The organism is Staphylococcus argensis (assembly GCF_002902305.1).
Classification (GTDB): Bacteria; Bacillota; Bacilli; order Staphylococcales; family Staphylococcaceae; genus Staphylococcus; species Staphylococcus argensis.
This window is the reverse complement of record NZ_PPPX01000001.1, coordinates 1-57,671: the sequence shown is the minus strand read 5'-3', so window position 1 is coordinate 57,671 and position 57,671 is coordinate 1. Positions and strand designations below refer to the sequence as shown.

51 protein-coding genes, 3 pseudogenes and 1 other annotated feature (1 of these 55 running past the window's edge) are annotated in these 57,671 nt (G+C 40.0%); of the genes and pseudogenes, 10 read left to right on the top strand and 44 right to left on the bottom strand.

Annotated features, from left to right (window positions below; genetic code table 11):
- Both thiC and CD039_RS00265 read left to right on the top strand, forming a co-directional pair.
- On the top strand, window positions 1-44 hold the final stretch of the coding sequence (gene thiC / locus CD039_RS00270) for a phosphomethylpyrimidine synthase ThiC (RefSeq protein WP_103370658.1). Its footprint begins 1,693 nt before the window's first position; 44 of the gene's 1,737 nt are visible here — the last part of the coding sequence; its start codon lies beyond the left edge, outside the window; its stop codon occupies window positions 42-44.
- A gap of 1,144 nt (window positions 45-1,188) precedes the next feature.
- Complete coding sequence (locus tag CD039_RS00265) at window positions 1,189-2,130, top strand: lactate/malate family dehydrogenase (RefSeq protein ID WP_103370657.1); 942 nt, start codon at window positions 1,189-1,191, stop codon at window positions 2,128-2,130.
- Window positions 2,131-2,759: 629 nt separating this feature from the next.
- On the opposite strand, the gene CD039_RS00260 is transcribed toward CD039_RS00265, so the two are convergent.
- A complete protein-coding gene (locus CD039_RS00260) occupies window positions 2,760-3,839 on the bottom strand; it encodes an aldo/keto reductase (RefSeq protein WP_103370656.1) in 1,080 nt (359 codons plus the stop codon).
- A gap of 271 nt (window positions 3,840-4,110) precedes the next feature.
- Here CD039_RS00260 and CD039_RS00255 point away from each other — a divergent pair, with 271 nt between their 5' ends.
- Both CD039_RS00255 and CD039_RS00250 read left to right on the top strand, forming a co-directional pair.
- Window positions 4,111-4,503: a hypothetical protein gene (locus CD039_RS00255; RefSeq protein WP_103370655.1), complete on the top strand. Its 393-nt coding sequence runs from the start codon at window positions 4,111-4,113 to the stop codon at window positions 4,501-4,503.
- 15 nt (window positions 4,504-4,518) lie between these two features.
- Complete coding sequence (locus tag CD039_RS00250) at window positions 4,519-5,184, top strand: hypothetical protein (protein ID WP_103370654.1); 666 nt, start codon at window positions 4,519-4,521, stop codon at window positions 5,182-5,184.
- A gap of 135 nt (window positions 5,185-5,319) precedes the next feature.
- Here CD039_RS00250 and CD039_RS00245 read toward each other — a convergent pair whose 3' ends face one another.
- From CD039_RS00245 to CD039_RS00230, 4 genes are all read right to left on the bottom strand, one after another.
- A complete protein-coding gene (locus tag CD039_RS00245; protein WP_103370653.1) occupies window positions 5,320-5,565 on the bottom strand; it encodes a hypothetical protein in 246 nt (81 codons plus the stop codon).
- Window positions 5,566-5,644: 79 nt separating this feature from the next.
- On the bottom strand, window positions 5,645-6,832 hold the full coding sequence (locus tag CD039_RS00240; protein ID WP_103370652.1) for an ABC transporter permease: 1,188 nt from the start codon (window positions 6,830-6,832) through the stop codon (window positions 5,645-5,647).
- Window positions 6,829-7,509: an ABC transporter ATP-binding protein gene (locus CD039_RS00235; RefSeq protein ID WP_103370651.1), complete on the bottom strand. Its 681-nt coding sequence runs from the start codon at window positions 7,507-7,509 to the stop codon at window positions 6,829-6,831. The genes CD039_RS00240 and CD039_RS00235 overlap by 4 nt, the downstream gene beginning before the upstream one ends.
- Window positions 7,506-8,600: an efflux RND transporter periplasmic adaptor subunit gene (locus CD039_RS00230; protein WP_103370650.1), complete on the bottom strand. Its 1,095-nt coding sequence runs from the start codon at window positions 8,598-8,600 to the stop codon at window positions 7,506-7,508. The genes CD039_RS00235 and CD039_RS00230 overlap by 4 nt, the downstream gene beginning before the upstream one ends.
- A gap of 238 nt (window positions 8,601-8,838) precedes the next feature.
- Between CD039_RS00230 and CD039_RS00225 the strand changes: the two genes are divergently transcribed.
- A complete protein-coding gene (locus CD039_RS00225) occupies window positions 8,839-9,480 on the top strand; it encodes a YIP1 family protein (RefSeq protein WP_103370649.1) in 642 nt (213 codons plus the stop codon).
- A gap of 133 nt (window positions 9,481-9,613) precedes the next feature.
- Here the strand turns inward: CD039_RS00225 and CD039_RS00220 are convergent.
- The 7 genes and pseudogenes from CD039_RS00220 to CD039_RS00190 form a co-directional block, all read right to left on the bottom strand.
- A pseudogene (locus tag CD039_RS00220) lies at window positions 9,614-10,560 on the bottom strand (IS30 family transposase).
- 156 nt (window positions 10,561-10,716) lie between these two features.
- Entirely contained in the window at window positions 10,717-11,283 is a 567-nt protein-coding gene (locus CD039_RS00215; RefSeq protein ID WP_167386211.1) for a M48 family metallopeptidase, read from the bottom strand.
- A gap of 278 nt (window positions 11,284-11,561) precedes the next feature.
- The gene (locus tag CD039_RS00210; RefSeq protein ID WP_103370647.1) at window positions 11,562-12,518 is read right to left on the bottom strand and encodes an ornithine cyclodeaminase family protein; all 957 of its coding nucleotides are present in this window, start codon (window positions 12,516-12,518) and stop codon (window positions 11,562-11,564) included.
- A 332-nt stretch (window positions 12,519-12,850) separates the two neighbouring features.
- On the bottom strand, window positions 12,851-13,402 hold the full coding sequence (locus CD039_RS00205; protein ID WP_103370646.1) for a TetR/AcrR family transcriptional regulator: 552 nt from the start codon (window positions 13,400-13,402) through the stop codon (window positions 12,851-12,853).
- Window positions 13,371-13,763 (bottom strand): DUF3147 family protein, encoded by a 393-nt coding sequence (locus tag CD039_RS00200; protein WP_040806280.1) that lies wholly within the window; start codon window positions 13,761-13,763, stop codon window positions 13,371-13,373. Before CD039_RS00200 ends, CD039_RS00205 begins: the two co-directional genes overlap by 32 nt.
- 15 nt (window positions 13,764-13,778) lie before the next feature.
- A complete protein-coding gene (locus CD039_RS00195) occupies window positions 13,779-14,141 on the bottom strand; it encodes a DUF3147 family protein (RefSeq protein WP_002471490.1) in 363 nt (120 codons plus the stop codon).
- A gap of 406 nt (window positions 14,142-14,547) precedes the next feature.
- Window positions 14,548-15,054 (bottom strand): GNAT family N-acetyltransferase, encoded by a 507-nt coding sequence (locus CD039_RS00190; RefSeq protein ID WP_002471470.1) that lies wholly within the window; start codon window positions 15,052-15,054, stop codon window positions 14,548-14,550.
- A 361-nt stretch (window positions 15,055-15,415) separates the two neighbouring features.
- Between CD039_RS00190 and CD039_RS00185 the strand changes: the two genes are divergently transcribed.
- The gene (locus tag CD039_RS00185) at window positions 15,416-15,856 is read left to right on the top strand and encodes a hypothetical protein (RefSeq protein WP_103370645.1); all 441 of its coding nucleotides are present in this window, start codon (window positions 15,416-15,418) and stop codon (window positions 15,854-15,856) included.
- Window positions 15,857-15,930: 74 nt separating this feature from the next.
- Here CD039_RS00185 and CD039_RS00180 read toward each other — a convergent pair whose 3' ends face one another.
- Entirely contained in the window at window positions 15,931-17,121 is a 1,191-nt protein-coding gene (locus CD039_RS00180; RefSeq protein WP_103370644.1) for a glycine C-acetyltransferase, read from the bottom strand.
- Between the two features lie 294 nt (window positions 17,122-17,415).
- Between CD039_RS00180 and CD039_RS00175 the strand changes: the two are divergent.
- A pseudogene (locus tag CD039_RS00175) lies at window positions 17,416-18,595 on the top strand (amidohydrolase).
- Window positions 18,596-18,712: 117 nt separating this feature from the next.
- Here CD039_RS00175 and CD039_RS00170 read toward each other — a convergent pair.
- The 6 genes and pseudogenes from CD039_RS00170 to CD039_RS00145 all read right to left on the bottom strand — a co-directional run.
- Window positions 18,713-18,964 (bottom strand): annotated as a pseudogene (locus CD039_RS00170) (MBL fold metallo-hydrolase); the annotation flags it as partial.
- 423 nt (window positions 18,965-19,387) lie between these two features.
- The gene (tuf, locus tag CD039_RS00165; RefSeq protein ID WP_002471493.1) at window positions 19,388-20,575 is read right to left on the bottom strand and encodes an elongation factor Tu; all 1,188 of its coding nucleotides are present in this window, start codon (window positions 20,573-20,575) and stop codon (window positions 19,388-19,390) included.
- 264 nt (window positions 20,576-20,839) lie between these two features.
- Window positions 20,840-22,927: an elongation factor G gene (fusA, locus tag CD039_RS00160; protein WP_103370643.1), complete on the bottom strand. Its 2,088-nt coding sequence runs from the start codon at window positions 22,925-22,927 to the stop codon at window positions 20,840-20,842.
- A gap of 119 nt (window positions 22,928-23,046) precedes the next feature.
- Window positions 23,047-23,517: a 30S ribosomal protein S7 gene (gene rpsG, locus CD039_RS00155; RefSeq protein WP_002471487.1), complete on the bottom strand. Its 471-nt coding sequence runs from the start codon at window positions 23,515-23,517 to the stop codon at window positions 23,047-23,049.
- A 70-nt stretch (window positions 23,518-23,587) separates the two neighbouring features.
- Window positions 23,588-24,013 (bottom strand): 30S ribosomal protein S12, encoded by a 426-nt coding sequence (rpsL, locus tag CD039_RS00150; protein ID WP_103370642.1) that lies wholly within the window; start codon window positions 24,011-24,013, stop codon window positions 23,588-23,590.
- A gap of 94 nt (window positions 24,014-24,107) precedes the next feature.
- Entirely contained in the window at window positions 24,108-24,362 is a 255-nt protein-coding gene (locus tag CD039_RS00145; protein WP_103370641.1) for a ribosomal L7Ae/L30e/S12e/Gadd45 family protein, read from the bottom strand.
- 268 nt (window positions 24,363-24,630) lie between these two features.
- Here CD039_RS00145 and CD039_RS00140 point away from each other — a divergent pair, with 268 nt between their 5' ends.
- Entirely contained in the window at window positions 24,631-25,278 is a 648-nt protein-coding gene (locus CD039_RS00140; protein ID WP_103370640.1) for an HAD family hydrolase, read from the top strand.
- 124 nt (window positions 25,279-25,402) lie between these two features.
- On the opposite strand, the gene rpoC is transcribed toward CD039_RS00140, so the two are convergent.
- From rpoC to CD039_RS00025, 23 genes are all read right to left on the bottom strand, one after another.
- Window positions 25,403-28,999 carry a DNA-directed RNA polymerase subunit beta' gene (rpoC, locus tag CD039_RS00135; protein ID WP_167386231.1) on the bottom strand — a complete coding sequence of 1,199 codons (3,597 nt, stop codon included), beginning with the start codon at window positions 28,997-28,999 and terminating at the stop codon, window positions 25,403-25,405.
- A 207-nt stretch (window positions 29,000-29,206) separates the two neighbouring features.
- Entirely contained in the window at window positions 29,207-32,752 is a 3,546-nt protein-coding gene (gene rpoB / locus CD039_RS00130; RefSeq protein ID WP_103370638.1) for a DNA-directed RNA polymerase subunit beta, read from the bottom strand.
- A gap of 205 nt (window positions 32,753-32,957) precedes the next feature.
- Window positions 32,958-33,566, bottom strand: a complete 609-nt coding sequence (locus CD039_RS00125; protein ID WP_103370637.1) for a class I SAM-dependent methyltransferase — start codon at window positions 33,564-33,566, stop codon at window positions 32,958-32,960.
- 225 nt (window positions 33,567-33,791) lie between these two features.
- Window positions 33,792-34,160, bottom strand: coding sequence for a 50S ribosomal protein L7/L12 (gene rplL, locus CD039_RS00120; protein ID WP_002471479.1), 369 nt, complete (start codon window positions 34,158-34,160; stop codon window positions 33,792-33,794).
- A gap of 92 nt (window positions 34,161-34,252) precedes the next feature.
- A complete protein-coding gene (rplJ, locus tag CD039_RS00115; RefSeq protein WP_103370636.1) occupies window positions 34,253-34,762 on the bottom strand; it encodes a 50S ribosomal protein L10 in 510 nt (169 codons plus the stop codon).
- A gap of 56 nt (window positions 34,763-34,818) precedes the next feature.
- Window positions 34,819-34,963: a sequence feature (ribosomal protein L10 leader region), on the bottom strand.
- A 111-nt stretch (window positions 34,964-35,074) separates the two neighbouring features.
- The gene (gene rplA, locus CD039_RS00110; RefSeq protein WP_002471498.1) at window positions 35,075-35,770 is read right to left on the bottom strand and encodes a 50S ribosomal protein L1; all 696 of its coding nucleotides are present in this window, start codon (window positions 35,768-35,770) and stop codon (window positions 35,075-35,077) included.
- 337 nt (window positions 35,771-36,107) lie between these two features.
- Window positions 36,108-36,530 carry a 50S ribosomal protein L11 gene (rplK, locus tag CD039_RS00105; protein ID WP_002471514.1) on the bottom strand — a complete coding sequence of 141 codons (423 nt, stop codon included), beginning with the start codon at window positions 36,528-36,530 and terminating at the stop codon, window positions 36,108-36,110.
- Window positions 36,531-36,700: 170 nt separating this feature from the next.
- Window positions 36,701-37,249: a transcription termination/antitermination protein NusG gene (gene nusG / locus CD039_RS00100; RefSeq protein ID WP_049408642.1), complete on the bottom strand. Its 549-nt coding sequence runs from the start codon at window positions 37,247-37,249 to the stop codon at window positions 36,701-36,703.
- A 14-nt stretch (window positions 37,250-37,263) separates the two neighbouring features.
- Complete coding sequence (gene secE, locus CD039_RS00095; protein WP_002471485.1) at window positions 37,264-37,443, bottom strand: preprotein translocase subunit SecE; 180 nt, start codon at window positions 37,441-37,443, stop codon at window positions 37,264-37,266.
- Window positions 37,444-37,581: 138 nt separating this feature from the next.
- Window positions 37,582-37,725, bottom strand: a complete 144-nt coding sequence (rpmG, locus tag CD039_RS00090) for a 50S ribosomal protein L33 (RefSeq protein WP_103370635.1) — start codon at window positions 37,723-37,725, stop codon at window positions 37,582-37,584.
- A 190-nt stretch (window positions 37,726-37,915) separates the two neighbouring features.
- On the bottom strand, window positions 37,916-38,503 hold the full coding sequence (locus CD039_RS00085) for an RNA polymerase sigma factor (RefSeq protein WP_103370634.1): 588 nt from the start codon (window positions 38,501-38,503) through the stop codon (window positions 37,916-37,918).
- Between the two features lie 69 nt (window positions 38,504-38,572).
- Window positions 38,573-39,100 (bottom strand): NYN domain-containing protein, encoded by a 528-nt coding sequence (locus CD039_RS00080; protein ID WP_049408646.1) that lies wholly within the window; start codon window positions 39,098-39,100, stop codon window positions 38,573-38,575.
- Window positions 39,097-39,846 carry a 23S rRNA (guanosine(2251)-2'-O)-methyltransferase RlmB gene (gene rlmB / locus CD039_RS00075; protein WP_167386210.1) on the bottom strand — a complete coding sequence of 250 codons (750 nt, stop codon included), beginning with the start codon at window positions 39,844-39,846 and terminating at the stop codon, window positions 39,097-39,099. Before rlmB ends, CD039_RS00080 begins: the two co-directional genes overlap by 4 nt.
- Before the next feature lie 4 nt (window positions 39,847-39,850).
- Window positions 39,851-40,240, bottom strand: a complete 390-nt coding sequence (locus tag CD039_RS00070; RefSeq protein WP_103370632.1) for a Mini-ribonuclease 3 — start codon at window positions 40,238-40,240, stop codon at window positions 39,851-39,853.
- Window positions 40,240-41,643 carry a cysteine--tRNA ligase gene (gene cysS, locus CD039_RS00065; protein ID WP_103370631.1) on the bottom strand — a complete coding sequence of 468 codons (1,404 nt, stop codon included), beginning with the start codon at window positions 41,641-41,643 and terminating at the stop codon, window positions 40,240-40,242. Before cysS ends, CD039_RS00070 begins: the two co-directional genes overlap by 1 nt.
- Window positions 41,627-42,256: a serine O-acetyltransferase gene (cysE, locus tag CD039_RS00060; RefSeq protein WP_049408674.1), complete on the bottom strand. Its 630-nt coding sequence runs from the start codon at window positions 42,254-42,256 to the stop codon at window positions 41,627-41,629. The genes cysS and cysE overlap by 17 nt, the downstream gene beginning before the upstream one ends.
- A gap of 541 nt (window positions 42,257-42,797) precedes the next feature.
- Entirely contained in the window at window positions 42,798-44,252 is a 1,455-nt protein-coding gene (gltX, locus tag CD039_RS00055; protein ID WP_103370630.1) for a glutamate--tRNA ligase, read from the bottom strand.
- A 586-nt stretch (window positions 44,253-44,838) separates the two neighbouring features.
- Entirely contained in the window at window positions 44,839-45,897 is a 1,059-nt protein-coding gene (locus tag CD039_RS00050; RefSeq protein WP_103370629.1) for a PIN/TRAM domain-containing protein, read from the bottom strand.
- A gap of 129 nt (window positions 45,898-46,026) precedes the next feature.
- Window positions 46,027-47,397 carry a DNA repair protein RadA gene (gene radA, locus CD039_RS00045; RefSeq protein ID WP_103371569.1) on the bottom strand — a complete coding sequence of 457 codons (1,371 nt, stop codon included), beginning with the start codon at window positions 47,395-47,397 and terminating at the stop codon, window positions 46,027-46,029.
- Window positions 47,398-47,754: 357 nt separating this feature from the next.
- Entirely contained in the window at window positions 47,755-50,238 is a 2,484-nt protein-coding gene (locus CD039_RS00040) for an ATP-dependent Clp protease ATP-binding subunit (protein ID WP_103370628.1), read from the bottom strand.
- 11 nt (window positions 50,239-50,249) lie between these two features.
- Entirely contained in the window at window positions 50,250-51,260 is a 1,011-nt protein-coding gene (locus CD039_RS00035; RefSeq protein ID WP_103370627.1) for a protein arginine kinase, read from the bottom strand.
- Window positions 51,253-51,801 carry a UvrB/UvrC motif-containing protein gene (locus tag CD039_RS00030; protein WP_103370626.1) on the bottom strand — a complete coding sequence of 183 codons (549 nt, stop codon included), beginning with the start codon at window positions 51,799-51,801 and terminating at the stop codon, window positions 51,253-51,255. The genes CD039_RS00035 and CD039_RS00030 overlap by 8 nt, the downstream gene beginning before the upstream one ends.
- A 16-nt stretch (window positions 51,802-51,817) precedes the next feature.
- Window positions 51,818-52,279, bottom strand: a complete 462-nt coding sequence (locus CD039_RS00025) for a CtsR family transcriptional regulator (RefSeq protein ID WP_002471510.1) — start codon at window positions 52,277-52,279, stop codon at window positions 51,818-51,820.
- Between the two features lie 160 nt (window positions 52,280-52,439).
- On the opposite strand from CD039_RS00025, the gene CD039_RS00020 reads away from it, so the two are divergent.
- Entirely contained in the window at window positions 52,440-53,654 is a 1,215-nt protein-coding gene (locus CD039_RS00020) for a NupC/NupG family nucleoside CNT transporter (RefSeq protein WP_103370625.1), read from the top strand.
- 312 nt (window positions 53,655-53,966) lie between these two features.
- Here CD039_RS00020 and pdxT read toward each other — a convergent pair whose 3' ends face one another.
- Window positions 53,967-54,542 carry a pyridoxal 5'-phosphate synthase glutaminase subunit PdxT gene (pdxT, locus tag CD039_RS00015; protein WP_103370624.1) on the bottom strand — a complete coding sequence of 192 codons (576 nt, stop codon included), beginning with the start codon at window positions 54,540-54,542 and terminating at the stop codon, window positions 53,967-53,969.
- A 1-nt stretch (window position 54,543) separates the two neighbouring features.
- On the bottom strand, window positions 54,544-55,431 hold the full coding sequence (gene pdxS, locus CD039_RS00010; RefSeq protein ID WP_103370623.1) for a pyridoxal 5'-phosphate synthase lyase subunit PdxS: 888 nt from the start codon (window positions 55,429-55,431) through the stop codon (window positions 54,544-54,546).
- Window positions 55,432-55,630: 199 nt separating this feature from the next.
- Here pdxS and pdxR point away from each other — a divergent pair, with 199 nt between their 5' ends.
- Window positions 55,631-57,013, top strand: coding sequence for a MocR-like pyridoxine biosynthesis transcription factor PdxR (gene pdxR, locus CD039_RS00005; RefSeq protein WP_103370622.1), 1,383 nt, complete (start codon window positions 55,631-55,633; stop codon window positions 57,011-57,013).
- Window positions 57,014-57,671: the final 658 nt, after the last annotated feature.

Sequence of the window (57,671 nt, the reverse complement as noted above, 5' to 3'; positions counted from 1 at the left end):
AGGCCGAAGAGTTTAAAGAACAAGGAAGTAAGATTTATCATTAATCGGTGTATAGTGAACATGGAAGAAGATTCATCAGTCGGGAAGTATAGGGATTTATAGAGTGTATTAGCACGAAAACTTGCATCCAAAAGCTATTAAACAATTTTTAAAATAGTGCGCTTTTCTATTGCTTTATCGTGCTGAATTGAAGTATAATAAAAATAACTCATATACTTATTATTATCTTACGCACAATGTTAATAGTATGATATGAGTGTAGTGTTGGTTATTTGTCATCTTTTTTATTGCGTTTATCTAACCAGTGCTTAAACGCAACTATACAACTACCTAAAGTAGTTAGTATCGCTTGTATTAATACGTCAGGCATGCGCTGTCCCAATTTTGGGCAAGGACAGACGACTCTATACTCCCCCATGCTACTAGCACTAGCATGGGGGTTTATTAGTGTTGGTTATTCGTCGTCTTTTTTATCACGCTTAACTAACCAATATTTAAACGCGACTACTATACAACTACCTAAAGTAGTTAGTATAAGGTATTTAATGTATCACATATCAGATATCATATCCTCCTGACGTATTAACTATGGTCAGATGACTCTATGCTCCCCATGCTAGGTCGGTAGTATAGCGATATTTGTAATGACAAGGACTTATCATCTAGGTATGAATTAAAACTAACATTAAAGATTTATACTTAAACTACTTATAACAACTTACATAATTATCCAGATGTATACATCTATAGCATCTTTTCACTTGCATTCTTAATACCTTTAAGGTATTATATAAGAGTAATTCAAACACGATAACATTACCAAACCCCCATGCTACTGACCTAGCATGGGGGTTTATTAGTGCTGGTTATTTGTCATCTTTTTTATTGCGTTCTTGTAACCAGTTCTTAAACGCAATAACTATACAACTACTGATAGTAGTTAGTATAGTATTTATTATCGATTCAAACACGACAACTCACCTCCTCATGACGTATTTGTCACGAATAGATGACTCTATAATCATATCACGATTTCTCTATTTTGTATATTTATGCAAAATTAATAAAATATATCCATTTACCTTAATTTTATCTAAAATCTCATCACCTAAAAGCCGATAACTCAGCTTTCTAAAGCTATAGTGTGATAAAGTTAAATTATCGACAAATTATTTGAGGTGAATCAATATGAAATTGGGTCTTATCGGAATTGGGCACGTAGGAAGCCAAATACTCACAGATATTCAATATGAGAATTTATTCTCTGAAATCACCGTAATCGATAGCAACGAGAATCTCGCTTATGGTGAAGCACTCGACCATGTACATATGCAAGGTTTAGAAAGCGTTAATCACATCGATATCCATCGTGGAGATTATGCTGACCTTCACGATGCTGACGTAATCGCTATCTCAGCAAGTGCACCTATGGATCCGAATATGCCAGACCGTGTCGCTCTCACAAAGGATAACGCAAGTCTCGTGACAGATATTATGCAACGTATCGCGCAAGTGACGCAAAGCGCGCTTGTCATCTTTATCACAAATCCAGTTGATGCGATGACGTATCTCGCTCAAGATCACGTGGATTATCCGAAAGAGAAGATTATGGGAACAGGTACTTTGTTGGAGAGTGCGCGTTTCAGAACATTGATTGCGCAACATTACCAAATTGATCCGAAATCCGTAAATGCTTTCGTGATTGGTGAACATGGTAAAAATGCTGTGCCTGTATGGAGTAAAGTCACAATCTTCGGCATGCCTATTGCAGAATATGAGAAATTGGCGAATGTTGAACCGATTGATCAACAAGCCATTACAGATCAGGTGGATAAAGTAGCATTTGACGTCTTGAAGAACAAGGGTTGGACGAGCAGTACAGTTTCTCGTGCAACAACGTCTCTCATCCGTCATCTCTTACTCAACGAGCGCTCAATCTTACCTATCACCGCCCCACTTAACGGCGAGTACGATTTAGACCACTGTGCGATGAGTTTGCCTACTTTAGTGGATAAAAATGGTATCGTTGAACGTTATGCAATTGAGCTTAACGAAGACGAAACACGACGCGTGAAAGATGCCGCAGATTATATTCAATCCGCAATTCAACTTGCTCAAGAAAATCTTTAATCAAATGGTATGAATATAGTAATCGCCCGTACTACCTGCTTTTCGATAGTACGGGCGATATTGTATTAGTTTTACTTTTGCAATCTAATTAAGTTGTACTGAGTGAAGCAATATTCACTTACATACAATATAAGCTTAATTGATAAACTCAAGGTATATTTATGCAAAAAAACATTAAATTTATGCTTAAATCTCAATTGAAAATTAGAGAAAGTAAGTTGAAATATCTAACTGCTAAGATTGTTCTTATTCATTAAGAAACTAACTTTCTAGCTTAATAATGAACGCGCTATATTAGTTCTTGCTAAGAAATAATGAACAAGAAACATATTAAATATAATTAAATGATCGGTTTCATATTTGTTTTTAAGGACGTCTTGACACGCTTGAGGGATTAAGGCTGCAATGAAAATCCATTTCTTGAGCTTTCTAAGCAAAAGAAATTAGTTGAATGCTCACAGTAGATGGCTGAATTCAAAATAACTTTCGTTGCTTTGAACTCTAGCCATCCTTGTGGGGGAAGCACAACGAAATCATAGATTTCTGTGCTTCTCCCCCCTCCCCAAGGGAAAGCGTCAAATAAAAACAAAATATTATTTAAATCAATCATTTTGACAAATAAAAGTTCATTATTTCTGTTGCTTACGCTTCATTAAATCTCCAAACTCTTTCAAGTACGCTTGCTCAGCAGGAGAACCAAGTTCTGCTGAATTCATCGCACGATGCCAATGCGGATATAATGGTTCTGGTTGTGTAAGCTCAGTAATCTTATCCTGCTCATCTTTCGTCAACTGTAATTGATAAGAAGCAATATTATCGATAAGTTGCTCTTTATTGCGTGCGGCTAAGACAAGTGAATCTACATTCGGACGCTCTCTCAACCACGCTAAAGTAACTTGAGGCACCGATACTTGGTGATGGTTCGCAATTTCTTGAAGAACGTCAACTAAGTTATATAATAAATTGTAATCTTTAACATAAGGCTCTGCCCAACCGTCACCTTGACGCGTACCGGGTTGACCTTGTTTATTATCGCGAGTAATCTTACCAGTTAAGAGCCCTTCGCCAAGTGGAGACCAAATACTATTACCCACACCGAGCTCACGGGCAGCCGGAAGCAACTCATATTCCGCTTCTCTCGCTTCTGGTGTATAATAAATTTGTTGAGCTACAGGAGGCGCCATGTTGTTCTCTGTCGCTTTCGTTACCGTTTGCGCCAGTGACCAAGCACTGTAATTCGAAACGCCCCAATAACGAATCTTGCCTTTCTGTATTAAATCATTCATCGCTTGAATGGTTTCTTCAACTGGAACATTACCATCCCATAAATGCATATAGTATAAATCAATATGGTCAGTTCCTAATCTTTGTAGTGACTCATCGATTGACTTCTCAATATTTGAACGCGTTCCACCTTGGAAATTAGGATTATCGGATAGTGGGAAACCTGTCTTCGAACTAATCACCATCTCGTCACGGTGGTTGCGAATCGCCTTACCTAACGCGAGCTCAGCATCTCCCTCTGCGTATAAATTTGCTGTATCAAATTGATTGATACCTTGGTCAATTGCATAGTCAATCATGTAATTGAGTTCTTTCTTTGAAATACCCCCAGCATTCTCGAAGCCATTCGTACCTGAGAATGGCACTGAGCCTAATGCATATTGAGACACTCTCAAGCCTGAGTTACCTAACTGTTTATTGTCCATAGGTTCATCCTCCTCTAGTATTACGATTATAGTTATAAATTCCCTGGTTGCATTTACTCTAATCTCGCTAATTTCAGCAGGCGATATGTATGGTAAAAGGCACTTGGGAAATCAGAGGGGAGAATTTTACGCATTTAGATAATATTTGGTCATCCCACTCAGGAAATAACTAATATTTATATTTAATCTCAGATTTCAGAATCTCCTACATATCTCAATTCAATTACGATATGTTAAATAATGAATATAATACAAAGGAGTTATATGTTTTATGAAAAAAAGCATTTTAATGATTCTCACACTCGTGCTCAGCACCACAGTATTCTTAAGTGCCTGTGAGGATAGCGATAAGGGTTCAAAGAAGCCAAGTTCAGATGCAAGTAAAAACAATACTTACGATCTCGTTTACTACGAAGTCTTAAACAATGGTGACGCTGAAGATGCGAAGACAGATGTCGCTTATAAAGAGAACGGCTCTTCTAAAGTTAAACATTACCACCCATCGCTCGATCACGTTTATGAGCACATCATTGATGACGGTGATGAGAAACCGCATGTCGTTAAAGACGGTAAGAAGTTCTTTATTTATCGTCCACCGTACATGACTTATGGCGACGATGATTTCAGCGGTAAAGTAGAAGATAAAAGCGACGTTAAGAAGTAAGTGAGGTGATAGAGAATGAAAATCATCAAACGTATCGGACAAACTGCAATAATCTCAGTACTTGCGATTGGATTGACTACGCCGCAATGGGCAAACGCAGCGGGAAGTACTGGTGGAAGTTCAGGAGGCAGCTCTAGTTCAAGCTCTAGTAGTAGTGCTTCTTCTAGTAGTAGTGGTGCACGTAGTTCGTCAACAAGTTCTACTAACTCATCTTCAATGGCGCGTCAAAGTGCGATTAACGCGAGTCGTCAAAGTGCACGGCAAGCGAGTCGCAACGCTTCCCGAAGTGCGAGTCAGAAAGGTTCAGCAGCAAGTCGCCAACGTGCGAGAGCTTCATTAAACCGCACGAAGTCTTTAACACCACCGCCACGACGCTATCAAGATTCAATACCCTATCATAATCAATTTATGGGCACGAGCTTTTACAATAACTGGCTCTTCTATTACGCCATTGTGAATAACAGAGATGAGCATAAGAAGAAGCAATCTGCAACACTTTCTATCCAGCAACAGAAAGATATGTTGCGTAAACAAATGAAGAAAGGCGAAACCTTGCATACGGTAACCGTTCAAACCAAGCAGGTTAAACGTTTGATAGCCTTACCTAAGAAAGATTACGATAAAGTGCAGGAAGGTGCCACGGTGCACTATCATAACGGAAAAGTCAGTGTTGAATCGTAAAGTAAAGCGGAGAATCCCTATCTGACTAGGGTTCTCCGCTTATTTATATCGTGTTTCTTCTATTATATTAGCAAGGCTTTGGTTGCTAAGCGATTAACTTATCTATTTAAAAGTAAAAAACAACCACTTCCACAGTTAATCCCTTTTACTATCACTCTCAGTCTCTTCATCTTCTTCATCGTCATCACCTTCAAAAATAGAGCCCAAAACTCCACACACAATCACTCCTACGATAATACTCGTCTTACCGTAGGGTAGATGACTTAAAAAGGCTAAATGCGTTCCTTGCCAATTATCATATAAATGAAGAAGAAAGTTAATAAAGAAGATCATACCGCCTATCGAGGCTAACGTCCCAAAGAAAGAAGCTAAAAATCGCAATCACTTTACCTCCCAAACTTCAAATTTCATTAAGAAAATCTGGACGCCCACTGAAAGTGAGGCCCAGATTCCACTATACTTACTTGATAATATCGATGAGTTCCTTCTTCGCTGCGGCACGCGCAGGTACCCAACCGAAGACCACTCCGATTAATGTAGATACACCAACTGCGATAATCACAGGGCCAAAGGAAATCATCGTTGAAACATAACTAGGTGTTACCGCATCGACGAGGAATGAGAACAAGATACCGAGTATCAGTCCAATAATTCCACCGAGTAGACAAAGTACAACACTTTCGATAAGAAACTGAATTTCAATATCTCGACTTTTCGCACCGAACGCACGACGAATCGCGATTTCTTCCGTTCGTTCAGCCACAGAAATGTACATCACGTTCATCACGCCGATACCCGCGATGAAGAGTGAAATACCTGCTACTGCTGCTACGAAGTACGTAATGCCGTCGAAGATTTTGTTAATTTGTTTCATGCTACTTTCCATATCAGAATAAGAATATTGACCTTTATCTGATGCTGTACCTTTCTTGTTAAGCTGTTTCTCAACTTTTTTGGCTACATCTTTCTTATTCGCATCATCTGTCAGTTTCAATTGAAGTTGTGGCATGTCTGTAGATAAATTCTTCATATAGGCTTTGAACGTACCCGTTGGCATTTGAACGGCATTATCGCCGCCACCGAACATGCCTCCACCTTTATCCGCAATACCTACAACTTTAAACCCTTGGTTATCGATGAACAGTGTCTTACCTATCGCATCATTATGGAAGACGTCTTTCGCCAACTTATGGTCGATAACGACGACTTTATCATTCGTGTCATTCGCATCTTCAGTGAAACCTTTACCTTCATCTGTGTTAGTTTGGCTTTTCTCTTTGAAGACACTAAGATCACCATTTTTATTAGAGTTCGTGAGTTTCGCATTATAACCCATCTCGTCATCTTCTTTAACTTTAGCTGACTTCACACCTTCTACTTGTTTAGCTGTTTGTAAATCTTCATTAGTAAAAGGTTTCGTCTTACTATCCATCGAGTTCGGCATATACATGATGGTTGCTGAATGTTTACCTGCGCCTGTGTCCTCAAATTCTTTATTAGCTGTGTGCTTAAAACCATTACCTAAGAACATGATCGTCATTACAGCAGCGATACCGATGACAATACCAATAATCGTTAGAATGTTACGACGTTTATTCTTCATAATGGATTTAAAAGAAACGGCGATGATGTTCGATAAGTTATTCATGTCATCACCTCTTCTTCCTGAATACGACCATCGAGAATATGGATGATACGATCTGCTTTCTCAGCCACTTCTCGTTCGTGTGTTACTACGATAATGGTCGTATTGAGTTCTTTGTTAAGCTCTTCAAACAGATCAATAATATCTTCGGAAGTCTTCTGGTCAAGCGCACCTGTAGGCTCATCGGCAATGATGAACTCAGGATCATTGATCACCGCACGCGCGATAGCTACACGCTGTTGCTGTCCTCCGGATAACTTGTTGGGGATGTGATTCTCTTTGTCATAAAGCCCAACTTGATGAAGTTTGTCCATCACACGCTTCTTACGTTCTTGGGATGAGAGCCCAGCGTAAACGAGCGGGATACTCACATTCTCCAAGATGGTGTTGTTCTGAATCAGCTTAAAGTTTTGAAAGACGAACCCGACTGTCTTATTTCGAATTTCAGCCAGACGGTTATCTGACGTCTTTTTAAAACTTTCACCTTTAAACTGATAGTCACCTTCATAACCACGATCGATAAATCCTAATATGTTGATGAGCGTACTTTTACCGGAACCAGAAGGACCCATAATCGCTACAAACTTACCTTCGTGCACATTGAGGCTGATATCTTTCAAGATGTGATTGGTTTGATCGCCATTCTTGAAAGAACGATTGATATCTTTGAGTTCAATCATGATGACACCTCAACTTTGTCTCCATCATTTAAAGTTTTCTTAGGATCTTTCAAGACTTTGTCGCCTGGTTTCAAGCCTTTCTTCACATAAACTTGGCCGTTCGCTTTATTCACTTGGATGTCGCGTTTATGCACTTTGTGATGTTTATCGACAACAAAGACTTTGTCATCTTTCGTCAACGCAGATTCAGGTAATTTCATCGTCTTAAGCGGCACATCCGCTTGCATTGAGAAGCCAGCTCTGACCGGAATATCGATGTCGCCAATCATCACTGAATATTTAGATGAATTGTTAGAGCTACCGCCACTAGGGTCGTTATCTACTGGATTACCGCTAGCGCCTTCACCTTCGCCACCAGCAGATTCTCCTGCAGAATCAGACTTATCGTAGCTTGTCGGCAATTCACTAATCTTCGTAATCTTACCTTTACCTGTCTTACCGTTATTATCGACTTTAACATTGACTTTGTCGCCTTCTTTAATCTTATCCAGATCAAATTCAGAAACGGTTGACTTCAATTGCGGTTCAGTAGAGATTAACTTCAAGATCGGTTGACCTTCACTTGCATCGTTCTTGCTCTTGATGTCGACTTTACCATCAAATGACGCATACGTACTGTCATTCACTTGCTTATCATGTTTAGACAATTGTTGTTGTGCTTCGTTCAGCGCACTTTGGTCTTGGTTCAATTTCTTCTGTAAATCATTGTTGTTAGGTTCTTGATTAATCTTCTGATAGTCGTCGTTTACCGCACTTTGCGCGTCATCTACTTTGTCCGCAAGCTGTTGACGCTTACCTTGGTTCGTATCGTAGTTGATGAGCGGATCACCTTGTTTCACCTCTTGGCCATCTTTCACTTGCACATTAGTAAAAGTACCAATCTGGCTGTTATTCGTATATGTCTTCACTGCATTAGGGGCAGCCTTTCCTTCAAGATGTAACGCATCTTCATGTTTCATCTTGTATGTATCGTAACCTTTACTGCTATCATCTTTGGAGCTATTACCACTCACCTGTTTGAGTATTAAAGCAATACCTAGCAATACCACGATGATAATAGCAATAATAATCCATAACCATTTGTTCTTCACGTTGTAACTCCTCCCTTAAGATTTTTCAACTGTGATTATAGTATATATACAGTTGTAAAAAAACTATTCTTCGGGAATTTTACGAAATTGATTATTAAAAATATCTTGTGTTTATTGTTGTAGTCGAATAAAGTAAACTATTTCATATCTTTTATTGATAAAATTCCATTATTATATTCCAATGGATTGCTTTTAATGTTAATGTGAAAGTGATTACATATTGAGGAGGACTTAGTTCATGGAGAATTCGAAATTACCCTTTGCCGATCATTTCGCTAAGTTAAGAGAGAATCCGAAGTGGTTGGTTAAGTTAATCGCTTTAATTATTGTTTCATTTTTTGCAAGTTGGTTTACGCAAATCGCTATGGATCAGTCTGAAATACTTAAAAAAATGGGGCTCGATCAAAAGGACATAGACGCTCAAACTCAATTCTCTTGGGGTAAAGTTATAGGTGGAGCAATTAATGGCTTTATCTGGCAAGTATTAATCGCGTTTTTACTCTTTTTAATTATATCTAAGATTATGAAATCAAATGTTTCAGGTTTAAGTGTTTTTTCTGCAGCACTATCTTATAGTCTTATAGTTAAAACCTTTGCATTAATTGTAGCAGCAATCCAAGCAATTGCAGGAATCAATATGGCAGAATATGATATTTCAAGTCTTAATATATTTAATAAAGGAAACTTATACTTAGCTGCAATCAATTTACAGTCTTTCCTAGCAGCTTATGTAATTGGTTTATATTACTTCTTTACAGCTAGACTTTCTAAAAAGTCATCAATTATTTGGGCGATTGTTGCCTTAATTGTTTTAATAGGTTTCGGCCTATTGATGGCTGGTATGACTAGTTTAGGTCAACAAATGATGCAAAATCAATAGAGATATCTAACGGTCAGTGATTCAAATTACTGACCATATTTTAAACTCCTTGCCAATTGCGGTTAGTGAGTGTCAAACGCACTAAGCAACTTTATTTTGTTGTTTAGTGCATTTTTTATATTCGATGAATTTGTCAATTTAAGCGCAATACTTCTAAGTTTAAAATTTCACATAGAGTGTCCCAATTAAGACACTTTCTAGGTCTATGATTAATTACGTTCAAAGCATAGTTTAATTCTTCTTGAGTTACTTTAGCTAAGTCTGTTCTTTGAGGGAAGAATCCCCTAAGTAAACCGTTTGAGTTTTCATTTGTGCCTCTTTGCCACGCAGAATAAGGGCCAGCGAAGTAAATATCAACATTAAATTGAGATTCAATACCTTTATAGCACGAAAATTCTTTACCACGGTCTACAGTAATTGTCTTTAAAGCACTTTCAGAGAACGTGTGAATAAGCTGATACATCGCTTCTTTCATAGAGTGAGAAGAACAATCAAGGATTAGGCAACAGAAATAATAGCATGACTTTCTTTCTGCAAAAGTAGCGATACAACCCTTACTTTTCACTTGACTTGAAACGACCGTATCTGCTTCCCAACGACCGAACTCTTGACGATTTTTAATCTCTTTCGGCCGTTGTGAGATGGTCTTGCCTACTTTAAATCGAACTCGCACTTCTTTTGGGCGTTGCCTCTTTCCTTTCTGTCTGAGATAAGGAAACATATTCACTTTCAGTAAGTTAGAGTTAATCCATCTATAGATGGATTTGAAAGAAACTTGATTTGGAAGTAGGCGCCCCACAATCTGTTCTGCGACCAGTGTAATTTCAAATAATATTGAATGAACTGCGATAGCGTTTCGTTCAGTTTCAAAGGACGACCACAACGTCTTTTATTCGCTTTATATTGCGTTTGTTCTGTAGGTGCGGAATAGCCTTCTTCCGTCATATTACGCTTAATCTCACGAGATATTATAGAAACTTAACGGTTTAAGTGCTTAGCGATAGCTCTCATAGAATAGTTTTCTTTTCTTAGTGTCTCTATACTTGAACGCTCATATATAGTAAGATGTAAATAGCTCATATTGGCACTACCTTGTATTTGTTTTTATGGTTACTAACATCTTACAACAAATGCCAATTATGGGCATTTTTTATGAAATTTTTGGGTGTTGCACTTAATATTACAATCCGTCATATACTTTTTTGACTGACTAGCTTATTATTATAATCTATACCTTTAATTCTTCCCCTCATCTTCAGGAACAATACCTAAATTCTTCAAACGCTCATTTACACTAGGATGAGAAGATAAGGCGCTTCGTTTTTTATTATTAATGGGTTCTAATTTAACTAATTGATGAAATGCACTCTCGATATCCTCTTTATCAACGTATTTAGCTCCATAAGCATCACATTTCAACTCGATATGTCTTTTATACTTAAAAGCCCCCGCTAAACCTGAAAGGTAAATTATAACGAATATCACAACGAAAGCAGTAATAGCTATAGCATTGTTTGGTAAGGAGAAAATATCTAATAATATTGAAACGATGAGTGGTATTAATGCAATAGCACTCAGAGAAGCTAACTGCATTTTTAAGGGATCATTATCTTTAATATGACTGTACTCATGCATGATAAAGAATCGCAACTCTTTGTCAGACAGTTGGCTAAGAATACGATTATCGATAATTATCACAGATTTTCTTTTCTTCAAAGCGAATAAATTAGCTTTGTATGGCACATCTGCAGATAAAATATCGATTTCTTCACCCTTTAATTCAGGCACAGTTCTTTGAATCAATTCACTACTCACCTTTTTCTTATTCGAGAAGATGATGTCTATATGTGGTTTTACAAATGCGTAGACGAATAGCCCAATAGCAAATAAAAAGATATACTTTATGGTCATATCGCTAATGTAAGATAAATGAACGATATCGAATTTAACTAAAATAGCAATAATTAACAGTATTAACGAAACAACTCTCATTAATCACAAAATCCCTTTATTAAAGTATTGAAGTTGAAATTAGTATTTCTTTCATATAACAGTTCATTCTCTACATTACTATTTCAACCTTATTTCTCTTCAGCCAACTTCTCATAGAAATACTGCGCCACGACGATATCTACAATCGCGAGTCCTACTGATTTAAAGACAGTGACTTCGTCATCATTGTCACGAGCAGTAAGTTCGCCACTGACAATACGACCGAGCTCACCGTAAAGATCCGCTTCATCAAATTTGCCAGCTTTCATTGCTTCAATAAAATCTCCTGTCTCTTCTAACGCAGCGTTTTTAGACTCTACAGCCACTTTATTAGCGTGAGCTAAGACATCGCTTGGAAGTTCTTGCATATCCGGCTTGAACGAACCTACCGCATTTAAATGAACACCGGCATCTAATTTTCCTTCAAACACAGGTTTAGGTGAATTCGTTGCTGTGACTACGACGTCAGCGCCTTTCATCGCGTCGTTCACATCTTCAAACACTTCTGTGTCGAGATGGTCGAAACGTGCTTTCATTTCCTCCGCAAAGCGTACGGCTTTCTCATGCGTACGGTTGAAGAATTGAATGCGTTTGATATCGCGAACTGCGAGGACCGCTTCAATCAATCCTTCTGCTTGCTCGCCTGTTCCAATGACGCACAACGTGTCAGCATCTTCGCGTGCCATGTACTGCGTTGCGACACCTGAAATCGCGCCAGTTCTGATCTTAGTTAGAAATGCTCCGTCGAGTACCGCAAGCGTTTCCCCTGTTTCATGATCTGTCAGCATCACTGAACCTTCGATTGTTTGCTTACCGCGTTGTGGATTGCCCGGTACGAAACTCACAATCTTCACACCTGTCGCCTGTAATTCATCACAAATTGCTGGCATAACCAAATAGCGGTTGTCGTCGTTAAACGGTAATGTGTATCGGAGTGGCATCTCAGTCTTTCCTTCTGAGTAGGCTTGTAACGCTTGTCCTGTCACCTTTACGACTTCTTTCATATCCATAACGTCACGTTGGTCCTGTGCACTAATATATCTCATCGATTCCTCTCCCTTTCTTCTTAAATTCTATGTATACGCACTTTTAGCTCTTAGTTTGGGTAAAATGTACTTCAGTAATGTTCAGTGAAACTTCTCCTTTTAAAAACTACAAAGTCCACATGCTCACTTCTTCACTTACTGATATCCTACCCTGAAACAGAAGTGATTTAACTCATCTCTATGATAACAAATTGATATAAATTAAGCTGAAGTATGACTGTAATCACACTCCAGCTCACTATTATATACATAATCATTTATTAAATGCGTGTCTTCCTATTACAAAGTACGCTCAACTTTTAAAGAACGCTCAACACTTTTACATAGAGCAACTACTGTTGATGATAAAGTTCGTACATTCTCAATATCAGTCGTAACATTTTATCAATATAAGCCTCATCTAAAACTTCAGGCTTAATAATTAAATTGAAATAAATCGGTGAGAAGATTAAATCTATAAACAAATCTTCATCGTCTATCGTCGTATACGTCTCAATGATGTCCTTCAACACGCTACGTTTCTCGCTAAAGTAAGCCTCCATGAAACGCATCTTGGCCTCTTTATGATACTGATTAATCAAGATTTCCATCACTGCAATGCCTAAATTGGATTTATAGATGTGCATCACGTGGATGAGAAACTGATATAAATCGTCATACAAACTCACAGGATGGGGTTTGTAGGTCTCGGTCTGTTCGAGAAACATATCGATGATGATAAAGGATTTGTCAGACCAACGTCGATAAATCGTCGTCTTCGATACACCGGACTGATTCGCAATTTGATCAACGGTCATATCATGATAATGTTGTTTACTTAAAATATCATCTATTGTGTTAAATACTTTCTGATTAACCGTGGGATCTTTGGGTCTCCCTGCCATGTGCGCCACCTCTTCTATGTGCTATCAACTCAACTAGCTCAAACACAATCATTGCAGTGACAAACCATGCGATAAATCCAACGATGATGCTCAATAACCACATTCCTGTGTAAGTCAACATGATCCATGTCACTAATATATTGGCTAGTACACCTATCATACCAAAGACTGCACCACGACTCACGTGCATCGCTACTTTGTCGCCGAATTCGTACCCAGAGAGATACATCGATACGAGATAAACTGCTGGGAACGTTGCGAAGATACCTCCAAACTCTCTCCAAGGTATGACCATAGATATGATATAGCTCAAGGCAACTGCTGCACCACCGAGTACAAATTTAATGACGAGTGATTTCACTGACATTCGCTCTCCTTACATTAAATGTTTGATTCCGAAAAATGCACAAGATAATACGAGCCAAAATAAGACTGCAAACACGGTTCCGCGTTGGAAGCCTTTATTCTTAATATAATAGGCAGTCACAAATACCGTAACGATACATGCGACAATACCTAGAATCGCTCCTGAACTTAAGTGAATCGACATGTTGACGAGCGTTTGTCCACGATGGTCAATCGCAAGCGCAATCACTGCTGCGAGATAAACTGCCGGCATTGTCGCTATGATGCCACCGATCTTACCTCCGACTTTCTTTGCGAGCACTGATGCGGCCGCTACGGCAAGCCCACCTATTAGAAATCTTAAGATTAAACTAACGAGTGATATGCCAAACATCTTACATCCTTCTTCCTTCCATTATAAAACGATACGTTTCGTTCACTAATTATCATAACGCCGTCACGATAGGATGTAAATAGTTAATTTAATGTAAGGGCTTTCTTGAGGAGGAAAGACAGAAATTTATGATTTCGTGACCTTTCCTCGTAAATAAAAGTAGGGTTCATAAGAGTGAAAAACGATATGAATTCAGGTATCTACGGTGTCTCTTAAAGTATTTTGCGCGAGTTGATGAGTGCTGATCGGGTTAATTAATGCGAAGGGACCAAAGTGGATAATGAGGAATGACAAAGTTCACTTTGTAGAGACAGCATTGCGAAGTCAATGATTGCTGTCCCACTACCAAAAAAAGAACCTAATGACAAGCCTCAGCCCACATTAGGTTCTACAATTTCACATCATCTTATGCAATTTCAATAATAAAGCGACGCACCTCAGTACCGTCTTCCATCACGCTCGGCTCAATTTCTTCGCCACCATTCTTCTCGATGACTTTCGCCGAAGACGTATTCGATTTCTCGCACGTCACCAACGCCTCTTTGACATCAATACGTGATAGATAATCTAGCGCTTTTTTCAAGATCTTACTTCCATAACCTTGGCCGCGATAACTGCGACGCACACCATAGCCAACATGACCGCCCACTTTCTTCAATTTGTGGTTTAAGTCATGACGAATATTTGCCGCACCGATGATCGTTCCTTCAACGATGAGGAAGTATGTTGTATTATCGATACTTTCGTCATGCGACTTATTCGCTTCGAGTGATTTCACAAGGTCTTCGAAATCATCGTATTTCACGATGTCCGTCACACGTGGGACAACGAGTTCGTCATTATCGATCCACTCTTTAATATATTCACAATAACGTTCTTCATCCGCCATGGTTAATTCTCTAAATTCAGCCATGTTGACACCCCTCTTTCTGCTAAGTCGTTATGAAATATTTATTTTCATATAGCTCATTAATTCTAACGAACTCATCTTAAGACTTTCTCAGGTAAAATGCAACCCCTTTAATTGACTTGATAAGCAGAAACCCGTTCATGATGATTAAAGTTCTCCTAGACCCCATTTATTTTCCATAACCATCGCAAAAAATGATCAAATAAAAATATCGTTATAGGCAAACTATATAATGAATTAATATTGTGAAAAAGGGTATATTTACTAATGAGAACAAATTAATTTGCTATGTAATATACAAGAAAGATAGTCCACCTTACGATTCAACTCCAGAAAAGACAGAAATGAATGGAGGTCGTTTACGATGAATAGCAATAATTCAAAAATCATGTTTGTGTTCTTTGGTATATTAGCATGGCTATCAACAATGTTTTTATTTATTCTACCTACTTTAACGCCATATCAAAAACATATTGAGAGTCAAAATGGTATTTCAGAAGGATGGCTGGTAGTACTTCTAATTATTATCACATTAGCCTACCTAGCAATTATAGGATTAGACTTAATTAATTCTTTCGCAACACAAGTATTCCAATTCGTCTTATTGGTACCTGTCGTCGTTTGTGCATTACCGTTTATCACAGCATTTATCATTATTTCATTTATCGTCGATATCAGTATTATGGAAATCTTTATTCCTATCCTTCTCGTCATCTTAACGATATTGCTACACATTATTTGGGTCGTTATTCCATTTATGCAAAGTAAAGCGTTAAGAGAAGCTCGAGATAAAATGAAACGCTAAATCAAAGCACAACAAATCCCCCGCTCGCTACAGATGGCGAACGGGGGATGATTCATGTCTTTGACATTTGATAATTATTTAATAATGCCGATGTCTTTTCCGATTTTTTCATAAGCAGCTAATGCTTTGTCTAACATTTCTTTCGTATGCGCTGCAGTAGGCATATTACGTACACGTCCTGTACCGCGTGGCACTGTTGGGAAGACGATAGATTTCACGTAGATACCTTCATCTTTAAGACGTTTACTGAATTCTTGTGTATCCTTTTCATCACCAATAATAACTGGTGTAATTGGCGTTTCTGATTCACCAGTGTCGAAACCAAGTTTTTGTAAGCCTTCTTTAAGATATTTCGCGTTATCCCAAAGTTTGTCGTGGAGCTCTGTTGATGCCATAAGCTTTTTAACTGCAGCAGTAACTGCTTTCGTATCTCCAGGCGCAAGAGAAGTTGAGAATAAGAATGGACGAGATTGTGCTTTCAACCAATCGATGAGTTGTTGGCTACCTGCAACATAACCGCCGACAACACCGATTGCTTTAGATAATGTACCGATTTGGAAATCGATCTTATCTTGTAAGCCGAAATGTTTCACTGTACCAGCGCCGTTGCCCATAACACCTGAACCGTGCGCATCGTCAACGTAAGTGAGTAAGCCGTATTCTTCAGCGATTTCAACGATTTCTGGTAACTTCGCAACGTCACCATCCATGCTGAATACGCCGTCAGTAATGTACATCACTTTGTTATACTCGCCTGATTCAACTGCTTCTTTCGCTTTCTTTCTTAAATCGTCCATATCAGAGTGGTTCACGCGGATAATCTTCGCTTTAGATAAGCGGCAACCATCGATGATAGAAGCGTGGTTTAACTCATCTGATAAGATCGCATCATTCTTGTTCATTACTGCAGAAATTGCAGCCATGTTACAGTTGAAACCTGATTGGTATGCGATTGCTGCTTCTGTACCTTTAAATTCAGCAAGTGTTTGTTCGAGTTCGTCGTGGATGTCGAGCGTACCGTTGATTGAACGTACCGCACCAGCACCAACACCGCGGTTGTCAATCGCTTCTTTAGCTGCAGCTTTCAAGTCTTCGTCTGTAGCTAAGCCTAAGTAGTTATTTGAAGATAGGTTGATATATTTCTTGCCGTCGATTTGAATTTCAGGACCGTTTGCCCCTTCAATTGTATCAACCTCGTTGTATAAGCCGTTCTCCTTCAAGTAATTGAGATTTTCATCTAAGAAATCGTGTAGTGATTGTACCACTCATAGTCCTCCTTTGTTATGTGTAACAAACCATGAAAGTCGAGGCGCGAGATGTTTCAACTCGCTGACCTTTCGTATGTTATACATGATATTAAATCTAACCTCATCTTTATCATACCCTATTTTATATTGAGTGAAAAGCGAATACGGTCATTTCAGAAAGCGCTTTTATCATGATAACCTCGGTCAATTTTACACGTAAGACTACCACATTTAAAAGGCGGGTTCAGACCTTACTGCAGAGGCGCAAATCGTGTTATAATGAGGTGAAATTAAGTAAGGAGAAGGATAAACATGACAGATTGTTTCGAACTTGCACGAGACTATGAAACGACAATGATACAAACTCGACGTTACTTGCATCAATATCCAGAGTTATCATTTGAAGAATATCACACACACGAGTATATCTTGAGTAAGCTGCATGATTTGTCATGTGAAGTACAACAGCCTGTGGGTCGCAATGGTATCGTAGCGACGTTTAAAGGCCTTGGCGATGGTCCGACAATTGCTTTGCGCGCTGATTTCGATGCGTTACCTATTGAAGAAGCAAGAGAGTCACACTACCAGTCTCGCAACAGTGGTGTGAGTCACGTGTGGTCACGATGGTCATACGGCTATTCTACTCTCGTTAGCTGAAATTCTAGAGGCACATAAAGACCAACTTAACGGTAATGTCGTGCTCATCTTCCAACATGGTGAAGAACTGATGCCAGGTGGCGCACAAGAAATGACTGAAGCCGGCTGTCTTGAGGGCATTGACCGTATTTATGGAAATCATTTATGGTCTGGCTATCCGACAGGCACTATTTATTCTCGCTCTGGTGCGATGATGGCTTCTCCGGATGAGTTTAACATCGCAATTCACGGTCGTGGCGGGCATGGTGCTAAGCCGCACGAAACGATTGATCCTGTCGTTGTGATGGCTGAATTTATTCTCAGTGCGCAGAAGATCGTGACGCGTACGATTGACCCTGTGAAACATGCGGTGATTAGTTTCGGTATGGTTCAAGCTGGCTCGGCAGATAATGTGATTCCAGACTCTGCATATTGCCGTGGAACGGTTCGTGTCTTTGATACAGACATCCAAGCGCACATTAAATATAAGATGGAGAAACTATTGCAGGGGCTTGCAGTAGCCAATGATATTACGTATGACTTTGAATACATTAGAGGTTATCTCCCTGTTGATAACGACCACGAGTGCTATGAAACGATTAAACACGCTGCCCAAGATCTCAATCTGATTTATCACGACAGCGATTTAATGATGATTGGCGAGGACTTCTCTTACTATCAAACGGTGAAACCAGGTGGGTTCTTCTTGACTGGTTGCGGTAACGAGCAGAAAGATACGATGCATCCGCATCACAGTCCTTATTTCGATATCGATGAGGCAGCTTTGAAATATGCTTTAAGTACTTTCTTAAAGATTCTTGATTTGGAAAATGTGTTCGAGGATGAGAAAGCATAGTTTTATACTTTTACATTAGTAAAGAAGTGGGATAACAAAATCTTAGCGATTTGCGTTATCTCACTCCTTTTTTATTCACTCAATATCTCACTCGAACGGAGTGATTTTAATTGAAATTTAACTATTTGCGCCATCACGTACACGATCTATAATACATTGAATATTCTTCTGTTTCTCCTCTTCATCCTTTACAAAATAAACCGGACTCTCGCCTTTAATAGAAACCCACGGTACGAGCACATCAAAGTCTAAGTCGCGAATGAGTTGAAGACTGTTCAGCGAAGCTTCTCTATTGCTTGAAGGTAGTATGACTGTGTGCCATTTATCTCCTTCAAAGCAGAAGAAATCACCGGTAAATAGGAAATGATTTGTCATTTTAAAGATAGACTTTATCGAGAAACTGTGCTATCTTTAGATTAAAGAAGGTGCAAGTGCGGACACACTTACACCCTATAAGCCCGTTTTTAGACGGTGGCTAGAATAATTTCAATAAATCATTCTAACAAAAGTTGGAATGATTTTATTTTTTTATGGTAATCATTGAGATAACTAATCCTATGAAGACTAGAATTAACATTTCAAAGTCTATCATAAGATGTAGCATTTCTTCGGTAGGAACCACTGTGTGGTGTCTCCTTTCTAAAGAATGAGATTAATGCTTTCATAGGCATCACTTTCCTTATAATAGGGAGAAGAGAAAGACCCGGAACATCACGTTCCGGGTCTTTTTAGTTATGTTTGGTCAAAAAAAAGAGCCCCCATAAAGGGAGCTCTAAAAATATATACTCGTTATTATTCTTTGATTTCAGTTACAACGCCTGAACCTACAGTACGTCCACCTTCACGGATAGAGAAACGAGTACCGTCTTCGATAGCGATTGGTGAAATTAATTCAACGTCCATTTCAACGTTGTCACCAGGCATAACCATTTCTGTACCTTCTGGTAAGTTAACTACACCAGTTACGTCAGTAGTACGGAAATAGAATTGTGGACGGTAGTTAGAGAAGAATGGAGTGTGACGTCCACCTTCATCTTTAGATAATACATAAACTTCAGCTTTGAATTTAGTGTGTGGTGTGATTGAACCAGGAGCAGCTAATACTTGACCACGTTGAACGTCTTCACGTGCAATACCACGTAATAACGCACCGATGTTGTCACCAGCTTCAGCGTAGTCTAATAACTTACGGAACATTTCTACACCAGTAACAGTTGTTTTTTGAGACTCATCAGCCATACCGATGATTTCAACTTCTTCACCAACTTTGATTTGACCACGTTCAACACGGCCTGTAGCAACAGTACCACGACCAGTGATTGAGAATACGTCCTCAACTGGCATCATGAATGGTTTGTCAGAGTCACGGTCTGGAGTTGGGATGAAGTCATCAACTGCTTGCATTAATTCTAAGATTTTGTTTTCTTGTTCTTCGTCGCCTTCTAATGCTTTTAATGCAGATCCAGCGATTACTGGTACATCGTCACCAGGGAAGTCGTATTCGCTTAATAAGTCACGAACTTCCATTTCAACTAATTCTAATAATTCTTCGTCGTCTACTTGGTCAACTTTGTTTAAGAATACAACAAGTGCTGGTACACCAACGTTACGTGATAAAAGAATGTGTTCACGAGTTTGTGGCATTGGACCGTCAGCAGCAGATACAACTAAGATACCGCCATCCATTTGAGCTGCACCAGTGATCATGTTTTTAACATAGTCAGCGTGTCCTGGGCAGTCAACGTGAGCGTAGTGACGTTTGTCAGTTTGGTACTCGATGTGAGCAGTGTTGATTGTGATACCACGTTCTTTTTCTTCTGGAGCGTTGTCAATCATGTCGTAAGATTGAGCTACAGTATCACCATTTTTTGCTAATACAGTTGCGATTGCAGCTGTTAAAGTTGTTTTACCATGGTCAACGTGACCGATAGTTCCGATATTGGCATGTTCTTTTGAGCGATCGAATTTTTCTTTAGCCATTATAGAATCTCTCCTCTTCGATAGAAAATTGTTTGTATTATTTATCTCTCATGACAGTTTCTCACCATCATGAGAATCAGCTTCCTAGGAAGAAACTATCATAAGATAGTCCTCCTAGTTCACTGTTGTTTCTAACATAGTTTAAACAAACCTATACAGTTCATTTATAATGCATTTTAACCAAAAAATCAATGCATAAAACTTTGCTCTGCCTAACGAATACAATTAGGAATAAATATGACTTTATTCAGTTGTATTCAGTTATTATTCTGCAGAACCACTGTTTTTCTTAATGATTTCATCAGCGATTGATTTAGGTACTTCTGCATAGTGATCGAAGTACATAGTGTAAGTACCGCGACCTTGAGTGTTAGAACGTAATGAAGTTGCATAACCGAACATTTCAGAAAGTGGTACGAATGCGTTAACAACTTGTGCGTTACCGCGTGGTTCCATACCATCTACACGGCCACGACGAGCTGTAACATCACCCATGATGTCGCCCATGTATTCTTCTGGCATTTCGATTGTAACTTTCATCATTGGTTCTAAGATAACCGGATCACATTTTTTAGCAGCTTCTTTAAGCGCTAATGACGCAGCGATCTTGAAGGCCATTTCAGATGAGTCGACATCGTGGTATGAACCATCGAATAATTTCGCTTTAACGTCGATTAATGGGTATCCAGCTAAGACACCATTTTCCATAGCATCTTGAAGACCTTGTTCAACTGATGGAATGTATTCACGTGGAACTACACCACCAACGATAGCGTTTTCGAATTCGAAACCTGCACCAGTTTCGTTTGGTGTGAATTCGATTTGAACGTCACCGTATTGACCACGACCACCAGATTGACGCGCGAATTTACCTTGAACTGACGCTTGTGTCTTGAATGTTTCACGGTATGAAACCATTGGCGCACCTACGTTACATTCAACGTTAAATTCTTTCTTCATACGGTCAACTAAGATGTCTAAGTGTAACTCACCCATACCGCCGATGATAACTTGTCCAGTTTCGTCGTCAGTATGCGCACGGAATGTTGGGTCTTCTTCTTGTAATTTAACTAAAGCTTGAGTCATCTTGTCTTGGTCAGCTTTAGATTTAGGTTCAACTGATAAGTGAATAACTGGCTCTGGGAATTCCATTGATTCTAAGATAATGTCATTCTTCTCGCCACATAAAGTGTCACCTGTACCAGTTTCTTTAAGACCTACAGCTGCAGCGATGTCACCAGAGTAAACTGTGTTTAACTCTTCACGGTGGTTCGCATGCATTTGAAGTAAACGACCTACACGTTCACGTTTGTTCTTACTAGAGTTCTTCACGTAAGAACCAGCGTCGAGTGTACCTGAGTACACACGGAAGAATGTTAATTTACCAACGTAAGGGTCACTCATAACTTTGAATGCTAATGCAGCGAATTCTGCATCGTCATCTGCTTTACAAACCACTTCTTCGTCTGGTTCTTCAGCACGGTGACCAACGATTGGTTTAACATCTAATGGTGATGGTAGGTAATCGATAACAGCGTCAAGCATAAGTTGAACACCTTTGTTCTTGAACGCTGAACCACAAAGAACTGGGTAGAATTCTACTTCGTTTGTTGCGTAACGAATTGCTTCTTTCAATTCGTCGATTGAGATTTCTTCGTCACCAAGATATTTTTCCATTAATTCGTCGCTGACTTCTGCAACAGCTTCGATTAATGTAGTACGAGCTTCTTCAGCTCTTTCTTTATGATCTTCAGGGATGTCGATTTCTTCAACATCTGTACCTAAGTCATTGTTGTATTTGTAGCATTTCATCTTAACTAAGTCGATGATTGCTTCGAAATCGTCTTCTGAACCAATTGGTAATTGAATTGGCGCAGCGTTAGCTTGTAAACGATCATGGATAGTGCTTACTGAGTATTCAAAGTTTGCACCTAATTTGTCCATTTTGTTTACGAACACGATACGAGGAACGCTATAAGTTGTAGCCTGACGCCAAACTGTTTCTGTTTGAGGTTCTACACCTGATTGAGCGTCAAGTACTGTAACCGCACCGTCTAACACACGTAATGAACGTTCAACTTCTACTGTGAAGTCTACGTGTCCTGGTGTGTCGATGATGTTTACACGGTGGTCATTCCATTGAGCAGTAGTGGCAGCTGATGTGATTGTAATACCACGGTCTTGCTCTTGTTCCATCCAGTCCATTTGTGAAGCACCTTCGTGTGTTTCACCAATTTTGTGGATACGGCCAGTATAGTAAAGAATACGTTCAGTCGCAGTTGTTTTACCAGCATCGATGTGGGCCATGATACCGATATTACGAGTCTTTTTTAAACTAAAATCTCTAGCCATGTATTTTTCTCCTTCCAGTATTACTGTGAATAAATACTATCCATATGGCGATGCCCTAAGCACAAGAAGGAATATACTTGTGGTATTCGCAACTGTCGCTCAGGGTCAATTTAACTATCTTACCAACGATAATGAGCAAATGCTTTGTTGGCTTCAGCCATCTTATGAACGTCTTCACGTTTCTTAACAGCGCCACCTGTGTTGTTAGCAGCATCTAAGATTTCGTTAGCTAAACGCTCTTCCATCGTTTTCTCACCACGAAGACGAGCGTAGTTGACTAACCAACGTAAACCTAATGTAGTACGACGCTCAGGGCGAACTTCTACTGGTACTTGGTAGTTAGAGCCACCTACACGGCGAGCTTTAACTTCTAATACAGGCATGATATTGTCGATAGCTTCTTCGAATACTTCCATTGCATCACGACCAGTACGTTCTTGTACTGTTTCGAATGCAGAGTATAAGATTTTTTGTGCTGTACCGCGTTTACCATCTAACATAATTTTGTTAATTAATTTAGTAACTAATTTAGAATTATGAATTGGATCTGGTAACACGTCTCTTTTTGGTACTGAACCTTTACGAGGCATATTGAGAATCCTCCCTTCCTAGTATAGTCGTAATTTCATTTTTATAATCACGATTTACGCAATCTTAAACTTATTTTTTCTTTTCGTCTTTAGGTTTCTTAGTTCCGTATAATGAACGTCCTTGTCTACGTCCATCAACACCTGAAGTATCAAGTGCACCACGAACGATATGGTAACGCACACCAGGTAAGTCTTTTACACGTCCACCACGTACAAGTACAACACTGTGTTCTTGTAAGTTGTGGCCGATACCAGGGATGTATGCGTTAACTTCGATATTGTTAGATAAACGCACACGTGTATATTTACGTAACGCGGAGTTTGGTTTTTTAGGTGTCATAGTACCAACACGAGTACAAACGCCACGTTTTTGTGGTGAGTTTAAGTCAGTAAATCTTTTCTTTTTACTGTTGAAACCTTTATTCAATGCTGGTGAATCTGATACTTTAGATTTGCTTTTTCTTGGTTTGCGCACCAATTGGTTAATAGTTGGCATTGAATGTGTCCTCCTCTCTTGTTTTATAATCCCACACATCCAGGTGGTTCATTTTTTGAGTTAAAGAAAATTTAGTAAGACTCAGCTTACTAATTCACTTCAGTAGCGCTACGACTGTAGCATCTACATTGATACCTACCTCTGATCCTAAAGCGTGCTTGCTTTCGAAATAATCAATAGGTATCGCTTTATGATTGATTCTGTTCAACACGTCCGTCAACAAATAAACTTCGACGTCTTTCGCAATAATCAATGATGTAACTTGGTCTTTGTCCAAAGCTTTAAGCGTTTGTTTCAGACCAACAACATAGCGTTGTTTGTTAAAACGTGCAACTTTTTCATTAGACATTTACATATCCTCCAAAGTTCTGCTTGCATCAACCTTAACAATAATAACATGAGTTAGATGTCCCGTCAATACAATTAGTGAATTATATTGGCTTTGTTGCTACGTTGTCTCATACTCCATTTATGTTATCAAATACGTTTGCGAAATTAAACCACCTATAGCGATTTTCTACTACTCAAATTCCTTTTCTTATATCCTAAAATGAGTGGTCTCAAATACAGACGTTTGTGTTACACTAATTCAAACAGCAAAAGGAGATTTAATCATCATGTATAAAAACTACATTTTCGACTTCGACGGAACGATCGCTGACTCAAGTCAATGCGGTGTTATCGCTACGCAACATGCTTTTAAGAAGCATAACCTCAACATTCCTAGTAAGACGACGATTCAACACTACATGGGTATTCCTATCGAAAAAAGCTTTCCAGAAATGAGCGAACAACAATTAAGTGAAGAAGCACTCTCTCAACTCATAGAAGATTTCAGAGCAGAATACAAAAATGTGGAAAATAAATATTTGACGCTATTCCCAGGCATCGAAGAGATCTTAATCAAATTACGTAATCAAGGTATTAAAATGTTTATGGTATCTAGTAAACATAGCGAAGTGATTGATCGAAACTTAACGATATTAGGTATTAAAGACTATTTCACAGAAGTAGTAGGTTCAGACAAGGTGGATAATTATAAGCCTGATCCAGAAGGTGTGAACTATATCGCTCGTGCACATCAGTTGAATAAGATGAAAACAATTTATATCGGCGATGCTATCTTTGACATTCAAATGGCTAAAGCTGCAGATATTGCTTCTTGTGCCGTAACTTGGGGCTCACACTCTTCTCGTGAATTGATGAGTCAAAATCCTACATTTATCATCCATAATGTGAACGATTTACTGACAGAAATTAAATAGTATTAAAAGTGATGAAAGCGAAAGGTTCGAAATTGAGGCCTTTCGCTTTTCTCATATATACGCAAATCTTCTTGAATGTAAAAAAGCAGCAACCCATCTACGGGCTGCTGCTTTGTCTTATATCTTATTCAGTGAATTGAACATCTTCACTTGTCATGTCAGCTTCAGATAAAGTCTTATCGTAATGAACGTCACTGTAACGTCTCATACCTGTACCAGCTGGAATCAATTTACCGATGATAACGTTCTCTTTCAAGCCGAGTAAGTTATCACGTTTACCTTTGATTGCCGCATCTGTAAGTACACGAGTTGTTTCTTGGAATGAAGCTGCTGATAAGAAGCTTTCAGTTTCAAGAGATGCTTTCGTAATACCGAGAAGTACTGGTTTAGCTGTTGCTGGACGTTTACGTTCTTGGAATGCTGCACGGTTTGCGTCAGTAAAGTTGTGAATGTCGACAAGTGAGCCTGGTAATAATCCTGTGTCACCTGCTTCGATAATACGAACTTTACGTAACATTTGACGTACCATAACTTCAACGTGTTTGTCGTCGATTTCAACACCTTGCATACGATAAACTTTTTGAACTTCTTTAAGTAAGTAGCTTTCAGTAGCGTTAAGACCTGCTACGGAGAGGTAGTGTTTAGGCTCGATAGAACCTTCTGTTAATACTTCACCACGAGCTACTTCTTGACCTTCTTCAACTTTCAATCTTGAAGTACCTGAAGCGAGATAGCTTCTTGTTTCGTTAGCACCTTTGATCACGATTTCTTGTTGACGGTCTTTCGCAAGTTTAATTTCTTCAACGACACCTTCGATTTCTGTAATCACAGCTTGACCTTTAGGATTACGCGCTTCGAAGATCTCTTGGATACGAGGTAAACCTTGAGTGATGTCACTACCTGCTACCCCACCAGTGTGGAATGTACGCATTGTAAGCTGTGTACCTGGTTCACCGATGGATTGTGCAGCGATTGTACCCACTGCTTCTCCGACTTCAACTTTTTCACCTGTTGCAAGGTTTTTACCATAACAACGTTCACATACACCGTGGCGTGTATTACAAGTGAATGCTGAGCGGATGTACATTTCAGTGATACCTGCATCAACAATCTTCTTAGCTAAATCAGAAGTGATGAGTTCGTCAGGGTGAACTAAGATTTCATCCGTTTCTGGATGACGAACTGTTTCTTTAGAATAACGTCCTTCAATACGTTCAACGAATGGTTCAATCATTTCAGTACCTTCTTTGATATCTGAAACGAGGAGACCACGGTCAGTACCACAATCTTCTTCGCGCACGATAACGTCTTGAGCAACGTCAACGAGACGACGAGTGAGGTAACCTGAGTCGGCAGTCTTAAGCGCTGTATCGGCAAGACCTTTACGCGCACCGTGTGTAGAAATGAAGTATTCTAATACGGTTAAACCTTCACGGAATGATGACGTGATAGGTAATTCGATGATCTTACCAGATGGTGCTGCCATCAGACCACGCATACCTGCAAGCTGAGTGAAGTTAGATGCGTTACCACGGGCACCAGAATCACTCATCATGAAGATAGGGTTTGTTTTTTCAAGTGATTGCATCAATTCGCCTTGGATCTTGTCTTTGGCATTTGTCCAAATTTCGACTACGGCGTTATAACGTTCATCTTCAGTAATTAAACCACGGTTGTATTGCTTAGTCACACGTTCAACTAATGCTTCACTTTCGTCTAAGATCACTTGTTTGTCAGGAAGTACCACGATGTCAGATACACCGACAGTAATACCTGCTTTAGAAGAGAATTTGAAACCGAGGTCTTTCATACGGTCAAGCATCATAGAAGTATCTGTGATGCTGAAACGATTGAAGACTTCAGCGATGATGTTACCTAAGAAGCTCTTGTTGAATGGTTCAACGAGTTCTTTATCATCGAAGTATTCTTTCAATCCGCCTTCGCCAAGTTGAGCTGGATCTACGAAGTATTTATCTGGTGTACGTACTTCGAGGTTCTCTTGACTTGGTTCGTTAATGTAGGCAAATGAATCTGGAATGATTTCGTTAAAGATAATCTTACCTACTGTTGTAGTTAAGATCTTTCTATTCTGTTCTTCAGTGAATGTTGGGTTGTTGAATGAGCTAGCGTGTACACCGATACGTGAATGTAGATGTACATAACCGTTAGCATAAGCTTTAAGTACTTCATTAGCGTCATTAAAGATTTGACCTGTATTCACTGCTTCTTTACGTTCTAACGTAATGTAATAGTTACCTAATACCATGTCTTGAGATGGTGTAACAACTGGTTTACCATCTTTAGGGTTTAGGATGTTCTGAGCAGCAAGCATGAGCATACGTGCTTCGGCTTGTGCTTCTTTAGATAATGGAACGTGAACCGCCATTTGGTCACCGTCGAAGTCAGCGTTATAAGCTGTAGTTGCGAGTGGGTGAAGACGGATCGCACGACCTTCAACTAATGTAGGTTCGAACGCTTGGATACCTAGTCTGTGTAATGTTGGCGCACGGTTTAAGAGCACTGGGTGTTCTTTGATAACGTCTTCAAGTACATCCCATACTTCATCATCCATGCGTTCAATTTTACTTTTAGCATTTTTAATATTTGTTGCGATTTCGCGTTGAACAAGCTCTTTCATCACGAATGGTTTGAAGAGTTCAAGCGCCATTTCTTTCGGTAGACCACATTGATACATCTTAAGACTTGGTCCTACTGCGATAACAGAACGACCTGAGTAGTCTACACGTTTACCGAGCAAGTTCTGACGGAAACGTCCTTGCTTACCTTTAAGCATATGAGAAAGTGATTTCAATGGACGGTTACCTGGACCAGTTACTGGACGACCACGACGACCATTATCGATGAGCGCGTCGACAGCTTCTTGTAACATACGTTTCTCGTTCTGAACGATAATGCCAGGCGCACCTAAGTCTAATAGGCGTTTCAAACGGTTGTTACGGTTGATGACACGACGATATAAATCGTTCAAGTCACTTGTTGCGAAACGACCACCATCTAATTGAACCATTGGACGAATTTCAGGTGGGATAATTGGAAGCACATCTAAGATCATCCATGCAGGATTATTACCTGAGTTTCTGAATGATTCAACGACTTCAAGACGTTTGATCGCACGAGTTAAACGTTGACCTGTAGCTGATTCTAACTCGTCACGTAACGCTTTAAGTTCACCGTCTAAATCAATTTCGTCAAGAAGATCTTGGATACCTTCAGCACCCATCTTCGCAACGAATTGACCTGGATATTTATCGTAGTATTCTCTGTACTCCGCCTCAGAGAGCAATGATTTCTTCTCTAAACCAGTTGGGCCTGGATCTACTACCACGTAAGAAGCAAAGTAGATGACTTCTTCAAGCGCACGTGGAGACATATCTAATAATAGACCCATGCGACTTGGGATACCTTTGAAGTACCAAATATGTGATACAGGTGCTGCAAGTTCAATGTGACCCATTCTTTCACGACGAACTTTAGATTTCGTTACTTCTACACCACAGCGGTCACATACCATACCTTTGTAGCGTACACGTTTGTACTTACCACAACTACATTCCCAGTCTTTCGTAGGTCCGAAGATTCGCTCACAGAATAGACCATCTTTTTCTGGTTTTAAAGTACGATAGTTAATTGTTTCTGGCTTTTTGACTTCACCGAATGACCAAGAACGAATCTTTTCAGGTGAAGCAAGTCCTATTTTCATGTAATGGAAATTATTTACATCAATCAAGGAGCCTACCTCCTTCAATATAGATTAGCTGTGCAAATTGATTGATTCCTCATTTATCTCGGAGCATACATTTCTAACCTTATGCGTTAGAGCAGCAAGTGATGGAGTTACATCAGTCTTGCCATCTCTAACGTAAATGGGTTAGTTAATGAAGCTTGCTTTAACTTATTTAAGTGACAATTAATCAGGTTTTTGAGATTCTGGAGCAGATTTTTGTTGTAAATCGACTTTGCGTTCAGCAACTTCTTCATCTTCGTTGTCATGCATGTCGATTTCATTATTCTGTTCATCCATAATCTTAACATCAAGACCTAAACTTTGTAATTCTTTCATCAATACGCGGAATGATTCAGGAACGCTTGGTTTAGTGATGTTCTCACCTTTTACAATAGACTCGTACGTTTTAACACGGCCTACTGTGTCATCTGATTTGTAAGTTAAGATTTCTTGGAGTGTATAAGCAGCACCGTATGCTTCAAGTGCCCATACCTCCATTTCACCAAAGCGTTGACCACCGAATTGAGCTTTACCACCGAGTGGTTGTTGCGTAACGAGTGAGTAAGGTCCAGTAGAACGAGCATGGAGTTTGTCGTCTACCATGTGAGCAAGTTTAAGCATGTACATAACCCCGACAGAGATACGGTTGTCGAACGGTTCACCTGTACGACCGTCGTAAAGCACTGTCTTACCGTCACGTGCCATACCTGCTTCTTCGATTGTTGACCATACGTCATCGTCGTTCGCACCATCAAATACTGGTGAAGCAACGTGAATACCTAAGTTCTTAGCAGCCATACCTAAGTGCAGCTCTAATACTTGTCCGATATTCATACGTGATGGTACACCGAGTGGGTTTAACATGATGTCAATAGGACGACCATCAGGTAAGTAAGGCATATCTTCTTCAGGAACAATCTTAGAAATAACACCTTTGTTACCGTGACGACCACACATCTTGTCACCTACGTGAATCTTACGTTTCTGAACGATATAAACACGTACGAGTTGGTTAACACCTGGAGATAATGTGTCATCTCCTTCTTCGCGGTTAAAGACTTTAACATCTAACACGATACCGCCTGCACCGTGTGGTACACGTAATGAAGTATCGCGAACTTCACGTGCTTTCTCACCAAAGATAGCGTGTAATAAACGCTCTTCGGCAGTAAGTTCAGTCACACCTTTAGGCGTTACTTTACCTACTAAGATATCTCCGTCTTTAACTTCTGCACCAACATAAACGATACCGCGTTCGTCGAGATTCTTAAGTGCATTCTCTGAAACGTTTGGAATGTCACGAGTGATCTCTTCGGGTCCGAGTTTCGTATCGCGTGCTTCAGATTCATATTCCTCAATGTGGATAGAAGTGTAAACGTCATCTTTAACTAAACGTTCACTCATGATTACGGCGTCCTCGTAGTTATAACCGTCCCAAGTCATGAAACCTACAACGACGTTACGTCCAAGCGCCATTTCACCGAGTTCCATAGATGGACCGTCAGCTAAGATTTCACCTTTGTCTACGATATCTCCAGTAGAGATAATTGGACGTTGGTTATAACAAGTACCTGAGTTTGAACGTTTAAATTTCGCTAATGGATAGCGGTCTACTTCGCCTTCGTATTCTTGACCGTCTTCTTCGATTAAACGACGAACAAGAACTTGGTTAGATTCAACATGTTCTACACGACCTCTGTGTCTTGCGATAACTGCAGCACCAGAGTCACGCGCAGCAACGTGTTCCATACCTGTACCAACAAATGGTGATTCAGGGTTCATCAATGGTACCGCTTGACGTTGCATGTTCGCACCCATTAATGCACGGTTAGAGTCGTCGTTCTCTAAGAATGGGATACATGCTGTAGCTGCTGAAACAACTTGTTTAGGAGATACGTCCATGTAGTCCATTTTTTCTTTCGCCATAACAGTGTTGTTACCGCGGAAACGACAAACAACTTCATCGTCTAAGAAGCGACCTTCTTCGTCTGTACGTGAGTTCGCTTGTGCCACTACATAGCTATCTTCTTCATCAGCAGTAAGGTAGTCGATTTGATCAGTAATCGCATTCTTTTCAATATCTACTTTACGGTATGGTGTTTCAATGAAACCAAACTCATTCACACGTGCATAGCTGGATAATGAGTTGATCAAACCGATGTTTGGTCCCTCTGGTGTCTCGATTGGACACATACGACCATAGTGAGAATAGTGTACGTCACGTACTTCCATTTGTGCACGTTCACGAGTTAAACCACCAGGTCCTAAAGCAGAAAGACGACGTTTATGCGTCAACTCAGCTAATGGGTTGGCTTGGTCCATGAATTGTGATAATTGAGAGCTACCAAAGAATTCTTTGATAGATGCAATCACTGGACGAATGTTGATGAGTTGTTGTGGAGTGATTGAATCTGTATCTTGGATTGACATTCTTTCACGTACAACACGTTCCATTCTTGATAAACCGATACGGAATTGGTTCTGTAGTAATTCACCTACTGAACGTAGACGACGGTTACCTAAGTGGTCGATATCGTCAGTGAAACCAATACCATTTAATAAGTTGAAGAAGTATGACATTGATGAAATGATGTCAGCTGGTGTAATGCATTTCACTTCTGCATCAGGGAACGCATTACCGATCAATGTTGTAGTACGACCTTCTTCGTCATTAGGTACGTAGACTTTGATAGATTGAATTTCTACTGGTTCATCTACGATACTATCTTCTAAATCGTAAACTTCACTGTTCGCGTTAGATTCAAGAACGTCCATAATTTCTTCTAATTTACGACGATCTACGACAGTGCCTTCTTCTGCTACGATTTCGCCAGATTCAGTATCTACGATAGGTTCTGCTAATTTTTGATTAAATAAACGGTGTTTTAAATGTAATTTCTTGTTAGCTTTATAACGTCCTACGCTTGCTAAGTCATAACGTTTCGGATCGAAGAAACGTGAGTAAAGAAGACTCTTAGCATTTTCAACTGTAGGTGGTTCACCTGGGCGTAAACGTTCATAAATTTCGAGTAACGCTTGGTCTGTGTTCTCAGTACCATCTTTCTCTAAAGTGTTACGTAAGTATTCACTATCGCCAAGTAAATCGATAATTTCTTGGTCGGATGAGAAACCAATAGCACGTAATAGTACTGTCAATGGAAGCTTTCTCGTTCTGTCGATACGCACGTATACGACATCTTTCGCGTCTGTTTCATACTCTAACCAAGCACCACGGTTAGGAATGATTGTCGCATCGTAGTTTGTGCGTCCATTCTTATCAATCTTCTCATTAAAGTAAACAGATGGTGAACGAACAAGTTGAGATACGATAACACGTTCAGCACCGTTGATGATAAACGTACCTGTATCTGTCATTAATGGGAAGTCACCCATGAAGACTTCTTGCTCTTTCACTTCGCCTGTTTCTTTGATAATCAAGCGCACTTTAACACGAAGAGGTGCGGCATATGTTGCATCACGGTTCTTAGATTCTTCTAAATTGTATTTAGGTTCTCCAAGACGATAATCTACGAATTCGAGAGATAGATTACCTGTAAAGTCTTCGATTGGTGAAATGTCGCGGAACATTTCAAGTAACCCTTCTTGTAAGAACCAATCATAAGATTTCGTTTGGATTTCGATTAAGTTAGGTAGTTCGAGTACCTCTGATATTCTTGCGTAGTTTCTACGTTTACGATGTCTTCCATATTGGACAAATTGACCTGCCAAACAGATTCACCCCTCAAAAATTGTGTGTCCACGTTCAATATCTTTGCTAACATGATTAGACAAAAAGAAAACGGTAGCATTTCTGATGACACCATTTTCTGTTGAACCTATTAGCAATTTACTTTGTTATTTTATACGTAAAAGTACACACTTATTGAACATAAATTTTAACATTCTATAACTATATCAGAACAAGGCGTCTAAATCAACCTTTTGAGCTCTTTAATATATAATAACCCTTGCTTTTGTCAAGTACTTCGACGTTGCCAAATACAGCTTCCATCTTCTTCTTAGCGGATGCCATTCCTTGTTTCTTCTGAATCACGACAAATAATGCCCCATCTGTCACTAGCGTACGAAACGCATCTTCGAGAATGCGATGGACCACCGACTTACCTGCACGGATAGGCGGATTCGTCACGACATAGTCTTGGCTTTCATCAGCAATATCTGCAAGCCCATCACTATAATGTATGGTTACGTTATCAAGTTGGTTAGCCTGTGCATTCTTCTTCGTGAGTTCAAGCGCACGCTGATTCACATCGACGAGCGTGACTAAATCATGTGGCGCGACTTGTGCAAACATCAACCCGATAGGTCCATAGCCACACCCCACATCTACGATACGTTTCGTCGGACCAGGTGTATGATCTTTCAAAAACGTGCGGACGAGCAGATCTGATCCGAAATCGATCTTCCCTTTCGAGAAGACGCCAGAATCCGTTGCTAGCTTTAGACTGTAGTGTTTATAAGTATAGGTAAAATGAGTGATGTCGCTCTTCACATCAGGACGTTCATCATAATAATGGCTCATGGTTGCACCTCTTTTAGTACTTTCTCAAGTGTTTACTAATAATACAAAACCCCGTTATCTCAATAACGGGGTTTTCATTTCTCAAAGTGTCAGACTAGAAATATTCTTGTTTCAGATTGAGTAGAACTACTCAGCTTGCAAGCATTCCTTGCCTGCACTCTGCGAATTCTGTTAAGACGTATTTAAAATCTCTTAGGAGATTTCGAAGACGTAAGGGCAGCAGAATTATTTTAATTCTACTGAAGCACCTACTTCTTCTAATTGTTCTTTAAGTTTTTCAGCTTCTTCTTTAGGTAAAGCTTCTTTGATTACTTTAGGAGCGCCGTCTACTAATTCTTTAGCGTCTTTTAATCCTAAGCCAGTTGCTTCTTTAACAGCTTTAACAACTTTGATCTTAGAAGAACCAGCAGAAGTTAATTCAACATCAAATTCTGTTTTTTCTTCTGCAGCGTCGCCGCCACCTGCTGCACCGCCAGCTGCTACTGGAGCTGCTGCAGTTACACCAAATTCTTCTTCAATTGCTTTAACTAAATCGTTTAATTCTAATACTGACATTTCTTTAATTGCTTCAATGATTTGTTCTTGATTAGCCATTATTTTATTCCTCCATTTTTAAAAGTTTTTCACGAAAAGATATATGTCTCTTCGTCTTAGATTAAATTGAAACGTTTATGCTTGAAACGCTATTATTCAGCGCTTTCTCCTTCTTCTTCGCGAGATTCACCCACAGCTTTAACTGCATAAGCGAAGTTGCGTACTGGTGCTTGTAATACTGAAAGAAGCATAGATACAAGACCGTCGTGAGATGGTAAAGAACCAACAGTTTTAACTTCATCTGCTGAGATTAAGCTTCCATCCATGATACCTGTCTTAATTTCGATAGCGTCGTGTTCTTTAGCGAAACCTGCGATAACTTTCGCTGGTGCAACAACATCTTCAGTTGATGTCGCTACAGCAGTTGGTCCTACTAAGAATTCGTCTAAACCATCGATACCAGCTTGTTCTGCTGCACGGCGTAACATAGTGTTTTTGTAAACTTTGTACTCAACACCTGCTTCACGTAATTGGTTACGTAATTCAGTTACTTCTGCAACAGTTAATCCACGGTAGTTGATGAAGACAGTTGAAACTGAGTTTTCCAATTGTTCAGCAATCTCAGTTACATGTTGTTTTTTAGCTTCAATAATTGCAGACATTTAGACACCTCCATTTTTAAAAGTTTTGGTGCTTTTTTATCTTGAGTTATGTAGTGAACTCAATAAAAAAAGCACTTTCTACCCACGGCAAAAAGTGCTTGAAACTTTCATTAATCACGTTCAAGTCAATTTTAGCCTCGGTAGGATAAATTTTAAGTTATTTCTAACTCCTACTGTCTTAGGTAAAATAATCACATTAACCAATATAACGGTTCGTATATACTTTGTCAATAACTATTTCCATAAAAAAGTGTTTAGCGTAAAAACAACAGGCTAAGCGCGGAAACTTTAGCCTGTTGTGACAATTTATAATTATAGTTTGAAGCTTGAAGTATCAACTTTGATACCAGGGCCCATAGTTGTTGTAACGTTTACTGATTTGAAGTAAGTACCTTTAGAAGAAGATGGTTTCGCTTTAGTTAACACATCTTGTAAAGTTCTAAAGTTCTCAACTAATTTATCAGTGTCGAATGATGCTTTACCGATTGATGCATGTACGATACCTGCTTTTTCAGCACGGTATTCAACCTTACCTGCTTTGATTTCTTCTACGGCTTTTTTAACATCCATAGTTACTGTACCTGTTTTAGGGTTTGGCATTAAGCCTTTAGGTCCTAATACGCGACCTAGTTTACCAACTTCGCCCATCATGTCAGGTGTAGCAACAACTACGTCGAAGTCGAACCAACCTTGTTGGATCTTGCTTACGTATTCAGATTCACCTACGAAATCTGCTCCTGCTTCTTCAGCTTCTGTTGCTTTGTCACCTTTCGCGAATACTAATACACGTTGAGATTTACCAGTACCGTTTGGAAGCACAACAGCGCCACGGATTTGTTGGTCGTTCTTACGTGTATCAATACCTAAACGGAACGCTACTTCTACTGATGCATCGAAGTTAGCAATATTCGTTTCTTTAGCTAATTCAATCGCTTCTTCAACACTGTAGTGCTTTTGGCGATCTACTTTTTCAGCTACTTCTTGATACTTTTTACTCTTTTTAGCCATTTCGTTTTCCTCCTTTAGTGGTTTTAGCGGAATTTCCTCCCACATTTGAGAATGAGCAATCAATCTATCGTGAGTTGATTGTCACATTCTAGTTAGGATGACGTGTGTTTCGTTGTTGTTCGCTAGAAGAACAACTTTCGTATATAGGGTCATGCCTAACGGATGATGTTCAGTGTTTCTTCTTAAACATCTGAGAGCAGACGACAAGCTATGTTCTTATGCGCTAACCTAAGTGATTGTATCGGGTTAGTGTCTTTCGCTATACCTTCAAATAAGCATAGTGTTCTTCTGATAGCTGCCATCTGCTTCTATCTTCATGTCAATTTCATTTCAATAATTATTCTACTACGATACCCATACTACGGGCAGTACCTTCAACGATACGCATAGCTGCTTCTTCACTAGCTGCATTTAAGTCTTGCATTTTAGTGTTAGCAATTTCGCGTACTTGATCTTTAGTTACTGTAGCAACTTTGTTTTTGTTAGGTTCGCCTGAACCTTTTTCAATTCCAGCTGCTTTTTTAAGTAGTACTGGCGCAGGTGGTGTCTTAGTTACGAATGTGAATGAACGGTCTTCATACACTGTAATTTCTACCGGAATAATTAATCCTGCGTCCTCTTGCGTACGTGCGTTGAATTCCTTACAGAATCCCATGATGTTCACACCTGCTTGACCTAATGCTGGACCAACTGGTGGTGCTGGGTTTGCTTTACCTGCAGGAATTTGTAATTTAACTACTTTTTCTACTTTTTTAGCCACGATGTGCACCTCCTTGATATCGTGATGTGGTCATAGGACTGAGTTTTGCCCTCCCACTCTATACATTTCGTGACGAAATGTAGCGCTCTAAAAGCGCGACCACAGTATTATAACATCAACACTAAATAAAAATCAATAGTCATTTAGTGTTGATGTGTTCTCTTTAAATATTATAACTTCTCAATTTGATCAAATTCGACTTCAACTGGCGTCTCTCTTCCGAACATGTCTACAAGCACAGTCAGTTTAAACTTGTCCGCTTCAACCTCTTCAACTTCACCTAATTGGTTCGCAAATGGACCTGAAGTGATGCGAACTTGTTCGCCGACTTCAACTTCGACATCGATCGTCTTCTCGTTCATGCCCATTTGTTTCAAGATGAAACGCGCTTCTTCTGGTAATAACGGATTAGGCTTAGAACCTGCACCAGCAGAACCGACGAAGCCAGTTACACCAGGTGTATTTCTCACAACGTACCATGAGCGATCCGTCATGATAAGTTCAACAAGTACATAACCTGGGAATGTCTTCTTCGTTTGTGTCTTCGCTTTACCGTCTTTGATTTGTGTCTCCTCTTCTTCAGGTATGACAACTCTAAATATTTGTTCTGTCATATTCATCGATTCAACACGTTTTTCTAAATTTTTCTTTACTTTATTCTCATAACCAGAATAAGTATGTACTGCATACCAACGCTTTGCGCCAACTTCTTCAGACATGTCGTCACTCCTAACTATTTAATTAACTCTATTACTTGTTTAATTCCAATATCTAATACAAAGAAGAACACTAAGAAGAATACTACTGTTGAAACAACGATGACAGTGTACTTAAACAATTCTTCTTTCGTTGGCCAACTCGTTTTTTCCATTTCAGACTTAACGCCTTGGAAGAAATTCTCTTTTTTAGCCATAACGAAACCTCCATATCCACTATATTATCGCGTAGTTACATTGACTCACATCTCGGAGATTACTTCCGCATCTTTAGAATCTCCATCACTCATGTTCTATATCGTTTCTTTATCTTTCGTATACAACACGCTTTAACATCACTTTGATTCTTTGTGAAGCGTATGTGCATTACATCGAGGACAGAATTTCTTCAACTGCAAACGCGTCTTTTGATCGCTCGTCTTATGCACATTGTAGTTTCTTGAACCACATACTTCACAACTGAGTGGAACTTTATTCAATAATCTCACCTTGCTCATTATAATACCAGTATACTATACCTAAGAAATATTGAAATTGTCAAACTTCATCCATCTTGTAGAGAAGGCTTATACAACTTCCTACGCCCTATTATAACAGACTAACATCACTACTTTTACCAACCTCAAACATCTATCCTAAGTGGCAGAAACTTTCTCTATACTCATAAATTCAAACTTCACTTTCTGTAGTTAAAAGGGCCTCTCTCAACTTCACCTTAGCACGATGAATCGCATTGTAAATTGCTTTATGATCTTTATTGAGTAACTTTGCTATTTCTTTAATCTCAAAGCCTTGAATTATGAAGTAAATCACAGCGCGTTCGATGCGACTTAAGGTTTCGATGTGTTGGGCAAGAATTTCTCGCTCTGATTTGGCAGTCATAAAGGTCACGACAGGATCTTGAGTCGCCACCTCTTGATATTCAGCACGTCGGTCATTGATTAAACTCTCTTGTCTCATTTCGCATTTAAGAGTGTAGCGTAGATAATCATTCTTTACCGACTTAACTACCTTTCTCACATAGTGATCGAGGGGCTGTCGATCTTTAAATTCAAAGTGCGTAATAACCCTCAATAACTTGAGCATCGTTTCTTGGTACAAGTCCTCTTTGTCCGCTTGAGGCATGCGATAACACCGAAGTTGCGCATGGACGATTTCGTGAAGACGCGGGTAATAGAATTCAAATTGCTGTCGTTCTCTGTATGTTAGTGGGGTAGCAGTTGTGGAAGTCTTAAGGGGAATCTTTCTTACGGTCATAGCCTCTTTCCTTTCGTTAAAGTAAAGCTATGATAGCCGATTCCCTTTTAAAAAATCAATCCCACAAAATCAGTCATTTCCATGGTGTCCACGTCTGATTTTCTCAAATTCTTCAAGAATTTCATTTGAGAGGTGAATACGCGTACGTGGCTTCTCTTCACTATAGCCTTTGAGCGATTTAGACACCTCTATCTCGTTCTCTTTCAGATTGCGCCACATCTCTCTCGAGGATATACGGTAAGCACCTGCACCGAATATCGCATGTTGCTCACTCATATCGCTCGTTACTACTGTAATATGGCGCGTATGTTTATCGTACAAGTCATACACGTAACGTTCAATGAAGCTATCAGCCGTTTCTTTCTCTTTAGTAAACACGGTCTTCACGCCATGATAGATGTGCTCATTCTCCACACCTGCTTGCTCGTAAGCATCGAACACACAGACAATCTCATCCGCGACGACTGCATTGTAATTCGCAATGGCAATCAACAATTGTTCTCGCGCTTCTTCAAGATTCTCCTTTGCTAAGCGACTCAACTCTTTCGAATAACCAATCATGTTGTAGCCGTCGATAATGAGGTAGCGATCTTTCATGAGTCCGCTCCGATATCGTGACGTTTACGGTAGACCTCATACATCATTAAACTTGCAGCTACTGACGCATTTAAGCTATTGACGTGACCTACCATCGGAATCTTGATATAGAAGTCGCACTTGTCTTTCACTAATCGACTCATCCCTTGTCCTTCACTGCCAATCACTATCGCAAGCGACATGTTGGCGTCCATTTGTCGGTAATCTGTAGCATTATCCGCTTCAGTACCAACCACCCAATAACCTTGGTCTTTCAACACCTCAATCGTTTGGGCCAAGTTTGTCACGCGTATAACGGGCACGTGTTGAATGGCTCCTGTTGAGGCTTTAGCTACGGTTTGAGTCAACGAGACAGAGCGTCGTTTCGGGATGATGATTCCATCGACACCACTCGCATCTGCTGTTCTCAATATGGATCCTAAGTTATGTGGATCCTCTAAGCCATCGAGTATCAGCACAGTGGATAAATCGTCTCGTGCGTCTTGTTGCGCTAAGAAATCATCAAGCGCTGTATACTCGTACGGTACCATAATTGCAGCGACGCCTTGATGAGGTGCATCGGCAAGTTGGTCTAATTTAGATTTAGGAACTTGCTGTACTACTAATTTATGAGATTTTGCTTTTTTTAAAATGTCATTTAATTGTTGTTTCTTTGCACTATCTTGTACCAATATTTTATTTATCGCATGGCCTGAAGTGATTGCTTCTTTAACGGCATGACGACCTACAATGACTATCTCTTCCACCTCGTCACTTCCTTTCATTAACGATGTCTATAATGTGGTCAAGCAATGATGAGAGTCGTACTTCTTCTTTCTCTAAATAGAGGTAGCCGAGTACTGCTTCCAACCCGGAACTCTTACGGTAGGTTTGAATATCTGTATTCTTAGCTTTCGTATGACTTTTAGCATTGCGGCCTCTACGCATAATATCTTGCTCTTCTTCAGTAAGATAATCTTCTTCCATTAAATAATCTAACGTTTGCGCTTGGCTCTTAGCTGAAACATAGCGCTTCGCTACTTGGTGTAAACGATGTGGCTTACTTTGTAATTTCAGTACGATATACGTACGCACATGCTGATCGAGTACGGCATCACCGAGATACGCAAGTGTTAGTGGATTGAGTAGCTTAGTCTTCATTATTTACCTCGTTTGTAACGTACGCCTTGAGGTGTGTCTTCAAGAATAATATTCTGTGCTTTCAATTCATCGCGAATCTCGTCTGCGCGCGCAAAGTTTTTAGCCTTACGTGCTTCTTCACGTTCTTCAATCAACGCTTCGATATCTGCATCAAGCAGTGCCTCTGACTCTTTGCCTTTTAACGGTACGCCTAACACATCACTAAATATTTCGTTAACCTCCATGAGACGTGCAATCACACGTGTAGACGTCGTTTGTTCAAGTAGATATTTATTCGCTAATTTCGCCAAGTCATACCAAGCTGTAATTGCGTTGGCAGTGTTAAAGTCGTCGTCCATTACCGTTTCGAAATTGTTTAAAATTGCATCGATTTCAGTTAAGTAATGTTCTTGATCTTCCACGTTCGTCGTCAATTCTGCACGCTCTTCAAGTGCTTGATAACTGTTACGAATACGCTCTAAGCCTTTACGTGCCGCATCTACAAGATCTAAGTCATAGTTAATAGGGCTGCGATAATGCACGCTAATCATGAAGAAACGGAGCACATCTGGATCAATCTCTTTGATGATGTCATGTACGAGTACGAAGTTGCCTAAAGACTTACTCATCTTCTCGTTGTTGATATTGATGAAACCATTATGCATCCAATAATTAGCGAATGGCGCATGGTTATGCGCTTCAGATTGAGCGATTTCGTTCTCATGATGAGGGAATTGTAAATCTGTGCCCCCTGCGTGAATATCTATCGTTGCGCCTAGCTCATGATAAGCCATTACAGAGCACTCAATATGCCAGCCTGGACGACCTTTGCCGAACGGACTATCCCAGCTGATTTCGCCTGGTTTCGCTTCTTTCCATAAAGTGAAGTCTAAGGCATCTTCTTTCGCTTCACCCGACTCAATACGCGCACCGACTTTCAAGTCATCGATAGATTGATGGCTTAACTTACCGTAATCTTTAAATTTACGTGTTCTAAAATACACATCTCCGTCGCTTTCGTAAGCATAACCTTCATCGACGAGTTGTTGGATAAATTCAATGATATCGTCCATGTGATTCATGACACGTGGGTTAGAAGTTGCTTTTTTAACATTTAAAGCCCCGATATCTTCATAAAAGGCATCGATGAAACGATCCGCAATCACCGGAACAGGTTCGTTGAGTTCATGTGAACGTTTGATCAATTTATCGTCTACGTCTGTAAAGTTTGAAACATACTCCACTTCGTAGCCACGATATTCAAAATAACGGCGAACCACGTCATAGTTAATTGCCGGACGTGCATTTCCGATATGAATATAGTTATAAACGGTCGGACCACACACGTACATCTTCACTTTCCCTGGTTCAATCGGTTTGAATGTCTCTTTCTGGCGTGTCAGCGTATTATATAATGTAATCATCTTGTATCTCTCCATTTTTAGTTTTCTCGAGTTGCTTTTCTAACTGCTTAAGTTGTTCATAGATAGGGTCAGGCAAGTTGCGATGATCAAATGTCTTACCGATACGACGGCCATCTTGTTTGACTACATGACCCGGAATACCTACTACTGTAGAGTAACTTGGTACGGGACGAAGTACGACAGAATTCGCACCAATATTCACATTGGAATCGACTTTAATATTACCTAATACCTTAGCCCCTGCAGCAATAAGCACGTTGTCACCGATGTCAGGGTGACGTTTCCCCTTCTCTTTACCAGTACCACCGAGCGTGACACCTTGATAAATTGTCACGTTGTCACCGATGCGGCAAGTTTCACCAATAATCACACCCATACCATGGTCGATAAACAAGCGTCGACCGATTTGAGCGCCTGGGTGGATTTCAATCCCTGTAAAGAAACGTGAAATCTGTGAAATTAAGCGCGCTGTAACATACTTCTCTTTTTTGTAAAACCAATGCGCAACCAAATGACTCCATACTGCATGAAGCCCCGGATAAGACATCACTACTTCAAAAGTTGTTCGTGCAGCCGGGTCTTGTTCGAAAACCATTTTCACGTCGTCTCTCATTCTCTTTATAACTTTAAACACGTCAAATTCCTCCCCTTGTAAGAAAAGCACCCCTAACAAACATGTTAGAGGTGCTATGCACGGTTCCACTCTTTTTAAATGTGAGCTACTCCGAGTCTGGACATAACTAGAAGTCATTTCAAGTGTGACTTTCGTCTATCTCAAACGCCAATTACTGTTAATGTCCCAGGCTCACTCACAATTTCTCTCTTCAATGGTATTTAGTTTCATTCACAGAGGTGCATTCCGTCAAGTTCGAGTGATATGCTCACAGCAACCGCATACTCTCTGGACACTCGGTTGATATTGCTTAACTTGCGTACTTGGCCTCTGCACGTTAAACGCTCAATGATGCTGATATCTTGTTTAAGTCATCTAGCAAATTCGATGCGCTTTCTTACATCGTCTTATCTATTTAAACATTTGCTAGCTTTAGTACAATCATAGGTAATTTAGCCCTTAATTTCAAGAAGAATAATCTGTCTTCTTAAAGCTTTTTTAACTCGCTAAAAGTTAAACCTTACTGTCGTCGCATCACGTCTTATAAATAAGCTTTTAAGCGATTCAACACTTTATCTTTGCCCAATACTTCCATCGTATTTGGTAACTCTGGTCCATGCATTTGACCTGTTACCGCAACACGAATTGGCATAAAGAGTTGTTTACCTTTGATACCTGTCTTTTTCTGAACAGCTTTGATGGATTTCTTAATGTCAGCCGCTTCAAACGGTTCAAGTTCTTCTAATTTACCATATAAATGACTCATCAATTCAGGAACTTGTTCACCATTGACTACTTCTTGTTCTTCTTCGCCTAACTCTTGCTCGTCACGGAAGAACATTTCAGACAATGGTACGATTTCGCCTGCGTAACTCATTTCTTTTTGGTAAAGCGCTACGAGTTTGCGACCCCAATCAAGATCTTCTTCTGAAGGTTGTTCAGGAAGTAAGTTCGCTTTGATAAGGTGAGGTAAAGCCAATTCAAAGACTGTTTCAGTGTCTTTCTGTTTCATGTATTGGTTGTTTACCCAAGCTAATTTCTGTTTATCGAAGAATGCAGGTGATTTAGATAAGCGTTTTTCATCAAAGATTTTAATAAACTCATCTTTAGAGAAAATCTCTTCCTCGCCTTCAGGAGACCAACCTAATAATGTGATGAAGTTGAATAATGCTTCAGGTAAGTAACCTAAATCACGATATTGTTCGATAAATTGCAAGATTTGGCCATCACGTTTACTCAATTTCTTGCGTTCTTCGTTAACGATGAGGGACATGTGACCGAAACGTGGTGGTTCCCAACCGAAAGTATCGTAAATCATTAATTGTTTAGGTGTGTTAGAAATGTGGTCGTCACCGCGAATAACATCTGAAATTTCCATGTAGTGATCGTCAATTGCTACCGCAAAGTTGTACGTTGGCACGCCATCTTTCTTCACGATCACCCAGTCACCAATGTTATTAGAATCAAATTCGATGTCGCCTTTAACCATATCTGTGAATTTGAAAGTACGGTCTTTCGGCACACGGAAACGGATAGAAGGTTGACGTCCTTCCGCTTCAAACTGTTGTCTTTGTTCTTCAGTTAAATGCGCATGTTGGCCACCGTAACGAGGCATTTCGCCACGTGCGATTTGCGCTTGACGTTCTTCTTCTAACTCTTCTTCAGTCATGTAACATTTGTACGCTTTATCTTCATCTAACAATTGTTGGATAAGCGGATTGTAGATTTCAGCACGTTCAGATTGGCGATAAGGCCCGTAACCTTTGTCTTTATCTACAGATTCGTCCCAATCGATGCCTAACCATTTTAAATTGTCGAATTGAGATGATTCACCATCTTCTAAATTACGTTTGCTGTCCGTATCTTCAATACGAATCACGAAATCACCATCATAGTGGCGGGCAAACAAATAGTTGAATAATGCAGTTCTCGCATTACCGATATGCAAGTAACCTGTTGGACTTGGTGCGTATCTTACTCTTACGCGATTACTCATTCCATTCACTCCTGTAAAAGATTTTTAATAACACTCAATTGAATCCGGGATATACATAGAAAATAGCGTATTGTGTCATAGAATATCATTATTAAAATAAATAATTAGTGAATTTTCAATGTGGGCTCGAGACGCTTGATGGAACTAGACCACAACGAAAATCCATTCCTAGAGCTCGTAGAGCGAGAGGAATTAGTTGAGTGTGGTCCCATAAGCAAGCGAGAGGCATAACATTGAAAAAATAAATACATTTTAAATTCATCCCAGATTTAAATGCTTTCTAACTAAGATTCACAATTTCTATTTCCATATTTCATTGTCGTTGATTATTCGTTTAAGAAAGCATGCGTCTATTTTGTAGACAAAGTAGACATTCGATAATTATTGTAGCACTTAATATGCTGTAATGATAACCCCTAGGCTCAGATATTTCTTTTCAAATCTCTAACGCAACGCATCAACATCTGCAACTTGTTGCTCCTCGCTCACACACGTAATTTCACGCGTTCGCCAACTTGTGCCATACGCAAATAGTTAAGGTTTCATGTGAAACAACGTCCACACGAAACCTCTTCAACACTATTATTTAGTTAATCATTTTCGCAAAGATAATTCGTCCAGATGATGTCTGCAGTAAACTGATGACTTCTAAATCTACATGTGAACCCACATATTTCTTCGCATGATCCACGACCACCATCGTGCCATCTTCAAGATAACCTACTGCTTGGCCCGCTTCTTTACCCATTTTAGTCAATAGAAGGTTGAAACGATCACCTTGATGCACGGTCGGCTTGATGGCCTCAGATAGATCATTAACGTTTAAGACCTGCACATCGTGGACATGACACACTTTGTTAAGGTTAAAATCAGTCGTGATGACCTGTGCATGATAATGCTTCGCTAATTTAATAAGCATCATATCTATTTCACTATGCGAACGTGTCGGATGGATAATTTGAGTTGGATAGTCCGTATCGTATAACGCATTAAGTATATCCAGTCCTCGCTTACCTTTCTCCCGTTTCACACTGTCATTCGCATCTGCAATGATTTGTAACTCGTTCACTACACCTTGAGGAACGAGAATTTCGCCATCGATAAAACCACACTTAATAATATCTAAGATACGACCATCAATAATCGCACTCGTATCGATAATCTTTGGCACCGCGTGGCGCGCATTCATTGATACGGAACGTGCCATGCTTTCTGGTAGAAAGACGAGCATTTCGTCCCTTTTACGCAAACCAAACTGAAAGCCTAAATAACTGAGCAAGATGGTGATGATGACGGGAACGAAGTGATTGAGCACAGAGTTACCTATAATTTCAAAGATGAAAGAAACCATTACCGAGATGAGCAAGCCGATGATTAAGCCTACAGCTGCAAAGATAATTTCAATCGCGTTATGACGCATAATCATGTGTTCACAACGTTTCAACGCACGCGACACTGCTCGGATAAACCAGCCAAAGATGACAAAGAATAATAGAATGCCGAGCAAACCATCGATATACTTGTTGAGTAGTATGCTGATGTGACCTAGGCCTAAGTCAGCGATAATTGTCGGTAACAAATAGACGCCGACACTTGCGCCTAGCACGATATAGCATAAGATGACGACAAATCGGATAGCATTCAACGTAACTTCTCCCTTCTAAACTCATAGGTAACCATTTCTATCTCAATCATTTCAGTAACTGAATCTCTTTAAATATATAACAACTTATATAATCATCACAACTCTATTATGCTCATTTGGTTCTCAAGTCTAACCTCTGCCTAAAGCAAAGCTCAAGGCCTCATGGACGTTCTTCACACCGATGACTTGAATCGATTCTGGGAAAGTCCATCCTCCGATATTAGATTCTGGTATAATAATACGTTTGAAACCAAGTTTAGCCGCTTCCTGCACACGTTGCTCGATACGTGATACACGTCTAACTTCGCCGGTCAAACCGACCTCTCCAACGAAACAGTCTAATCCGTCTACAGCCTGGTCTTTAAAGCTTGAAGCTGTGGAAATAATCACGCCTAAATCGACGGCGGGTTCTGTCAGTCTAACCCCGCCTGCCACTTTAATATAAGCATCTTGTTGTTGCAGGAGATAGTTCTCTTTCTTCTCAAGCACAGCCATGAGCAGACTCAAGCGGTTGTGATCGATGCCCGTCGCCATACGTCTTGGGTTGTTAAAAGTCGTTGGCGTCACGAGTGCTTGTACTTCGATTAATAATGGTCTCGTACCTTCCATTGTAGAAACGATTGTCGAACCTGGCACGTTGGTTGAGCGCTCTTCGAGAAACATTTCTGAAGGGTTCTTGACCCCTTTCAGACCACTTTGCTTCATCTCGAAGATACCCATTTCATTCGTTGAGCCGAAACGGTTCTTCACTGCACGTAAGATACGATAAGCATGGTGTTCGTCACCTTCAAAGTAAAGTACTGTATCCACCATGTGTTCAAGTAAACGTGGCCCTGCAATTTGGCCTTCTTTCGTCACGTGACCGACAATGAATGTAGCAATGTTATTCTGTTTCGCGATATTCATTAAGCTCTGCGTACTTTCGCGTACCTGCGAAACGGAACCTGGCGCTGAACTGATGTCCGGATGGAAGACAGTTTGAATAGAGTCAACTACGAGTAAATCAGGCTTCAATTTAACTACGGTATCGTGAATAATTTCTAAATCTGTTTCTGCAAAGACGTTCAAGTTGCTAGAATCTTCATCGAGACGATCTGCACGAATCTTCGTTTGGTTGAGTGATTCCTCACCTGTAATATAAAGTACGCTGTAAGACTGCGATAAAGCAGCGCAAATTTGAAGTAAGAGCGTCGACTTACCTATACCTGGATCCCCGCCAATAAGCACGAGTGATCCTGTTACGATTCCGCCGCCGAGCACACGATTGAACTCTTCAGATTTACTTTTAATTCTAGGCGTGGTCTCATGATGAACCTCATTTAACTTCTGTACTTTGGAATGAGATTCGCGACGTCGCACGCCATGTTTCGGACTCGCTTCTTTACGTTCAACGACCTCTTCCATTTGGTTCCAAGCACCGCAACTTGGACATTTACCCATCCATTTAGCTGATTGGTAACCACATGCCATACATTCAAAGACTACTTTCTTCTTCGCCACGGTCACACCTCCATCAAATAGTAACAAATCTATTCTAACCCCATCGCCTGTCAAAGACAAATAGAGCGCGATAGCTTTAGTAAAGTGTAGTGAAGTTGGGAGCATGACAGAAATCGATTTGATTTCGTAGTCTCACTCCTCACATGAATAACTAACATGGTCAATAGCTGATAAACCATTGAGTCTGGAAGCAGCTACTACGAAGCGATATTCTGAGAAATACTACTTCTGCTATTGAAAAAACGGCAATTTCTACTTAGCTGGTAGAAATTGCCGTGACATATGATATTAAGATGTTTATCTCATACTTCTCGTTGTTTCATGGTGTTGCTCTACGTCGCATAAAGAAGCTTGTTTCTATGATTCAGTTGTTTCTTTATCATCATCTTCTGATGCGTTATCTTGTTCTTCTTCTTTGCGTTCTTCAATATTATATTTAAACTCATTACCGTCATGGTCGATGATGACATCTTTACCTTCGAGTTGATTACCTGCAAGGATAAGTTCACTTAAGTTGTCTTCCACTGTCTTTTGAATTGCACGGATTAACGGTCTAGCACCGTATTCAGGGTCGTATCCTTCTTCAGCAATCTTCGCTTTCGCTGCATCTGTGACTTTAATAACAATATCTTGTTCAGCGAGACGATCAGTAAGTTTGTTTACCATCATTGTCACGATTTCTTTCAATTCTTCTTGAGAAAGTTTATGGAAGACGATGATGTCATCCACACGGTTTAAGAATTCTGGGCGGAAAGCATTTTTAAGTTCTTTCATCATTGTCTTACGGATTGTTTCGTAATCGTTGCTTTCTGAAGCTCCACCGAAGCCTGCAAAACGTTGATCTTGAAGCTCTTGAGCACCTACGTTAGATGTCATAATAATCACTGTGTTACGGAAGTCGACTGTGCGACCTTTCGTATCTGTTAAGTGACCATCATCAAGAACTTGTAATAAGATATTGAAGACATCTGGATGCGCTTTTTCAACTTCGTCAAAGAGAATAACTGAGTAAGGTTTACGTCTTACTTTCTCAGTCAACTGACCACCGTCATCGTGACCTACATAGCCTGGAGGTGCTCCGACTAAACGACTCACAGCATGTTTCTCCATAAACTCACTCATGTCAACGCGAATCATCGCATCTTCTTCGCCAAACATAGATTCAGCTAAGGCGCGAGCGAGCTCAGTCTTACCTACACCTGTAGGACCTAAGAAGATAAAGCTACCGATTGGACGTTTAGGATCTTTCAATCCAGCACGTGCACGGCGCACAGCTTTACTAATAGAGTCCACCGCTTCTTTCTGACCGATGACACGTTTGTGTAACGTATCTTCAAGGTTGAGTAAGCGTTCAGATTCAGTTTCGTTAATCTTAGTTAATGGAATGCCTGTCCATCCTGCGATCACTTCAGCAATGTCTTCTTCAGAAAGTGAAGTGTTGTCGCCGTTTTGGGCATTTTTCCATTTGTTGTTAGCTTCTTCGTATTGTTTTTCTAATTTCGTTTGTTTGTCACGAAGGTTTGCTGCATTTTCGAATTCTTGTGCGTGAACAGCAGCATCTTTTTCGTTTTTCACTTGTTCAATTTTTTGTTCGATTTCTTTTAAATCTGGTGGTGTTGTATGACTTTTAAGTCTTACTTTAGAACTTGCTTCGTCGATTAAGTCGATGGCTTTGTCTGGTAAGAAACGATCTGAGACGTAGCGATTGCTGAGTTTCACTGCCGCTTCTAACGCTTCATCAGAAATGTTGATACGGTGATGTGCTTCGTAGCGATCGCGTAATCCTTTTAAGATTTCTACAGTGTCGTCGACAGTCGGTTCATCAACTTGGATGGGTTGGAAACGACGTTCGAGTGCTGCGTCTTTTTCAATATTTTTACGATATTCGTCTAACGTTGTCGCACCAATACATTGTAGTTCGCCACGTGCGAGAGCTGGTTTTAAAATGTTAGACGCATCGATGGCACCTTCAGCGCCGCCTGCACCTACGAGCGTGTGTAACTCATCGATGAAGAGAATGACGTTACCTGCATGATGAATTTCTTCCATGACTTTCTTCAAGCGCTCTTCGAATTCACCGCGATATTTCGTACCTGCTACGACGGTACCCATGTCGAGTGACATCACGCGTTTATTCTTCAGCGTTTCAGGTACTTCACTATTCACGATGGCTTGAGCTAAACCTTCTGCAATCGCAGTCTTACCTACACCAGGTTCACCGATGAGCACTGGATTATTCTTAGTGCGACGACTCAATACTTCAATAACACGAGTAATTTCTTGGTTACGACCAATGACTGGGTCGAGTGTGCCATCTTTTGCAATGACAGTTAAGTCACGTGCTAAGCTGTCGAGTGTAGGTGTGTTATTTGATTTGTTCGCTTGTGTGTTTTTATTACCTGTATCAGGACTGCCAAGCGCTTTAACCACTTGAGCGCGCGCTTTCGTAATATTAAGGTCTAGGTTGGCAAAGACACGTGCAGCCACGCCTTCGTTCTCACGGATTAAACCGAGAAGGATATGTTCTGTACCGACAAAGTTGTGGTGTAATTTACGTGCTTCATCCATAGAGAGTTCGATGACCTTCTTCGCTCTAGGTGTGTAATGCAACGCACCCATTTGTTCTTGGCCATGACCGATTAACTTCTCCACTTCTTCAATTACTTTATCTTCCGTAATACCGAATGACTCGAGCACTTTAGCTGCAATACCTTCAGGCTCTCTCATGAGACCTAATAGTAAGTGCTCAGTACCGATATTAGAATGGTTTAAGCGAATCGCTTCTTCTTGAGCATGTGCGAGTACACGCTGCGCACGTTCTGTCAATCTACCAAATAGCATAGCTTGACCTCCTATTGTAAATATTTTCTCAATCTATCTGCACGCATTTCATTAATTGACTTCTCATCATTCTCATCAATTAAGAAAGGCGATTGTATTTCTGTCATTAACGTATTGAAATTAAACTCTGGCATATCAATGTAGCCTAAATCAATACCTAATTTCACTTCACTCAATCGATAGGAGGCTTCCTCCATCGAAATCAATCTACTATATTGGAGAATACCTAACGAGCGATACACACGGTCTTTCGTCTCAACGTGATTGTGTCGATCGAGGCGTTCTCGTATTTGTAATTCTTCGTTAATAATTTGTTGAACCACTTCTGTAAGACTTTCGATGATGTCCTCTTCTGTTCTACCTAATGTGAGCTGATTTGAAACTTGGTAAATGTGTCCGAAGACTTGAGAACCTTCACCGTAGATACCACGAATGGTAAAACCAAAGCGGTTAATCGTTTGAGCAATACGATTCATACGTTTCATTATAGACAAGCCTGGTAAGTGAAGCATCACACTTGCTCGCATACCTGTACCTATATTGGTTGGACACGTCGTTAAATAACCAAGTTGTTCATCGTAACTAATATCTAAGGCTTCATCAAGTTGATCATCTACTTTGGATGCTTGCTCAAACAGTTCCGTCAACTTTAAATCGGTGCCCATGGCTTGAATACGGATGTGGTCTTCTTCGTTCAACATAATACTTAACGATTCGTCTTCATTCAACATCACACCTGAAGCAGGTCGTTTAATCAAGTCAGGACTGATTAAATGCTTTGCTACAAGCTGATGTTTACTTTGTTGATCCATCGTATCTAAACGCTTCAGTTCTAAATCAGGTAAAGCGTCTTGTACTTCGTTGATCACTCGGTGTCCTTCATGTTCGGAAGGAAACATCAGGGGATGGACGTAATTCTCTAAATTTCGAGCTAAGCGAATTCTTGAAGACATCACAACAGGACTTAAGTCATCGTTGTCAACCCAATTATTGGAATATGAACGATGTTCTGCATCACTCATGTTCATCCACCTCCCCGCTTTCTTTCAACGCTTTAATTTCATCTCTGACTACTGCTGCTTGTTCAAAAGCTTGTTCTTCAACGAGTTGGTTGAGATAAGATGTCTTCTCTTCGATTTGTTTCTTCAATGCAAGCTTTTTATATGAGGAATGAGGTGTCTTACCGATATGCTCAAATTGACCGCCTTGAACGCGGCGCACGATATCGATGATGTCCTCTTTAAACGTCGCATAGCATTCAGGACAGCCTAGTTTACCTACATGTGCAATGTCATTTAAAGTCATGTGACAACCCGGACAGTGTTTCTCCTCTTTCTTCGTCAGCTCTTCAAAGTTAATACCATGCTTTGCTGCCAAATGTTGTAGAATTTGTTTAACAACAAAGGCGCCTTCGATATCATCTTGATGTACTTGTTGTGATTCCGTCCATGGATTACCACCCTGTGCACAAGTGACGCAAACCCATCTTTCTTCTGTACCATTGTGTCCCTTAACTGCGACTTTGACTTCAGCCTCGTTTAAATGGCAATTCTCACAGAGCACTGTTTAACACCTCACTTTAGTAGTAGTTGATGACAGGCAATAGCCGTTTGAGTATATTCGCACGAACGATATCGCGAGACATCACGTCCATTTGCAATGTTTCTCTATCTACTATGGCGTGTATCATCTTGGATTCTCGTTCTGTAATATGACCTTTTTCCAACAAGCCATCTATAATGTAATACGCTTGTTGTTGTGAAATAGATGGGCCTATCAACGTGAGTAAGTGGTTGATATAACCTGTAGCATCTTTCGTTTCTACTTTGGTGATGCGAATATAACCACCACCACCACGTTTACTTTCTATTTCATAACCATGTTCGTTAGTAAATCTTGTCTTAATTACATAGTTGAGTTGCGAAGGTACACAATCAAAACGCTGTGCTATCGTTGCACGTTGAATTTCAACAACGTCTTCATTGGTGTCTTCAAATAAGCGCTTAATGTATTGTTCTATGATGTCGGACATATTGTGCATGATTATCACCTCTTTTTGACCTTCTTTGACTATATTATATGACCAACTTTGACCTTTTTCAACCAATATGATTTAAATTTTTCTTGAATATGGATGTTGAATCGGAGCGTTTTATTGTATGATAGAGTATGAAAAATTTTAAAAGGGATGAATAATTACGATGCATATCATTATCGGCATTATAGGGATCTTAGTCTTCTTAGCACTCGCTTACATATTTAGCTCAGACCGCCGTAACATTCGGTGGCGTTATGTAGGGTTGCTCATACTCTTGCAACTCATCTTTGCTTTTATCTTGTTAAAAACAAAAGTCGGTATCGCCGTGATCGGTGCTATTTCGGATGGCTTTAACTACCTATTGAAACAGGCAGCTGAAGGTGTCAACTTCGTCTTCGGTGGTTTTAAATATGTGGATCCTCACAATCCACCTTTCTTCTTTAACGTATTGCTACCGATCGTCTTCATTTCTGCACTTATTGGTATCTTGCAATACACACGTATTTTACCTATCGTGATTAAATACTTAGGTTTAGCGATTTCATTTATCAGTGGCATGGGCCGCTTAGAATCTTATAACGCGGTAGCTGCAGCCATTCTCGGTCAATCTGAGGTATTTATTTCTTTAAAACGCGAACTGGCGTACATCAACAAACAACGTCTCTACACGTTGACCGCTTCTGCAATGTCTACCGTCTCAGCTTCAATCATTGGTGCGTACTTCTCGCTAATCGAGCCACGCTACGTCGTAACAGCTGTAGTACTTAACCTATTCGGCGGCTTTATCATTGCGTCAATCATTAATCCTTACCGTATTGATGAAAAAGATGACAAACTGATTATTGAAGAAAGTGAAGTAAAGAAACAGTCATTCTTCGAGGTATTGGGGGAATATATTCTCGACGGATTTAAAGTCGCAGTCATCGTCGGAGCAATGTTGATCGGTTATATCGCAATCATTGCTTTGCTTAACGGAATTGTCAGCGCCATCTTTACTTTCCTTTCAGGTGGTCATATTTCTTGGGACTTCCAAACGCTCATCGGTTTCGTCTTTGCGCCATTCGCATTCCTTACTGGGGTACCTTGGCACGACGCAGTTCATGCAGGTTCAGTAATGGCAACGAAACTTCTATCCAACGAGTTTGTTGCGATGGAGCACTTAGGTAAAGTGAAAGGTATTTCAGAACATGCACGCGGTATCGTGTCCGTCTTCTTAGTATCATTCGCGAACTTTAGCTCTATCGGTATCATCTCAGGTGCAATTAAATCGTTAAATAGCGAGAAAGGTGACATGGTTGCTCGTTTCGGATTGAAACTTCTCTTCGGCGCAACCCTCGTTTCCTTTATTTCAGCGACAATTGCCGGTTTCTTCATTTAATATTGAGAGTTCAAAGCAGAGAATCTATCAGGGTTCTCTGCTTTTTTTAGTTAGCTAGAGGTGGTTAAAATGCGGGCAGATGGAGGCGCCATGGCACGTATGTACTTGGTCAGATTGTAGGGCCATTTATGTGCTATCCGAGTAGTAGTAGGCCTCTTTAGCGTAAAGCGGAAATGTCTTCTATTGAAACCATCTATGGCTATTCATAAGTTTGAATACATACGTCTAGAATGCATCCCGCTTACTATTTGCGAGACTTTTTATCAAACAAAAAAGCCGACACATGATGTGCCGACTTCATTTACTATTTAATTAGGCTGTTGCTTGTTGATGTTTCGCTACAATTTCCTCAATGAAATATGCTGTTACCCGATAGTCATCAGTAAGTTCTGGATGGAATGAAACGCCGAGATATTGGTCTTGTTGTACGGCAACAATTTTACCTTCTACCTCACAAAGCACTTCTGCATCGCCATAAACATCAGCAATGTGCGGCGCGCGAATAAATACGCCCTCTACGTCATCTGCCACGCCTTTAATCGTCAACTCAGACTCAAAGCTATCCACTTGGCGGCCAAATGAATTACGCTCCACTGACACATCTAACTTGCTTAAATAGCCCTCTTCACCTACGATGTCTTTCGCTAACACGATGAGACCCGCACAAGTCCCGAAGATAGGCATATTTGACTCAGCTAGAGCTTGATCAAAGCCGTAAAGCGTCATGAGACGACGTAACGTAGTTGATTCGCCACCAGGCAAGATAAGCCCGTCAATCTCTTCCAGTTGTTCTACTCTCTTAATCGCAAGGCCTTCGTGACCGCTGAGCTCAATGTGACGAAGGTGCTCGCGAACAGCCCCTTGTAATGCGAGTACGCCAATCTTCATCTTACCAACCACGCTCTTGCATACGTTCTTCAAGAGACAATTCGTTAATGTCCATACCTTTCATGGCAGTACCTAACTCTTGAGCAAGTTTACCGATTAATTCGTAGTCTTGGTAATGCGTAGTCGCTTGAACAATCGCTTTAGCAAATTTCTCTGGATCTTCAGATTTAAAGATACCTGAACCTACGAATACACCATCTGCACCTAATTCCATCATTAACGCAGCGTCTTGAGGTGTAGCCACACCGCCTGCTGCAAAGTTAACTACAGGTAAACGACCATTGTCTTTGATTGATTTCAACACTTCATATGGTGCACCAAGGTTCTTCGCTTCAGTCATGATTTCGTCGTCATTCATCACTGTTAAGCGACTTACTTCAGAGTTCACTTGACGCATGTGACGTACGGCTTCAACGATATTACCTGTACCTGGTTCACCTTTCGTACGTAACATTGCAGCGCCTTCACCAATACGACGTGCTGCTTCGCCTAAGTTACGACAACCACATACAAATGGTACTGTAAATTGATCCTTTAATAAGTGGAACTCTTCATCTGCAGGAGTTAACACTTCAGATTCATCAATATAGTCCACGCCCATTGATTCTAAGACGCGTGCTTCCGTGATGTGACCGATACGTGATTTCGCCATTACCGGAATAGAAACTGCATTCATTACTTCTTCGATAATTTTAGGATTTGCCATACGTGCTACGCCACCAGCTGCACGAATATCAGATGGTACACGTTCAAGTGCCATAACTGCTACCGCACCTGCTTCTTCAGCAATCTTAGCTTGTTCTGCGTTGACAACGTCCATGATGACGCCGCCCTTTTGCATTTCTGCCATTCCGCGTTTTACACGTTCTGAGCCTGTTACTTTAGACATAATATCAAATACCCCTTTACTTTATGATAGTTGTCAGTAAGATCACGTTTATGTAATTCTCTTGATTAAACGTTTAGCTGACTTAGCCTCAGTGCTTCTCCACACCTTAGCCAAATTATTTCTTGATTATGTTTATTGTAAAAGATAAACTGATAGTGTAAAAGACACAGTTTCAGATAAAAATAGGAGGTCAGATTGAATGTCAGCGTCCCCACTCTACATCAAGCTGTACGAAGATTTAAAGCAACAAATCATTGAAGGTCAGTATCAATCCGGTGATAAGTTTCCTTCTAAACGTGCGTTGCAGCACCATTTATCCGTTAGCAATACTACCATTGAGCATGCGTATCAATTCCTTCTAGATGAAGGTTATATTTATTCGAAACCCCGTTCTGGCTTCTATGTGTCAGATATTGAATCATTGCCTGCGATTCCAAGTGATGACTTTCCTTTTGTTATGAATGAAGACGAATTTGAGAGTGGAACGATGAATGAACGCCCTACTCAATATCAATATGAGTTCAATTTATCGGAAATCGATGCCGAATACTTTCCATTACAACAATTTCGTAAAGCAGCACGTGATGTTTTTGATGAATCACATCTGTCACTTTTACATCACGGTCATCCTCAAGGTGAAGGGATCTTACGTCAACAAATCGCCCATTATATTTTTAACAGCAGAGGAGTGACGAGCCATCCAAATCAGATCATCATTGGTTCCTCCACAGAACAGCTTATCAATTTATTAACCGACATACTCGATGATTCGCAATTTATCATTGAACAGCCAAGCTATCCACCTATTAAACAAGTGTTGGATAAGAAATCGATCCCTTACATTCAGAACGAAGTGACGTCGACTGGGATGCGTATGGACAACTTATACGATGTCCCAAATAATATTGTTTATGTTACTCCTTCACATCAATTCCCAACAGGCTATGTGATGAATTTGAAAAAACGCACGCGTCTAATTCAATGGGCTCAGCAACAAGGTGATCGCTATATTATTGAAGACGATTATGACTCCGAGTTTCGTTATTTCGGAAAGCCTATCTCTGCACTCCAAAGTTTAGACACAAAGGACAAGGTGATATACCTCAGTACCTTCTCTAAATCACTGTTCCCAAGTTGTCGTATTGCCTATATGACCTTACCTAAAGTATTGTTAGAACGATATCAAGCACTCCCACATAAAGGGCGAAATACAGTACCTGTACATCTTCAGCATATCGTCGCCCATTTCATGCAAGGGGGTAGCTTTGAACGACACCTCAACAAGATGAGAAAGGTTTACCAAGATAAACTTACCTTTATTTTAGAACAAATTCAGCAGTATGATGATCAATTGATAGTAGATGGAACCTTAACAGGGATGCATTTCACCCTTACAGTTGATAATGGCTTAAGCTTAGAAGAATGTATTGCACGTGCAGAAGCACAACACTTACGCATTATTCCTTTTAACCGATATGATAATACAGAGACTAAACCTAAGTTTATTATCGGTTATGGCGGTATTCCCTTTGATCAGTTAGAAGCACATACCAATGCTTTGATAGAAGCATTAGTAATTTGAAGAAGAGTTGTGAGGTGGTTTTTATATACGAAAAAAGAGACCTTTTCAGGTCTCTTTTAATGATCGCCTGGCAACTTCCTACTCTTAAAGTATAACTTCATACTTTAGTATGTTAGTTATACTTATACAATTGCCTCTGCAATTGTAAACCTTTGTAAGTCTGCTACCATCGCCGCTAAGGAACTTTCTCTTCTCGTAAATAGAGGTCATTATCTTTCTCAACTGCTCTCTTTCCTTACTCACTTACCTCGAGTAAGCTCGTTACGTCTTTCGCTTGTTTCGTCGATAAAGCATAACTTCACACTTTAGTGTGTTAGTTATACTTATGCAATTGCTACTGCAATTGTATTCCTTTTTCTTTTACTTCGAATAGATTTCATAGAGAAGAAGTTAAGCTCTTTCCAAGCTATAAAAAAAGAACCCTTACGGGCTCAAGTGATTGTTGGCAAACGCTCACATCTTTCGTCAGCTTATAAATCAACTTGCTCATTTACCTGTAGTAAAATCCCGTCGTTGTTTCATTGCGCTTCCTTAGCTGCCAAGCGTTTTCATTCAATCCCTCTATATATACGAAAAAAGAGACCTTATCAGGTCTCTTTTAATGATTGCCTGGCAACGTCCTACTCTTGCGGAACGTAAGTCCGACTACCATCGGCGC

Excerpts from the sequence above, each read along its gene's own strand:
- CD039_RS00265 (WP_103370657.1), top strand. The coding sequence starts at position 1,189 with ATGAAATTGGGTCTTATCGGAATTGGGCACGTAGGAAGCCAAATACTC.
- CD039_RS00260 (WP_103370656.1), bottom strand. The coding sequence starts at position 3,839 with ATGGACAATAAACAGTTAGGTAACTCAGGCTTGAGAGTGTCTCAATAT.
- CD039_RS00255 (WP_103370655.1), top strand. The coding sequence starts at position 4,111 with ATGAAAAAAAGCATTTTAATGATTCTCACACTCGTGCTCAGCACCACA.
- CD039_RS00250 (WP_103370654.1), top strand. The coding sequence starts at position 4,519 with ATGAAAATCATCAAACGTATCGGACAAACTGCAATAATCTCAGTACTT.
- CD039_RS00240 (WP_103370652.1), bottom strand. The coding sequence starts at position 6,832 with ATGAATAACTTATCGAACATCATCGCCGTTTCTTTTAAATCCATTATG.
- CD039_RS00235 (WP_103370651.1), bottom strand. The coding sequence starts at position 7,509 with ATGATTGAACTCAAAGATATCAATCGTTCTTTCAAGAATGGCGATCAA.
- CD039_RS00225 (WP_103370649.1), top strand. The coding sequence starts at position 8,839 with ATGGAGAATTCGAAATTACCCTTTGCCGATCATTTCGCTAAGTTAAGA.
- CD039_RS00210 (WP_103370647.1), bottom strand. The coding sequence starts at position 12,518 with ATGAGATATATTAGTGCACAGGACCAACGTGACGTTATGGATATGAAA.
- CD039_RS00205 (WP_103370646.1), bottom strand. The coding sequence starts at position 13,402 with ATGGCAGGGAGACCCAAAGATCCCACGGTTAATCAGAAAGTATTTAAC.
- CD039_RS00195 (WP_002471490.1), bottom strand. The coding sequence starts at position 14,141 with ATGTTTGGCATATCACTCGTTAGTTTAATCTTAAGATTTCTAATAGGT.
- CD039_RS00190 (WP_002471470.1), bottom strand. The coding sequence starts at position 15,054 with ATGGCTGAATTTAGAGAATTAACCATGGCGGATGAAGAACGTTATTGT.
- CD039_RS00185 (WP_103370645.1), top strand. The coding sequence starts at position 15,416 with ATGAATAGCAATAATTCAAAAATCATGTTTGTGTTCTTTGGTATATTA.
- tuf (WP_002471493.1), bottom strand. The coding sequence starts at position 20,575 with ATGGCTAAAGAAAAATTCGATCGCTCAAAAGAACATGCCAATATCGGA.
- fusA (WP_103370643.1), bottom strand. The coding sequence starts at position 22,927 with ATGGCTAGAGATTTTAGTTTAAAAAAGACTCGTAATATCGGTATCATG.
- rpsG (WP_002471487.1), bottom strand. The coding sequence starts at position 23,517 with ATGCCTCGTAAAGGTTCAGTACCAAAAAGAGACGTGTTACCAGATCCA.
- rpsL (WP_103370642.1), bottom strand. The coding sequence starts at position 24,013 with ATGCCAACTATTAACCAATTGGTGCGCAAACCAAGAAAAAGCAAATCT.
- CD039_RS00145 (WP_103370641.1), bottom strand. The coding sequence starts at position 24,362 with ATGTCTAATGAAAAAGTTGCACGTTTTAACAAACAACGCTATGTTGTT.
- CD039_RS00140 (WP_103370640.1), top strand. The coding sequence starts at position 24,631 with ATGTATAAAAACTACATTTTCGACTTCGACGGAACGATCGCTGACTCA.
- rpoC (WP_167386231.1), bottom strand. The coding sequence starts at position 28,999 with ATGAAAATAGGACTTGCTTCACCTGAAAAGATTCGTTCTTGGTCATTC.
- CD039_RS00125 (WP_103370637.1), bottom strand. The coding sequence starts at position 33,566 with ATGAGCCATTATTATGATGAACGTCCTGATGTGAAGAGCGACATCACT.
- rplL (WP_002471479.1), bottom strand. The coding sequence starts at position 34,160 with ATGGCTAATCAAGAACAAATCATTGAAGCAATTAAAGAAATGTCAGTA.
- rplJ (WP_103370636.1), bottom strand. The coding sequence starts at position 34,762 with ATGTCTGCAATTATTGAAGCTAAAAAACAACATGTAACTGAGATTGCT.
- rplA (WP_002471498.1), bottom strand. The coding sequence starts at position 35,770 with ATGGCTAAAAAGAGTAAAAAGTATCAAGAAGTAGCTGAAAAAGTAGAT.
- nusG (WP_049408642.1), bottom strand. The coding sequence starts at position 37,249 with ATGTCTGAAGAAGTTGGCGCAAAGCGTTGGTATGCAGTACATACTTAT.
- secE (WP_002471485.1), bottom strand. The coding sequence starts at position 37,443 with ATGGCTAAAAAAGAGAATTTCTTCCAAGGCGTTAAGTCTGAAATGGAA.
- CD039_RS00085 (WP_103370634.1), bottom strand. The coding sequence starts at position 38,503 with ATGACCGTAAGAAAGATTCCCCTTAAGACTTCCACAACTGCTACCCCA.
- CD039_RS00080 (WP_049408646.1), bottom strand. The coding sequence starts at position 39,100 with ATGAAAGATCGCTACCTCATTATCGACGGCTACAACATGATTGGTTAT.
- CD039_RS00070 (WP_103370632.1), bottom strand. The coding sequence starts at position 40,240 with ATGAAGACTAAGCTACTCAATCCACTAACACTTGCGTATCTCGGTGAT.
- cysS (WP_103370631.1), bottom strand. The coding sequence starts at position 41,643 with ATGATTACATTATATAATACGCTGACACGCCAGAAAGAGACATTCAAA.
- cysE (WP_049408674.1), bottom strand. The coding sequence starts at position 42,256 with ATGAGAGACGACGTGAAAATGGTTTTCGAACAAGACCCGGCTGCACGA.
- gltX (WP_103370630.1), bottom strand. The coding sequence starts at position 44,252 with ATGAGTAATCGCGTAAGAGTAAGATACGCACCAAGTCCAACAGGTTAC.
- CD039_RS00040 (WP_103370628.1), bottom strand. The coding sequence starts at position 50,238 with ATGCTATTTGGTAGATTGACAGAACGTGCGCAGCGTGTACTCGCACAT.
- CD039_RS00035 (WP_103370627.1), bottom strand. The coding sequence starts at position 51,260 with ATGAGTGATGCAGAACATCGTTCATATTCCAATAATTGGGTTGACAAC.
- CD039_RS00025 (WP_002471510.1), bottom strand. The coding sequence starts at position 52,279 with ATGCACAATATGTCCGACATCATAGAACAATACATTAAGCGCTTATTT.
- CD039_RS00020 (WP_103370625.1), top strand. The coding sequence starts at position 52,440 with ATGCATATCATTATCGGCATTATAGGGATCTTAGTCTTCTTAGCACTC.
- pdxT (WP_103370624.1), bottom strand. The coding sequence starts at position 54,542 with ATGAAGATTGGCGTACTCGCATTACAAGGGGCTGTTCGCGAGCACCTT.
- pdxS (WP_103370623.1), bottom strand. The coding sequence starts at position 55,431 with ATGTCTAAAGTAACAGGCTCAGAACGTGTAAAACGCGGAATGGCAGAA.
- pdxR (WP_103370622.1), top strand. The coding sequence starts at position 55,631 with ATGTCAGCGTCCCCACTCTACATCAAGCTGTACGAAGATTTAAAGCAA.